Below are 57,671 nucleotides of genomic sequence, written 5' to 3' on the forward strand. Positions count from 1 at the left end.
AAGCGACCGGACTTGGCCCTCAGTCAGCTCGTCCGTCCGCACCACGCCCAGCGGCAGTTTCAACCCCACGAACGGAGCAACGAGCCAGCCACCGTCACGTCACGTGAACCACCGGCTGTAGTACTAGGGATGTGGCGCACCGCACTTCCCAGTCCTGTCATCGGATAACCGATCCGACTCGGAATTGTTATCGCCAAGATCATCCATATGTCGGTCAGTCCACCGATAAGCCTCAGTCCGGTCTGCGCCCGCGCCCACCGAGGCCCGATGTCACGTCACCGCAGCGGGCTCCCGCCGTTGTTGAGCCCCGGTCCCGCCCTCGTCGTCGACCGGTGTCTCCCAACTGGGTTCGGGACGGGGCGGTGCCGCGGCCTCGCCCTTGGGCGGGCCGGCGGAGCGCCGGAAGGCCGACGTCCCCCGCGCGAGATCGTGGCCGATCGCCACGGCGTCGATGTCCGCCGAAGTCCAGCTCTGCCCGTCGCGCATCTCTGTGCGCACCTTCAACCGGCCCTGCACGATGACCGGTTCGCCCACCGCCAGTGATGCCCCGACGTTCGTCGCGAGCGCTCGATTCGCCCACACCGTGAAGAAGTTGGTGTGTCCGTCCGTCCACGAGTTCTTCTCGCGGTCCCAGTAGCGCGAGGTCACCGCCAGCCGGAACCTCGCCGACGCCCCCGACGCCAGGTCGCGGTACACCGGCTGCGTCGCCACATTGCCCACCGCGCACACCATCGTCTCGTTCACGCGAACCACCCCTCCCGGTCCCGGCACACTCGCGCCGGGCGGATACCCGTACGGGCCCGTCCCGTACGGCTGCCTCCGACACGGCGACCGCGAGAACTTCCCGACCACGAGAACTTCTCCGGTCACCGCTTCGCGCCGATCGCGTCCGTCGTGATCGCCGCGAAGCCAGAATGCATCCGTCGGTCCGAGCCCGCTGAGCCCTGTGGACTACCGGCCGGTTGTGGAAAACTCCGTCACCCGTCCGAGGTACCCACGTCTCCTTCTCCCGTCACCCCTCCGGGATTCAACCCCTGCGACCTGCCGGTTTCCCCGCGCTCACCCCACCACCGCACGAGCCCCCGTGACCCGCACGTACTGCTCCCGTACCTCGCGGTACCGCAGCAGTTCCGCCGCCACCGGATCCAGCACCCGGGCCCGGCCGCAGCCGGCCGCCGCCTCCCGCAGCCGCCGTTCCGCCTCCAGGCCGTACCGGCGGGCCGGGCCGCGAGCCGCCAGTCTGCAGCTCCACTCCACGCCCGGACCGCCGACGATGCCCACCGACATCAGCAGCACCGGCACGCCCAGGTTCGGCGCCATGACCCCGACGATCTGGGCCACCAGCCACAGCCCGCCGACGATCTGAAGGATCGTCATGGACGCCTGCGCCAGCACGGCGACCGGCCACCAGCCCGGCCGGGGCGGCCGTCCCGAGGGCGTCCCGGCGCGTGTCGCCAGCTCGTCCAGCGCCTCGGGCAGGCCCTGAGCCCCCCGTACGGCCGCCTCGCGCACCGCCAGTGCCCACGGCGCGGGCAGTCCGGCCGACGCCCGCTCAGCGACCGTACGCACTGCCTGTTCGACACGCTGACGGGCCGTGGCCTCCTCGTCCGGCTGCTCGCTCACGGCGAAGCGGCCGGTGGAGGATTCACGCCGCTCCTGGCACCACCGCCACAGCCGCAGCCACGGCGTGCCGCAGGCGCGGTTGGCGTTGCGCAGCCAGACACGTTCGGCGGCCTGGCCGGCGGCGGTGGCGCCCACCGCGTCGGCGAGCCGGTCGGAGAACTCGTCCCGGGCCCGTTCGCTCAGCCCAGCACGCCGTCCGGTGGCGTAGACGGGCCGCAGCTGCCATGCGGCGGCGTCGAGGTCGGCCGGGATCCGGCGGGCCGCGGCCCCACGCTCACCCACGAACTGCCCGAGCGCCTCGCGCAGTTCGCCGACGCCGTCCCCGGTGAGCGCGGACAGCGCCAGTACGGTGGCCCCCGGTTCGCCGTACTCCCCCAGGGCGATGCCGTCCTCGTCGAGCAGTCGCCGCAGGTCGTCGAGGACCTGGTCGGCGGCTTCCCCGGGGAGGCGGTCCACCTGGTTGAGGACGACGAACATGACCTCCGCGTGCCCGGCCATGGGCCGCAGATAGCGCTCGTGGAGGACGGCGTCCGCGTACTTCTCCGGATCGACGACCCAGATGACCGCGTCGACCAGTGCCAGTACGCGGTCCACCTGTTCGCGGTGCTGGACGGCCGCCGAGTCGTGGTCGGGCAGGTCGACCAGGACCAGGCCGCGCAGTTGCGCCTCGGCCTCCGCGCTCTGCAGCGGGCGCCGGCGCAGCCGTCCCGGGATGCCCAGCCGGTCGATGAGGGTCGCCGCGCCGTCGCTCCAGCTGCACGCGATGGGCATGGCGGTGGTCGGCCGGCGTACCCCGGTCTCCGAAATGGCCACTCCGGCGAGGGCGTTGAACAGCTGGGACTTGCCGCTGCCGGTGGCGCCCGCGATGGCGACGACGGTGTGCTGCCCGGAGAGCCTGCGCCGGGCCGCCGCCTCGTCGAGGACCCGGCCGGCCTCGGCGAGCGTTCTGCTGTCCAGCCGGGTACGGGACAGCCCCACGAGCTCACGGAGCGCGTCGAGCCGCGAGCGCAGCGGCCCGTCGTAGGCGAGCGGCATCACAGGCTGGGGGACGCTGTTGGAGACCCGGGTCTCGACGACCGTCTCGCGCACGGGAGGGTCCGTCTCGGACACGCGTCGGGCGATCAGACCGTCGTCCCAGGCGCCGGAGGACTCGGACTCCGGGCGGGGGTCCGTACGCCCGACGGCCACGCGCGTGTGGCCGTCGCCGTTTCCGTCGGCATCGCCATCGCCATCGCCATCGCCATCGCCGTCTGCGCCTCCGCCTCCGCCGAGGGAAAAGGCCTTCCCGGGGGCGTCGTTTTCGGGCGCTTCACCCTCGCCGCCCTGTTCCTCGCCCATCTCCGGGCCCGTCTCCTCTCCCTCCCTCTGCTCTTCCTTCTCCCTCTCCTCTCCCTCCTTCTGCTCGGCTTTGTCGCCGTCGGAAAAGTCCTCCCGTGGAGGCACGTTTTCGGTCGAGGCGTCGTGGTGGTCGTGGTCAGTGACGGCGGTCACCGCGGTCACCTCTCCTTCTGCAGTACGGACAGCGCGGCGATGAGTTCGGCCTGGGGCTCCGGGTGGACGTCGAGGGCGTCGAGCGGGGCGAGGCGGCGCTCGCGTTCGGTTTGCATGACCCGGTCCAGGTGGTCGGCGAGCAGCCGTCCGCCGCGGTCGCGCAGTCGCAGGGCGCCGTGCGCGCCGATGCGTTCGGCGAGCCCCTCGCCCGCGGACCGGGCCCGTCGCCCGCCAAGCAGCGCGGTGGCGACGAGCGCGGCGACCGCTTCGACATCCGTGGCGGCATTCCGGTCGAGGTCGCGCAGCTCCTCCTCGGCGTACTCCTCCAGCTCGCGCCGCCACCGCCGTACGGCCATCCCGATGCGGTGTTCGACGCTCTCCTGGGACGGGTCGCGGCCCGTCAGTCCGGGGGCATCCGCGGCGGGTTCACGGCGCCAGGCGTCGTCGACGCGTTCGTCGGCGGCGGTGACGGAGCAGAGCAGGAGGGCGCAGAGGCTCTCCGCGAGGGCGTCGAGGAGTTCACCCGCGGAGCAGTCGAGCGGGAAGGCGCGCCACCGCTTCAGCGCGTCCCCGGCGAGGACGGCACCGGCCTGCAACCGCCCCCGTACGCGCGCGTGCTCGCTGTCGTAGGCCCCGTCGACGGCCGCGGTGAGCCGTAGGGCGGCCGAGTACTGTGCGGCGGCGGCGCCGGCCAGCTCGGGCATGCGGGACTTGAGGGAGTCGAGGACGCCGTACGCCGTACGGGCCATGGCCTGCTGGCGGCTGGCCGGGTCCTGCGCCTGCTGGGTGAGCCAGGCACGCAGCGGGGCCACCGCGGTGGCCGGAAGAAGCCCACCGCCCCAGGCGGACTCGGGCAGTTCGGGCACGGTGAAGCGCGGTACGTCGCCGAGGCCCGCCTTGGTGAGGAGGGCGCCGTACTGCCGGGACACCTCGGACACCACCTGGTGGGGCACCCGGTCGAGGACGGTGACGAGGGAGGCCTGGTAGTCCTTGGCGGTGCGCAGGAGGTGCCAGGGGACGGCGTCGGCGTACCGCGCGGCCGTGGTCACCATGATCCAGATGTCGGCGGCGCAGATCAGTTCTGCGGCGAGGACGCGGTTGTCGGCGACGAGGGAGTCGACGTCGGGGGCGTCGAGGAGGGCGAGTCCGCGCGGCAGGCTCTCGGCGGTCTCGACGCGCAGGACCCGTGCCCCGTCCTCGCCGGGGAGCAGCAGATCGTCACCGGGGTCCTGTCCTGGCTCCTGGGGGGGCATCCACACGCGCGTGAGGTCGGGCAGGACGCGCATCCCGCTGAACCAGTGGTGGTCCTCGGGATGGCAGACCAGTACCGGCGTCCGGGTCGTGGGCCGCAGTACGCCGGCCTCGCTGACCCGGCGCCCCACAAGGGAGTTGACGAGGGTCGACTTGCCGGCCCCGGTGGACCCGCCCACAACGGCGAGCAAGGGCGCTTCAGGTTCCCTCAGTCGGGGCACCAAGTAGTCGTCGAGTTGCGCGAGCAGTTCGTCGCGGTTGGCACGCGCGCGTGGAGCCCCGGGCAGGGGCAGCGGGAAGCGTGCGGCGGCGACACGGTCGCGCAGGGCGGAAAGTGCGTCGATCAGCTGAGGCCGTACGTCCAAGGTCACCACATGTGAAGAATGCCCAATTTTAGGGGAATTCTGAAGCATATGAGCATGTCTGCGCGCCGACGGAACAGAAGGGACGGAAGGGACGACTAGGACGTAGGCACAGTCCAGGCATAACGAGTGGACAACACCCGATGCGCCAGACGGCAAAAGCGGTGCACGATTCGTACCTGCCTGCGATTATCAGGACCGCTTCACCGAACCTCCACATTGAGCCACGGAGGGGAAGCAACCAGGACAAGGACCCGGGAGCCCTATCCTTGTCCCCGGCAACGTCAAGGACCGGCCCACACCCGGGCCCACCCCGACCGAGGCCACCACACCCGGCCCCCGTAGCTCAGTGGATAGAGCAGGCGCCTTCTAAGCGCTTGGCCGCAGGTTCGAGTCCTGCCGGGGGCGCTCTGCACACACATCGCTTCCACCCTCCCTCCGGGAGGGCGTTTTTGCTGGTCAGAGGCGTGCTAGTGGGCGCGGCATCGCGGCGGAGCAAGGCCGGATCGGCTCTCTGCTGAAGAGTGCTCCAGTCCGGTTGAGAGCGGTTCCGCACGGCTTTTGGCGGGTGTTCTTCCCGAAAATCTCCCGAAGTTGGTGCGGTCTCTCTGCGGTCAGCAGGGCAGTACGCCATTCCAGAGCGGGGCAAAACGACATACAGGTTGAAGGAGGGCCGCATATCGGATCATCCTTGGCGCCATGAGTCTCGCCTCCACCCCCTTTGACCTGCCCGCCACGGGCGACTACGCCCGCGACTGGGCCCTGGTCGACGTGGAGACTTCCGGGCTCATAGCCCGGCGGGACCGGGTGCTGTCCGTCGCGGTGGTGACGATCGGACCGGACGGCGAGCAGACCGGGGAGTTCTCCACCCTGCTCGACCCGGGATGTGACCCGGGACCGGTGCACGTGCACGGGCTGACCGTCGAGCGACTGCAGGGTGCGCCTACCTTCGACCAGGTTGCCGGGCGGATCGGAGCGATGCTCCAGGACCGGGTCCTGGTCGCTCACAACGCTCAGTTCGACTACGACTTCCTGGCCTACGAGTTCACCCGTGCCCGGATGTGGCTGCCGGTGTCCCAGCGACTCTGCACCTTGGCTTTAAATCGTCAGGTGGATCCGCCGACGGACGACATGAAACTGGGCACGCTCGCCGCCCACTACGGCGTACCGCAGCAGCGCGCGCACGATGCGCTGGACGACACCCGGGTGCTTGCCGGGATCCTGCGGGCTTCGCTGCGCGAGGCGGCGCGGCTCGATCTGCCTTTGCCGCTGGTGAGCTGCCCACCGCGGGCGGAATCGCCGTTCACGCCGAAGCCGCCCAAGACACCGTGTGCCTACCGCAATCCGGGGCGCCCGGCTCCCGGCGGGCCGCTGCTGCAGGGGATGAAGATCGCGATAACCGGTGAGACCGCACACGCGCGGGCGGAGCTGGTCGGGCGGGCCGTTGCCGCCGGACTGAACATGGTGACCTCCGTGAGTCGGCACACCAGCGTGCTCGTCACCAACGAGTCGGCGTCCCGATCCGCGAAGGCCCGACGCGCAGCCGCCGAGGGTGTGCCGGTCATCGACGAGCACACCTTCCTGCGACTGCTGGCCGACGTGCAGGCCGGGACAGTGCATGAGCCGACGGCCGCTTCCGCCGCGATCGCGCCGGTGAAAGAGACGGCGAAAGAGACGGCTACGGCAGCAGCTCAGGCCGCCGAACCCGGATCCACCACAGCACCCGTCCCCGAAGTGCCTGTCCTGCCGCCGTCCTCCCCCGGCGCAACCGTCCCCGCTCCGCGCCAACCAGGCGACTCGGCCGGCGCTTTGGCCAAGCCGCTGGTGAGCCGCCGGGTGCTGGTGCTTGGCGGTGCTCATACCGAGGCCGCCGCAGCTCGTACCCGCGTCGTCGAGCTGGGTGGATCCGCAGCGGTCAACCTGTCCGCCAGTGTCACCGACGTTGTGCTTCTCGCTGACGGTGAGAAGGACCGCCGCATGAGCCGCATCACCCTCCTCGCGCTCCCCGTACACGACGCGGACTGGCTCACATCACCGACGGCCACCGACCCTGCCGCGGCTGCTGTCCGGCCGAAGGAGCCGCACGTGATGCCGAGGGGCGGCGTCATCGACCTGCCCATCCCAAACGGCAGACCCTCGCCGGAGTGGTACGTCACCGCCAGCTGGGCTCCGCAGGCCGACTGCGAGATCGACGTCGTCGCCTTCATCCTCGACGATGACGAACAGGTCACCTTCGACGAGGACTTCATCTTCTACGGCGCCCCTGAAAGCCCCGCCGGCACCGTGCGGCTCCTCACCGGCGGTCCCGCCGAACAGACCATCGCCCTCGATCTCGCGTCCCTGCCGCCCGCTACCCGAAAGGTCGTCGTCGCCGCGGCCATCGACGGCGCAACCACCTTCGGGACGGTCGGCGCGATCCAGATCAGTGCGGCTCCCGGCAACAGCGGATCACCCCTCACCCGGGCCACTCTGGACGCCGCGACAACCGAACGCACCATGCTCCTCGCGGAGATCTACCGCAGAGGTCCGGTCTGGCGCCTGCGGGCCGTCGGCCAGGGCTACGACCACGGCCTCGACGCCCTCGCACGCGGATACGGGGTCGCCATCGCCGACTGAACGACGGCGCCGGAGGCGGTGATCAAGCGACGCAGCAGGACCGTCTGGATGGACCTGCCCGACAGCAATCACCACACGGCCGTCCGCTGCCACGACGACGGCATTCCCTTCCGCGTCCAAGGCGGACTCACCAGCCCACCCGGCGGGCACGCCACGATGGAGGTAAACGACTTCGGACCCGATCCCTCGCTCGGTTCGGATCAATGAGGGACCCAAGGTTGTACAAGCAACGCGGACTCTGCTTGGAAGACCTGTACGCCGGGACCATCACCGTTTGCACACCTGGCGGCGTCTGACCGGGAGTGTGCCGGTCAGGTGCGGGGTGAAATGCCCAGGAACCGGTAGAGGGAGGTTGCCATGCTGACGACGAAGGCGTCACGGGTCGGGTCGTCGACATGGTCCAGGGACAGGTAGGGGTTGAGGTCTTCCAACTCGACCAGGAGGAGCTCGCCCTCCTGGGTACGGCAGGCGTCCACGCGCTGGATACCGTGATCGAGGGTGTTCCAGTCGATGAAGCGGCGGGCGAAACCGAGATCGGCTTCCGTGGGCTGGTAGGGCTCAAGGACCCAACGACGGTCGGGGTCGGGGGCGTGGAGGGCGTACTGGAAGGCGTCGTCGACGTAGTAGAACGACACCTCATAGCGGAAGTCGATGCGGGGCTGGACCAGAATGTCGCCGTAGGTGAGGCCGTCCAACTGGTCCCGAGGGACGAAGTCGAGACCGATGGAGTCCGCCCCCGCCTTCGGCTTGACCACGTACTGGTCGGTCCCGGGCAGCGCGCCGAGGTCCTGGAGCCGGTCGACGGTGGGGATGACCGGGTATCCGGCTGCGGTCAGGTCCAGCAGGTACTGCTTGCCGGCCATGTCGGCCCGGCCGGACAACGGGTTGTAGACCCTGGTGCCGCGCGCTGCGGCCTGGTTCCGGAAGGCGTCGTACTCCTTCTGATAGTGCAGCACGGGGCCGCTGTTGCGGACCACGACCCCGTCGAAGGCGTCCATGAGAGCGGCGGCATCCAGCGGGTGGCACAAAGCGATGTCGAAGTCGTTCCGCAGCCGCGACGACAGGAAGATGTCCTCGTCGCAGTAACGCCGCCCCCGGGCCTGGTAGGCGAGATCAGTCACGAACAAAACGCTGGGGCGGCCGGGCACGGGGCATCTCCTGGGTCGGTGGCCATCAACCTACCCACGCTGCCGAGCACTTCCCTGCGCCGGGCCCGCCTCCCGACGGCCTGGCCTGCCTGCCTGCCTCCCCGCCTGTGCTACCGGCTGCGCCGACATACCGGCCGCAAGGGCGAACGCCGCTCGCTCGCCGAGAGCGACTGCATCCACCTGCTCGACGGGGCCCACCACCTGCTCAAGGCCCCGCTGATCGTGGTGTGGGACCGCCTGAACACCCACACCTCCAAGACGCCGTACGCCCTCACGGCCGGCACTCTCGTCGTCCTGCCCGAGGGAGGGCCGCACGCCGGGGCGGGCGTCGTGAACCGCATGGCCGCGATCGGCATCACCGTCAGCCACGCCGTGGAGCAGCCGGAGCCGAGGCAGGCGACCGCCGAAGAGGCGTCCCTACTCGGCGTCCAGAAGGCCGCGCTCGTCACGCACATCCGGCGGACGTACTACAGCGACAAGGGGCGGCCCGTGGAAACCGCGGACATCGTGGTGCCCGCCGCGCACTGCGAGATCGTCTACGAGATCCCGATCAACCGGTAGTGCTGTGAGCGCGTAGGTTCACCGGCTGATGGTCGTGGCGGTCGGAGGTCTACTTGTCGCGCAAGGTCTCGATTTCGGCCGCCAGCACGGCCATGTCGCGCACGTGCGTGTAGTACTTGGCCCCGTACTCGTCGCCGATCGCGGGAAGAACCTTTTCGAACGCCTCTGTGAGCCTGCTCAAGCCGGCGCGACGCCGCTCTTCGAGCGGGCCTTCGAGGACAACGGCCGCGTAGGCGTAGGAGTCCGCATCGAGCAGCACCATGTCCCGGCCTGCGATGGACAGGCCGCGAAAGCCCGGTGGGAACGGCGCGGCCATATGCTCGGCCATCATCTGTGCCAGCGCGTCCAGCTTCTCTTCGAACATGCGGGAGATCTTTCCAGGCACGGGCGCGTCGAGGCACGGCTCCCCCTCAACCCGGTGAACCTACCTATGCGGTCACCAGCGCTAGTGTGCGCCACATGACCAACGACGCCCCGGCCTGTCCCGATTGCGGCCGGCCCATGGAGTCCGGTGGCCTCGTACTGTCCAAGCGGGAGGACGACCGCCGACGGGCCTGCCGGTCGCTGTGGAGGTGTGCCGGTCAACATGTCTGGTGGGGCTGGGCCGACCGGCCGGAGGAGCCATTGGACGCCTGCCCAGTGCCAGAGTTGTTCGGCTGACATCCAACTGCACCCGGGATGCGCGGGAGATGCGCGGGGGATGCGCAGGGGCAGCCAATGCGCGTTCGAATCCTCGTCGGTCGAGTGGGTGTCGAAGTCGCCGGACCTCCGGGTTCAGCATCCGGAAACGCCCAGGTCAGGACCGCTCCCCCGGTGGTCCGCTCCAGCGCCGTCCAAGCGCTTGGCCGCAGGTTCGAGCCCGGAACGGGGCACATGTTCCGGGCTCCTGTTCTGCCTGACCGCCCATCACCGCCAGGCGCGGAAGGTGCAGCAGGTGCAGCAGGTGCAGCAGGTGCAGCAGGCCCAGCGGCGGCGCTTCGATGTGGCGTTCCGCGCCTGGAACCAGCTCGTCGAAGCCGTGGAGGCGACCGGCCTGCGCCGCCGTTGCACCGCCCAGCTGCTCCGCACGGCTACGGCTGTGCCTACGGCAGTCCCCAGGCCGCCCCCCGCTCTCCCGGAGCCACCGGCCCGATCGCAAGGTCGGGCCGTTGTCCCGCGTACAGCAGGACCTCGCGGTCCTTGGGCAGGTCGATGGTGAGCGGGCCGTCGTCCGACGTGTGTGTGCGGGCCGGGATGCCGTCGTCCAGGAGTGCCGTCAGTGGGCCGCCGGTCAGGTCGTGGCGGAGGTGCAGGGGCTCGCCTGCCAGGCTTCGGATCCGGATGAAGCGGGTGGTGCCCTCGGTCCGGGCCGCGCTGACCAGGAAGGCGCCCTGGGTGCGGAAGTCGTGGAGGGTGACGTCCGGCCAGGTGGACGGGACGGCGGGGAAGACCCGTACGACGCCGCCCCAGCTCTGGCAGAGCATGTCGTGCAGGGACTGGGAGGCCGACAGGGGGGTCTCGATAACCGGACCGGCCTCCGTGTAGTGGGTGTTGGCCCGGCACGGGTAGCGCGTGGTGGGGTCGAAGAACTTCTTCAGGTACGTCAGGGACGTGTCGCCGCGGCCCATCATCGCGTATAGGGACGCGGCGCCCGTGTAGCTGTAGCCGCGGTGGGCGCCGGTCAGCGCGTGCCAGCGGACGACCGACTTCTCGATCAGCTCACGGTGCTCCGGCTGGTCCCAGTTCACCAGGTACAGCGGATACACCATCAGCAGGTGGGAGTAGTGGCGGTGGGACTGGGCGTACGGGGTGTCCGCGCCGATCATGAAACCGTTGCCGTCCACCGGGTACGGCGTCAGCTTGGCCAGGGTCTCCTGCCAGCGGGGCGCGAGCCGGTCGTCGACGCCCAGGCGTTCCGCCGCCTCCAGGAGGGCTGTGCAGCCCCAACGGATGAGCGACAGGTCGTAGTTGGTGTCCTGCGGGGGGACCACCGGGTACTCCGGGGAGAGCGTCGACGGGAGGTGCAGCCTGCCGTCGTCTCCCGGCTGGAGGAAGTGCAGGTAGTAGTTGATCGCCCGGCGGAGCAGGGGGAAGACGGTGTCCCGCAGCAGCTTCTCGTCCATGCTGTGCCGGTAGCTCAGCCACACGTTGTGCAGGGCCCAGGTCAGATCGCCCACTTCGGCGCCGGTGCCGGGCCTGCCGACGCCCCGGTTGGCGTACATGTCGGAGCTGCGGCCCACTCCGGCGCTGTCCGAGCGATAGGCGGCGGGCACGTTCGTGGTCAGTTGTTCCTGGTTCTGGCGGAGGGTGGTGGCCAGCGAGTCGAGTTCCAGGTGGTTGGAGCCGTGGATGAGCCAGTACTCCAGCTGGACGTTGAGGTTCCACCACACCGCCGGCCAGGGCGTCGGCTCCAGCCAGGGGCCGCAGGTGGCCATCGGCGGGCCGCCCGCGACACTCGCCGACGCGACCTTGTAGAGCTGGATCCAGTGGAAGCTCTGCAGCCGCTCGTCGGGGAACGAGACGAAGCTCTTGCGGTAGTACGTGTGCCAGCCGCGGGTGTGCGGGGCGCGCAGGGCCGCGTACGGGGCGATTCCCAGGGCCTCTTGAAGGTTCTGGATCTTCTGGATCCTTTTGAGCGACGTCTCTCCGGCCCTGGTGTCCGACGGGTGGCTGTGGGCGACGTTGAGGACGAGGGTGTCGCCCGAGTGGCGGTACGCCGTCGCGGTCTGGCCGCCGCCGGTCAGGGGCTGGAGGATCTGCTCGATGTCGCCGGTGGTACGGGTGGTCCAGGGCGGGTTCGGAACGTAGTCCGCCGGTGGGGCCTCGCTGATCTTGCGGGGGCTGATCGCCTCCTCCGGGTGGAACGTCCAGTGGACCTCCTCGTCGCCGGCCGCCGTGACGCGGGCGGCGAGGACGCCGTCGTGGATGAGGGCGGCGAGGGTCAGGGTGCCCTTGTCCGTGGTGATCGTGCCGGTCAGTTCGGCGTTCCACAGGCTCAGGCGCCAGTCCACCGCGGTGATGGTGCCGACCGGGTCCAGAGTCAGATGCCCCACGGGCAGACGGCAGGTGCCCCAGCCGCTGCCGAACTCCGGCCTGTGGTCCTGGACTTCGCCGTGCTGGACGGTGAAGCGGATGGCGTTCGCACCCGGCTCCTTGTAGACCATGCTGCCGAGCCGCCCGTCCCCCAGGAACGGTCCCTCGTGCCACAGCGTGGGCAGTCGGCGCCACAACAGGTCCTGCTTACGCAGGAAACCGGCCCAGGCCGCGTCCGAGTCCATACGGTTGCGGAGCTTCCAGGGGTGGCGGCCGGCAACGGCGGCACCGCCTGGCGGAGTGGAGGCGGTGGCCTCAGCGGCTTGGGCGACCTGGGGCAGCGCGGCGAGCGTCGTACCGCCCAGCGCCGAGCCGAGCACTGCTCTTCGAGAGGTCATGCGAATGCCTCCGGGAGGTGGGAGGTGGGAGGTGGGAGGTGGGAGGTGGGCAAGGTCGGTTGTGTCAGGACCAGTTGGCCGGTTCGGCCAGGGCGTAGGTCGAGGCGATCCGATGGTTGTCGTGCAGGATCGTCAGGGTCCGCGGGCCGCTGGGAGTGCCCTCGCGCCAGGCGGTGCAGTAGATCCCGTTGGACCAGCGGATTGTCTGCGAGGTGGCCGGCAGTACGGTGATGCCGGTCCGGCTCACCGTCCTCGTGCCGTTCAGCCACACCTCGAAGGCGCCCCGGCCGTCGCCGTCGAGCTTCAGCCGCGTGACGATCCGGATCCAGCTGTCCCGCAGGCCGCTGATCGACCCGGCCGTGCCCTTGATACCCCCGGAACCGCCGAACCGGGTCTCCGACCCGATGACGAACATCAACAGCCAGGGCCCTTCCGGGTCTTCGGGCGACCACTGCTGGAAGGTGACGTTCTGGTCGTGGAAGGTCCAGCCGGACCCGAGGCCGGACCCGAGACGGATCGCCTGGCCGTAGTACCGGTCCTCACCGACGCTCTGCGCGCCGCGCCGGATCACCTCGGAGTGGTAGCCACCGGTCTCGTCGATGTACGTCTGGGTCGCCGCGAGCGCGTGCGCGCCCTTGTAGGCCGGCGAGTCGACGGTCTCGATGGTGCCGTCCTTCTGCGTGTAGGCGTGGTCCCAGCCCTCGACGCTGCCGCGGTTCTGGAAGTGGACCTCGTCGGCTGCCTGGGCCCGTCCCGGCAGGATCGCGGCGGTGACACCGGCGAGGCCGAGTCCGCCGAGCGCGGTGAGTGCCCTTCGTCTCCGCACGGCTCACCGGGTCCAGTAGGTGATGTTACGGAAGCGGGCCTCGGCCCGGCCGCTGCCGTGGTGGTAGACGCCGTTCTTGAAGTGGCGGGTGGCGGGGCCCCGGTCTTCGGTGGTGCGCACCAACTCGTCGTCGAAGTAGACCTTGACGCTGCCGGCCGAGGCGTCGTGCGCGATCTTGACGTTGAACCAGGTGTCGTACGCATTGGTCTTCAGGACCGTGCTGTCGTACGCCCGTACCGTGCCGCCGTTCGCGCTGTAGGCGTTGAGCATGAAGTCCGTGGCCGGGGTGCCGTCGGGGTGGATCACGCGGAGGATCTGTACGAAGGTCGCGCCGTTCGTGCCGGACGGGAGGTACACGTCGGCGTCCCACATGTGGCGGCCGGACGTGTACTGCTGCTGCCAGCGCATCTCGGTGCGCGGGTCGGTGGAACTGCCCTGCGACAGGGGCTCGTCGGTGTCGTACACCCACATCCGGTGGACGCCGCCGCTGTTGCCGTACCGGTCGCTCAGGTCCAGGTTCCACGGCTTCTGCATGGCGTACGTGAACGTCGTCTTCGTCCAGCCGTCCGTGGGGGACGCCGCGGGGGCCGCAGGAGACGCGGAGGCCGTCGACCGGGTCGTCGACCAGACGGCGCCCGAGGCGAGTAAGCCTCCGGCCGTCAGAATCGTGCGCCGTGACGGTGTCATGGGCATGCCAATATGACCTTTCCGGGAGTGTGAGAGATTCATCGGATCTATCTTCGGGAGGAGCGTAGGACTAGACCAGATGCGCGTCAATATTCGCACCCGGCTGAAGATAGATCCGATGTAAACTCGCCGCTTACGCCCCCGCTCCCCTCATCGGCCAGGGTTGAACATCGGGTGGTAGCTCTCCGGCGGAGCCAGATAGCTGACCGGCAGTCCACCCGTGTCGATGACGATCTGGTCCACGGCGATCGCCGGATCGACCATGAAGAGCCGCAGTTCATGCTCGCCGGGTTCGGTGACGGTCACCGTGGCCGTCAGTCTCTCGACGCCGTCCTCCACGTTGCGGGCCCAGGCGTCGCCCCGGTTGCCGGTGGCGACGGACTGCCCGGACAGAACCGTCACCGGCTGATCGTCGAGACAGAGCGCCACCCGTCGATGGCCCCGCTCGTCGAGCGACGGCAGCCGGAAGACGGTGACCGGGAAGGTGCCCGTACTGCTGAAGCGCACCCGGTATCTCAACTCCGGTGCGCGCGCGGCGAAGTCGGCCGTGACCGGCGCCGCCGTCGACGGCACCGCCTCCACCGCGCCGCTACGACGCCCCAGCCCGCGTACGGTCCGCCAGCGGGCCCCGCCGCGCGCCACCCGGCGGTCGGTGTGCGCCGCGTCGATGGAGACGTACCCGTGCGCCTCGACGAACCCACGCCTCCAACGCCGGGCCCGTTCACCGTCGTTGCGCACACTCAGCGGTACGTCGACCCGTTGTCCGGCGTCGGCCCCGCTCACGGTGACCGTCGCCTCGTACGCCCCCTCCGGCGCCCGGTCCCAGTCGATCTCCACCCACACCCTGGTCTGCTCGGTCAGAGAGCCGCCCGACTCGCTCAGCAGGACCCAGGGATGGCTGACCTCGGCGCTCCAACTCGCCGCCAGAAAACCGGTGTTGAAGACGTCCAGGAAGCGCCGGTCCCGGGTGCCGGAGAAGAAGGACAGCGGGCGGGCCGTCCCCGTCTCGTTGCCCTCCGACGCCACTCCCAGCCCCGACGTCTCCTGCCGGGCGACCCTGCTGACGGCCGGGCGGCCCGGCGCCTTCGGGATCTGCGAGGGGTACGGGTTGACTATCCCGTCCCATTTCCCGCCCGCCACCTCGGTGTTGTACCGCTTGGTGAGCGCCGCCTCCGTGGTGTGGGCAGCCTCGGCCAGATCGGCGAAGCGGTTCGTCCCGGCACCGCGTCCCTGGCGCAGTGCGAGCGCGTTGCGGTCCGCCCAGTAGTACTTGAGGTTCATCAAGTAGGCACCGTGCACCGGGTATTCGATCAGCTCGAAGTAGGCGTCCCGGTAGGCCTCGGGCAGCTTGGCGCCCAGGGTCCGCGCCCGCTCCAGCAGTTGCTCGTACGCGGTTGTCCGGCGGCCCGCCTCGTCGCCGTGGTGGACCACGGAGAGCAGGCCCTTGGCGATGAACTCCGGGCGCAGTTCCGCCGCGAGGCGGTAGTACTCGGTGCGGATCGCCGCGATCTCGTGGCCGTGGCGGTGCCCGAACTGGCGGCCGGCCCACTCGACCAGGAAGCCCTCGACGCCCCCGACACCCTCGGCGTCGCCCGCATCGCCCGCATCGTCCGCGTGCCACCGGTTCACGTCCCAGGCGACGTCCATCGCGAAGGACAGCCCGTTCTCGATCGACTTGACGTCCCCCACGTTGAAGATCCACATACGGTCGGCGCCGTGCTCGTACACCCGGCGCAACTCCTGCCAGACCTTGGCCGGTTGGGTCGTGTCCAGCCACAGATAGCTCTTCGGCCGGCCCCAGTAGGAGAGGTGGTAGTAGATGCCGTTGCCGCCCGCGCGCCGCCGTTCCTCGTCGTTGGGCAGCTGGCGCATGTTGCCGTGGTTGTCGTCCGGCCAGATGAGCGTGACGTCGACGGGTACCTGGACGCCCGCGTTGTAGAGGTCGAGCACCTCCTTGTACGGGATGAAGATCTGCGGCTCGGCATCCTGGCCGACCTCCTCGGCCAGGATGCGGCGCTGGTCGGCGATGATGTCGTTCATCACCACGACCTTCTCGGGGATCGTCGTGGCGTACCTGGTCTCCAGCGCGGTGTCGTGCAGGCCGCGCATGCCGAGCGTCCAGCTGCTCTCGTAGGTGGCGTTCTGGCGGGCCCGGGCTCTCCAGTAGTCCGAGATGACCGCGGGGTTCACCGTGTAGTCGTACACGGGCAGGCCGCCGTCGGTGTTCCGGTGCTCCGCCGCCCACGGGTCCCACTCGTGGACGCCGTTTCGGAGCAGGGCCTCGGGGTGGCTGGAGCCGACGACTATGCCGTAGTGCTCGGCCAGTTCGGGGTTCTCGCGGTGCTTGTTGAAGAAGTCGGAGTACGGATGCATCGCAGGCCAGAGGTAGTTGGCCTTGAGGCGGAGGAGGAGCTCGAAGACCCGTTTGTACGTCTCGGGGCCGATGTTCTTGTCCGGCTCCTGGGTTCGGTGGGACCAAGTGGTCAGGTTCTGCTCGTCGTTGATGAAGATGCCCCGGTAGCGGACGGACGGCTCGTGGCGGGTGAAGGGGCCCGCCGGCACGGTCACGTCGTCGCGGTGCTCGACCGGCACGTCGGCCCACCAGTACCAGGGCGAGACCCCGATGCGTTCCGAGGTGTCGTAGATCCCGTAGATCGTGCCGCGTCGGTCGCTGCCCGCGATCACCAGTGCGCGGTCCACCCCGGGCAGCGGACGCTCGACCACCTGGGTGACCGAGGCCTCCCAACTCCCCTTCACCCGGGAGACGTTCAGGCGGCCCTTGGCGATGAGTCCGTCGATGACCGGGCTCGCGCCGATCGCGCCGACCACGACCAGCTGAGCGGCCTGCTCGGGGACGGTGTCCAGCAGTCTCGGTCGTACGCCGCCGACCCGTTCGATGTCCGCCTGGAGGTCCCCGGCCGCGCGGAGCACGGCGGGGTCGTCGGCCGCGTCCACGAACACGTCGGTGGCGAATCCGCCCCGCACCAGAGGGAATTCGGGTCTGCCGGTCCGGAGTGAGGTTGCGGCGTGGGCTGTCCCGGCGAGGAGTCCGGGGAGCAGTGGGGTCACTCCGGCGGCGGCCATTGCGCGCAGGAACGACTTACGGGTCCATGGGCGGGACCGGTCGGGGGGAGACTGGGGTTGCGGTGACCTGTCCTGGGGGTCGTGGTGCGGCACGAGACGCTCCCGTTCTGCCCAGAGCCCCGCATCGGCTCTTCGCGCAGCCGGTCAGGGAGCTGAGCGATGAGTTGCGTGGGCATGGTCGGACTGGAAAGCGGCAAGAGAGCACGACTAGAAAGCGCTTGCTGCCTACACCACGCACCCTAGGACAGGCCCGGCCCGCCCGTCCAGACGATCGACGTCGGCGAGCGGTCTCACCGGCCGCGCACCGACCGCGCACCGACCGCGCGTCGACTACTCCATCGAGGATGTCGCCGTCATGTACTCCGTAGCCGCGTCGAGGAGCCAGTCCGTCAGGTAGCCGGCGAAGGAGGAGCGGACCAGTACCCAGAAGCCGGCCCTGGGCTCGTCACGCGCGACCAGCACCACCTGGGTGCGGCCCAGGGTCGTCTGGGCGCAGCGGCCGGGTCCGAAGGCGCGCGGGTGGAGGTCCAGGGCGCAGCCGTGGGCCAGCAGGTCGCGGGCACGGGGGCCCGTGACGAGGAGCGTGGTGCGCTGGGCGGAGACGTCGGTGACGGACACCGGCTCGTCTCCGGCCGCCGTCCTGATACGGCTCTCCAGGTCCCGTTCGCTGCCGGGCGGGCCCACGAGCAGCCACTCGTCCGGGCCCAGCCACAGGGCGATCAACTCCCCCGCGCGTACGACGGTGTTGGGGGCGAGCGGCAGCGGGAGGTCCAGCGCGAGGCCGATGGCGTCCGCCGCCGCTCCCTTGGAGTCGAGGCGCACGTCGAGCTGGGTGAGGAAGGGGAGTTCGGCCAGCCGGACCGCGCCCCCGGAGGTGCGGGTCGCGGCGGCCAGGCGACCGGCCTCGTGCGCCAGCGGGGACACCGGCGAGCGGGCGGGCACGGGGGGCCGGGAGGACAAGGGGAACGGGGCGCCGTGCGGCGGGGCGGCGCTCAGGGTGGTGGTGTCAGCCATCTCGGCGGGCTCCCTCGGGGTCGTAGAGGACGGGGCTCGCGACGGTCACCGGGACCAGCCGGTCGCCCACGGGGGCGTACAGCCGTTCCCCGACGCGTTCCCGGCCGCCCTTGATCAGGGCGAGCGCGAAGGTCCGGCCCAGGGCGGCGCTGCGGTAGCTGGAGGTGACATGGCCGAGCATCGGGACGGGCGGCGCGGGCAGCTCGCTGTCCGCGATGAGCTGGGTGCCCTCGGGGAGGAAGGTGCCGGGGTCGTCCGGGAGCAGCCCGACCAGGTGTTTGCGGTCGGGGCGGACGGCGTCGGCGCGGGCGTACGACCGCTTCCCGATGAAGTCGGGCTTCTTCTTCGACACCACCCAGCTCATGCCGAGGTCCTGCGGGGTGACGGTGCCGTCGGTGTCCTGGCCGATGATCGGGTAGCCCTTCTCGGCACGCAGGACGTGCATGGTCTCCGTGCCGTAGGGCGTGATGCCGTACGGGGCGCCGGCCTCGTACAGCGCCTCCCAGAGGGCGCGGGCCTCCCACGGCGACACGTTGATCTCGTAGGCCAGTTCGCCGGAGAAGCTGATCCGGCACACCCGTGCGTCGATGCCCGCGACGGATGTCTCACGCCAGGCCATGAAGGGGAAGTCCGCGTTGTCCACGGCCAGTTGGGGGGCGAGGGAGCCCAGTACGTCACGGGAGCGCGGGCCGACGAGGGCCACCGTCGCCCACTGCTCGGTGACCGACGTGCAGTGGACGCGCAGGTCCGGCCACTCGGTCTGGGACCACTCCTCCATCCAGTCCAGTACGGCGGCGGCGTTGCCCGTCGTCGTGGTGACCAGGAAGCGGTCCGGGGCGAGGCGGATGACGGTTCCGTCGTCGAAGACCATGCCGTCCGGGCGGCACATCACGCCGTAGCGGATCATGCCGACCTTCAGGGTGCTCATCATGTTGGTGTAGAGCAGGTCGAGGAAGACGCCCGCGTCCGGGCCCTGTACGTCGATCTTGCCGAGGGTGGACGCGTCCATGAAGGCCACGCTGTCGCGGGCGGCGGCGCACTCGCGCAGGACGGCCGTCTCCATGTCCTCGCCGGCCTGCGGGTAGTACCAGGGGCGCTTCCACTGGCCGACGTTCTCGAACAGCGCGCCCTGCTCGACGTGCCAGGCGTGCAGGGCGGTCGTCCGGATCGGGTCGTGCAGCGCGCCCCGGTCGCGGCCCGCGAGGGCGGCGAAGGAGACGGGGGTGTACGGCGGCCGGAACGTGGTCGTACCGAGGGCCGAGATCTCGACACCGAGCAGCGCGGCGACGATGCCACTGGCCAGGAGGCCGGACGTCTTGCCCTGGTCGTTGGCGGTGCCCGCCGTCGTGTAGCGCTTGGTGTGCTCCACCGAGCGCATTCCGGCGCCGGTGGCGCGGGCCAGGTCGTCCACGCTGACATCGCGTTGGAGGTCGACGAAGGAGCGGGTGTCGGAGGCGTCGGGGATGGCGTACACGTGCATGGGCGGCGTGTGGGGTTGTGCTGCCGGGTCGGGGGCGGGGAGGCGGGGGGCCTCGGGTGCGTAACCCTCCGCCCCGAGTGCGCGGGACGCGGCGCTCACGCCCTGGGCGAGGACCGAGGGCAGGTCCATGGCGCCGGCCGCGCTGCCCGCGACCTCGACGGCCTGACTGCAGGTGTCGGGGACGAAGGCGCCGAGCGCGTCGTCGTAGCGGAGCTTGCCGCCCGCCTGGCTGAACAACTGGGCCACCGGGTTCCAGCCGCCGGAGACGAGCAGGAGGTCGGCGGGGAACTCCCGTCGGCCTGTGGTCGCTCCGGCGTCTGTGGGCTCCCCTTCGTACAGGGCGACCGACACGGCTGTCAGGCGCGCGTCGCCGTCCGTGTCACTTCCCGTCTCACTTGCCGTGTCACTTTCCGCGTTGCCCTCCGCGCCACCGTCCGTGCCGACGACGGCGTGTCCGGGCAGGACCTCGATGCCGGCCGCCCTCGCGCGCTCGGCCCACTCCCCCGGGTAGGGGCGGGTGTCGACGATCGCCGTCACCTCCACACCCGCCGCGGTGAGGTCCAGTGCGGCCGCGTACGCGCTGTCGTTCGTGGTGAACACGACCGCCCTGCGGCCGGGCAGGACGCCGTGGCGGTTCACGTACGTACGCGCCGAGGCGGCCAGCATCACTCCGGGGCGGTCGTTGTCCGCGAAGGCCAGCGAACGTTCGTGGGCGCCGGTGGCGAGGACGACGCGGCGGGCGCGGATACGCCAGACGCGTTCGCGGGAGACGTTCTCGGAGGCTGCCGCGCCGAGGTGGTTGGTGCGGCGCTCCACGGCGAGGAGGTGGTTGTCGTCGTAGTAGCCGAAGACCGTGGTGCGGGGCAGGACCCGTACGTCGGGGGCGGCTTCCAGGCGGCCCGTGGTCTCCGCCACCCAGTCGAGGTGTTCGGCCGTGCCCAGAAGGCTGCCGCCCGGCTCCGGGCGGTCGTCGGCGAGGATGACCCGGGCGCCGGTGCGGGCGGCTGCCGCTGCGGCTGCGAGGCCCGCGGGGCCCGCGCCGACGATCAACAGGTCGCAGTGGGCGTGTACGGCGTCGTAGCGGGCGGGGTCGGGGGTGGTGGCCAGGCGGCCCTGGCCGGGCAGGCCGGTTGCCACCAGGCCGTCGTACAGCTCGACCGTGGTGGCGGGGAGCATCGGTTCGGGGAACGGGGCCTCTATCTGGATGACGGCGTTGGGTTCCTCGACGCCGGCGGAGAAGATGCCTCGGGGGCGGCCGAGTTTGATGCTGGTGCCTGTCTGGATGACGCCGTTGGCGAGGAGGGCGGAGGCGAGGGTGTCGCCTTCGTAGCCCTGGTACTCGGTGCCGTCGAAGGTGAAGGTGAGGGGGGTGTTCCGGTTGACTCGGCCTCGGGTGGGGTGTCTGAACAGCTGGGTTTCCTCCCCCGACCCACCCCTTCCCGAAAGTTCTGGGGGCTCTGCCCCCAGGCCCCCGGTCGGCCCTGAAGGGGCCTCGTCCTCAATCTCCCCCAGAGGGGGGACCCCCAGACGGGCTGAAAATGCCGGCCGGGGCCGAGAAGTCGCCGCGCGCCTCGCCTCCTCGATCGCCGGACGCTCCTCGCCCGCCCTGTACACCGCCAGGATCTCGTTCGTCCCCGTGTCCCGTACCGCGTTGAACCAGCGGCGGCAGCCCGCCCCGTGGTTCCAGCGTTCGGCGAAGGGGCCCTTCGGGTTGTCGCGGAAGAACAGGTACCGGGCCCACTCCTCGTCGGTGAGGGCCGACGGGTTCTCCGGGTACGGCACATGTGCCTGGCCGCCGTAGTGGAACTCGGCCTCGTCGCGGGGCCCGCACCACGGGCAGGGGATGAGCAGCATGTCGTTCGGCTCCCTTGAGGGTCCCTAGTGGGCCACGGCGGCGGCGCCGTGCTCGTCGACGAGCGCGCCGGTGGTGAAACGGTCGAGCGAGAAGGGGGCGTTGAGGGCGTGGGGGGTGTCGTGGGCGATCGTGTGGGCGTAGACCCAGCCGACACCCGGGGTGGCCTTGAAGCCGCCGGTCCCCCAGCCGCAGTTCAGGTACAGGTTGTCGATCGGGGTCAGGCCGACGATGGGTGAGGCGTCGGGGCTCACGTCGACGATGCCTCCCCAGGTGCGCAGCACATGGGCCCGCGCGAAGACCGGGAAGAGTTCCAGGGCCGCCGACATCTGTTCCTCGATGATGTGGAACGCGCCGCGCTGCGTGTACGAGTTGTACGAGTCGATGCCCGCGCCCATCACCAACTCGCCCTTGTGCGCCTGGCTGACGTACACGTGGACCGCGTTGGACATCACCACCGTCGGGTGGACGGGTTCGAGGAGTTCGGAGACCAGCGCCTGCAACGGGTGGCTCTGGAGCGGGAGTTCGATGCCGGCCATCGCCGCCAGGACCGAGGTGTGGCCCGCTGAACACAGCGCCACCTTGCCCGCCGCGATCGGGCCGAGGGTCGTCTGGACTCCGACGACCCTGCCGCTGACGACGTCCAGACCGGTCACTTCGCAGTTCTGGATGATGTCGATGCCCGCCGCGTCCGCCGAGCGGGCCAGGCCCCAGGCCACGTGGTCGTGCTTCGCGATGCCCGCGCGCGGCTGGTAGGTGCCGCCCATCACCGGATAGCGCACGTCCGGCGAGATGTTGACGATCGGGCAGACCTCTTTGACCTGGTCCGCGTCGAGCCACTCCGCGTCCACGCCGTTCAGGCGGTTCGCCTCGACCCGGCGCACGCTGTCGCGGACGTCCTGGAGGCTGTGGGCCAGGTTCAGCACGCCGCGCTGGGAGAAGAGGATGGGGTAGTCCAGCTCCTCCTCCAGGCCCTCCCACAGCTTCAGGGCGTGCTCGTAGATGCCCGCGCTCTCGTCCCACAGGTAGTTGGAGCGGATGATCGTGGTGTTGCGAGCCATGTTGCCGCCCGCCAGCCACCCCTTCTCCAGCACGGCGACGTTGGTGATGCCGTGGTTCTTCGCCAGGTAGTGGGCGGTGGCGAGGCCATGCCCACCGCCGCCGACGATGATCACGTCGTACGAGCGCTTCGGCTCGGGCGTGCGCCACAGCCAGTCGGGGTGCTCCGGCAGCTCGGCGCCGGGGGTACGGGGGCTCATCGCGCGTCTCCGTCTTCTGCGGTGAGTGGACTGGGGGACCGAAGCGGCCCTGAAAGGGGCGCGGGGAACTGCGCGACAAGCCACGACGGCGCTGCAGCCAACCGACAACCCCTCGCCGCCCTCCCAGCGGAGCGCCTACCCACGGAGGCGGGACATCGTCGGGTCGAACAGGGGCTCCTCCGCGACCACGGCCGCCACCCGCTGGTCGAAGTAGCCGATGTGCAACGTCGTTCCAGGGGTGGCCAGTTCGGCCGGCAGCCAGGCGTAGGCGATGCCCTTGCCGATCGTGTAGCCGTAGGCGGCGCTGGTGACATAGCCGACGGGCCGGTCACCCTCGTACACCGGCTCCTTGCCCATCACCACCGACCGCGGGTCCTCGATCGTCAGGCAGGTGAGCTTCCGGCGTACCTCCGACTTACGGCGTTCCAGTGCCGCCCTGCCGATGAAGTCGCCCTTGTCGAGCTTCACGGCGAAGCCGACGCCGGCCTCGTACGGGTCGTGCTCGTACGTCATGTCGGTGCCGAAGGAGCGGTAACCCTTCTCCAGGCGGAGGCTGTTGAAGGCGCCGCGGCCCGCCGCGATGCCGCCCAGGGGCTGCGCCGCCTGCCAGAGGGTGTCCCAGAGTTTCTGGCCCTGGTCGGCGGTGGTGTACAGCTCCCAGCCGAGTTCGCCGACGTACGACAGGCGCATCGCCGTCACCGGGACGCTGCCGATGTAGGCGCGCTTGGCGCGGAAGTACTTCAGGCCGTCGGCCGAGAAGTCCGCGTCCGTCAGGGGCTGGAGGACCTTGCGGGCCAGCGGGCCCCACAGGCCGATGCAGCACGTGCCCGGGGTGATGTCGCGGACCTGGACCGTGCCGTCGGCCGGGAGGTGGCGGGTGAACCAGTCGAGGTCGAGGTTGCCGTTGGCGCCGACCTGGAAGAGGTCGCGGCCGAGGCGGGCCACCGTGACGTCGCTGCGGATGCCGCCGTCGTGGTCCAGGAGCAGGGTGTACGTCACCGAGCCGACCGACTTGGCGACCTTGCTGGTCGTGAGGCCCTCCAGGAAGTCGGCGGATCCTGGGCCGGTCACCTCCAGGCGCTTCAGGGCCGTCATGTCGTACATCGCGACCGTCTCGCGGGTCGCCTGGGCCTCTGCGCCGACGATCGGCGACCAGTACTGCGCCGCCCAGTCGTTCGGGGTGGGGACGGAACGGCCTTCCACGAGGGGCGCGTTGGCCTCGTACCACTGCGGGCGTTCCCAGCCGTTCGCCTCCAGGAAGAAGGCGCCCAGTTCCCGCTGGCGGGTGTGGAAGGGGCTGGTGCGGATCGGGCGCGGGTGCCCGGACGGCTGGAGGGGGTGAAGGATGTCGTACACCTCCACGAAGTTCTGGCAGTCGCGCGCCAGGACGTACTCCGGGGACAGCTGGTGCGGCTCGAAGCGGTTGAGGTCGCACTCGTGGAGGTCGAAGGAGGAGCAGTAGCCGTCGACCAGCAGCTCGGCCATCGCCCGGCCCACGCCCGCCGAGTGGGTGACCCACACCGCCTCGGCGACCCAGAAGCCCTTGACGTCCTGGGACTCGCCCAGCAGCGGGAAGTTGTCGGTGGTGAAGGAGAACAGGCCGTTGATGCCCTCCTCGACCTTCGCGTCCTTCGTGGAGGGAAGCAGCGACTGGGTTTCCGCCCAGGCGGGCTCGAAGTCGTCCTCGGTGAACTTCAGGACCGAGGGCATTCCCCCGGCCGTGTCCGCCTCGTCGAAGGAGAGGATGTCGTCGGCCGAGACCGGCATCGGACGGTGGCCGTAGTAGCCGATGCCGATGGTGTCGAAGCGGTCGCGGTAGTAGAGGTCGGCGTCCTGGTGGCGCAGGATCGGGCGGACCGCCTCCTCCGTCTGGCCGGCGAGGGCGGGGACCGGGCCGGTCCAGGCCAGCTGGTGGGCCAGGGGGGTGAGGGGGAGGTTCAGGCCGGCCAAGCGGGCGATCTTCGGGCCCCAGATGCCGGCGCAGCACACGACGATGTCGGCCGGGAGCTCGCCCTGGGAGGTGAGGACGCCCGTGACCCGGCCGTCGGTCTGCTGGACGTCCAGTACCTCATGGCGGGGCAGGAAGGTCACGCCTCGTTCGGTGGCGCGGCGGATCTGGGCCTCCACGGCGAGGACCGCTTTCGCCAGGCCGTCCGTGGGGACCAGAAGGCCGCCCAGGACCCGGTCGGGGTTCACGAGCGGGTGCTGCTCGACGCACTCTTCGGCGGTCAGCAGGCGGGACTCGATGCCCCAGGCGGTGATCCAGCCGTGGCGGCGGTGCAGTTCGGTGAGGCGCTCGGGGGTGGTGGCCACTTCGAGGCCACCGACCTGGAGGAAGCAGGGCCGGCCGTCGACGTCCAGGGAACAGAACTTCTCGACGGTGTAGCGGGCCAGCTCGGTCATCGTCTTGGACGAGTTCGTCTGGAAGACCAGCCCCGGGGCGTGCGACGACGAGCCCCCGGTGGCGGGCAGCGGGCCCTGGTCGACCACGGTCACTTCGGTCCAGCCTCGTGCGGAGATCTCGTCCGCGAGTGCCGCGCCGACGACGCCCGCTCCGATGATGACCACTCGGGGTCCCGCCATCGCCGCACCTCCGGTTGAAAACCAGTCCAGGCCCTCAGTGTCAGTTGCTTGGTACGCAACATGACTCAGGTTGCGCAACTCAATGTGCCTGCCGCGCAGGTGGGTGTCAAGAGGGTCCGGGAGGCGGAGAACGGCCGGAACACCGGCCGCGAATCGGCCCTGGACACAGCAACGCCCGGTGGGCGGTGTGCGTGAACGCACACCGCCCACCGGGCAGTCGTACTCGACGGGATTCAGGCGGGACCAGGTGCTGCCTGATCCACGTACTACTTGATCCAGGCGTCGACCTTCGCCTTGTTGGCGTCGACCCACTTCTTCGCCGCCGCCTCGGGGGTCATCTTGTCCTTCGCGATGTACTTCGCGACGAGATTCTGATCCTCGTTCGTCCAGTTGAAGTTCTTTACCAGGTCATAGGCGGGGCTGCCGGACTTGGCGAACTTCGTGCTGACGATCTTGTCCAGATCGTCCACCCCGTAGTCGCAGGCGACCTTCTCCGGGTCGGCTTCACAGCCCTTCGTGTAGTCGGGGAGGTTCACCCTGACAAGAGGCAGGTCCGCGAGGAACCACTGCGGCTCGTAGAAGTAACCGAGCAGCGGTGTCTTGTTGGCCTCGGACTGGCGAAACGCCTGGATGACCGCGGGTTCGCTGCCTGCCTGCACGACCTTGTAGTTGAGTTTGAGGTTCTTCACCAGCGCCGCGTCGTAGCTCACATAGGACGGGTCGCTGTCCAGCATCTGCCCCTTGCCGGCGGACTCCGACGTCTTGAACAGGGAGGCGTACTTGTTGAGGTTCTCCCAATTGGTGATGTCCGGGTACTTCTTCGCCATCCACGGCGCCACGTACCAGCCGATGAGGCCCTTGTTACCCGTCGGGCCGGCCTCGACGGCCACCTTCTGCTGGGTGATGAACTTCTTCTTGAGGTCGTCGTGGCCCCAGTTCTCCAGGATGGCGTCGATCTCGCCGGTCCCGAAGCCCTGCCAGGCGATCTCTTCCTTGAGGTTCTTCTTCTTGACCGTACAGCCGAGATCCTTCTCCGCGACGTACGCGACGACGGCCGCGTTCGCCTCGTAACCGACCCACGGGTTGACCGCGAGGTTGAAGGTGCCGCACTTACCGGAGCTGCCCGCGTCGGACGAGCTGTCGCCCACCTTCGCACCGCTGCACGCTGTGAGGGTGAGGCCGAGGACCGCTACACCGGCCGCGCCGACTCTCCACTGTCCTGCTTGCCATGCCATGATCCGTGCTCCCTTATGCGCTGGTACGTCGCGCCGCTGCCTGAGTGATCCGGTCGAACATGACTCCGAGCAGTACGATGGCGAACCCCGCCGCCAGCCCCTTGCCGTACAGCTCGCTCTGTGAGAATCCGGCCACCACGTCGTAGCCGAGGGCGCCCGCTCCCACCAGGCCGCCCATCACAACCATCGACAGCACGTAGATCAGGCCCTGGTTGGTCGCGAGCGTCAGGGCACTGCGTGACATCGGCAGTTGAACCTTGGTGATGATCTGCCAGGTGTTGCACCCTGCTGACGTGGCCGCTTCCACGGTGGTCGCGGGCACAGCTCGCACACCGTCCGCGATGATCTTTATCGCGACCGGCACCGCGTAGACGACGGCGGCGACGATCGCCGTGAAGCGCGTCGCGCCGAACAGTGCGAGGAACGGCACCAGGTAGACGAACGGCGGCATCACCTGCGCCGCGTCCAGCGAGGGCCGCAACACCCGGTCCACGAGCATGCTGCGCCCCATCCACACCCCGAAGACGATGCCGAGCAGCATGACGAGCAGCGTCGCCACGACGGTCGACGCGAGTGTCGTCATGGCGTCCGACCAGAGACCCGTGCCGATCAGCAGGCCCACACACACCGCCGTGGTGATCCCGGCCGTCCAGCCGCCGAGCACCACGCCGAGGGCGATCAGTACCGCGCCGACGAGCCACCACGGGGAGTCGGTGAGCAGCGACTGGAACGGGTTGAGCAGGCCGTTGGTGAGGGCGTCGCGCAAGGCGTTCGTGAGACCCGACAGGTTGTCCTGCGCCCAGGTCGTCACGTCGTCCGCCGCGCTCGCGATGTTGCTGCCCGCGCTGCCCGCTCCCGGGAACTCCGCCGCCCACACGTAGGTGTGCGACAGGTAGACGAGGACTGCGGTGACCACCGCTCCCGCCACCACCAACTGCCGCCGCCTGGCGAGGAGTCGGCCGCCCGAGCGCCGGGCCGCCTCCGCGCGTCCACTCGCCGCGGTCGTGACACGGTCAAGGACGATGGCCATGACCACGATCGCGAGGCCCGCGTTGAAGGCCGTACCGACGTCGAGGGACTGCAGCGCCTGCACGACGGTCCGGCCGAGGCCGGGCGCGTCGATCAGGGCGGCGACGGTCGCCATGGCGAGGGCGGCCATGATGGTCTGGTTGACGCCCATCACGACGGTCCGCTTCGACATCGGCAGCAGGACCTTCAGCAGCGACTGCCACCGGGTCGCGCCCAGCGAGTCCGCCGCCTCGACCGTGGTCTCGGGCACGGACCGGATGGCGTGCGCGGTGATACGGATCGCCGGCGGGGCCGCGTAGATGACGGTGGCGATGGTCGCGGAGGCGCCGCCGATCAGGAAGATCAGGGTCAGCGGGGCGAGGTAGACCATGGTGGGCATCGTCTGCATGAAGTCGAGGAATGGCGTCATGATCCGGTTGACCCGGTCGGACAGCCCCACCCACACGCCCAGCGGGATCGCGAACAGCAGCGCCACGAACACCGCGGAGAGCGTCAGGGCGAGCGTGTCCATGCTCTCCTGCCACAGCCCCTGGAGCCCGAAGAAGGTGAACCCGGCCACGGTCAGCAGCGCCACCCGCCAGTTGCCCACGGCCCAGGAGACGAACCCGGCGATGCCGACGACACCGAGCCACCCGATCTGCGGGAGCGGGCGGGTGTCGGAGGGCTGGGAGATCAGGTGCTGGACGAGGGTCACCAGGTTGTCGATGACCAGGCGGATCTCGTTGAAGAAGTAGAGGAAGAGCGGGTTGGAGTTGCGGTTGGCGCCGATCGAGTCGTTGACGTCGTTCAGCCACCGGTGCAGCCCGGTGAGGTCCGCCGCCGCGAGCGTCAGGGTGTTCGTGCCGCGCAGTACGGCGAACAGCACCAGCCAGACGACCACGATCGCCCCGACCACCATGCGCCGACTGACCCGGCGTACGGCGGCGACGGGCGCGGCGGCCTCGGGCACCGCGTCCGCCGGTTGCGGCGGCTCGGGTGTCGGGGGTTTCTCCATGGCGACGGTCATCGCACGTCGCCTGCCTGTCCCTGTCCGGCGACTTCCTGTCCGGCGACGACCGCGAGGATCTCCTCGTCGCCGACGATGCCGAGCAGCTTGCCGTTCTCGACGACCTTGACCGGCTTCTCGGCGGCCAGGACGGCCCGGGTGGCCTCCCGTACGACGACGTCCGGACCCAGCTCGGGACCGTCGAGGGCGTCGCCGTCCACCGGCGGGCGCATGATCCAGCGCAGGGTGAGGACGTCGGCGCGCGGCACGTCCTTCACGAACTCGCGTACGTAGTCGTCGGCGGGAGCGCCCACCAGCTCATCGCCCGTCCCGCACTGGACCATCTTGCCGTCGCGCATGATGAGGATGCGGTCGCCCAGTTTGAGGGCCTCGGAGAGGTCGTGGGTGATGAAGACCATCGTCTTGCCGACCTCGTGGTGCAGCCGGATGACCTCGTTCTGCATGTCCCGGCGGATCAGCGGGTCGAGCGCGGAGAACGGCTCGTCGAAGAGAAGAACCTCCGGATCGCCCGCCAACGCCCTTGCCAGGCCCACGCGTTGCTGCATGCCGCCGGAGAGCTGGTCGGGGTAGGAGTTCTCGTACCCCGAGAGACCGACGAGCTCGACGACCTCCAGGGCCCGCTTCATACGCTCGGCCCGGCCCATCCCGCGTATCTCGAGGCCGAAGCTCACATTGTCGACGACCCGCCGGTGCGGAAGCAGCCCGAAGTGCTGGAAGACCATGGAGAACTTCTGGCGGCGCAGCTCGCGCAGCCGTTTGTCGTCGACGTCGCGAATGTTCTCGCCCTCGAAGACGATCTCACCGGCGGTGGGTTCGATCAGCCGGGTGAGACATCGCACCAGGGTCGACTTGCCGGAACCCGACAGACCCATGACGACGAACACCTCGCCGGGCGCCACGTCGAAGTCGATGTCGCGTACGGCGGCGGTGCATCCCGTACGGTCCATCAGCTCGCGTCGGGTGAGCCCGCACAGCTCCTCCGATCCCGGTACCCGGTCGGCCTTCGGCCCGAACACCTTCCACAGGCCGCGCACGGAGATGACCGGCGTGCCGTCCGAATCCTTGAGCGTGCCGCGCCGCTGCGGCACCTCGGTCTGTACTGGGGTCACGATCGACCTCTTTTCGGCGTTCAGCCGCGGAACCAGTGCTGCGGCCGGGGTTGGATGTTCTGCCAGATGTGCTTGGGCTCTCGGTACTCGTCCAGGCCGCTCGGTCCCAACTCCCGGCCCACACCTGAGTGTCCGAACCCACCCCATTCCGCCTGCGGCACATAGGGGTGGTAGTCGTTGATCCACACGGTGCCGTGGCGCAGCCGCCGGGCGACCCGCTGGGCCTTCCCGCCGTCCTGCGTCCACACGGCGCCGGCGAGTCCGTACTCGGTGTCGTTGGCGATGCGGACGGCATCGTCCTCGTCACCGCTGAACCGCTCGACGGTGAGCACGGGCCCGAAGGACTCCTCGTGCACCACCCGCATGTCCTGGGTGCACTCGTCGAGCACGGTGGGCGGGTAGTAGTGCCCGTCGGCGAGCGCGGGATCGTCCGGCCGCTCACCGCCGCAGCGCAGTACGGCGCCCTCGGCGAGCCCGGCGGCGACATACGCCTCGACCTTCGCCAGGTGCCCGGCGGAGATCAGCGCGCCGGTCTCGGCCTCGGCGTCGAAGGGCCCGCCGAGCCGGATCTGCCGGGCCCGCCGCACGACCTCGTCCACGAACCGGTCGTGGAGGGAATCCTCGACGATGAGCCGCGCACCGGCGGAACAGACCTGCCCGGAGTGCAGGAAGACGGCGGTGAGGGCGAAGTCGACGGCCGTCTCGAAGTCGGCGTCGGCGAACACGACGTTGGGGTTCTTGCCGCCGAGTTCCAGGGCCACCTTCTTCACACCCGCGGCGGCGGTGGCCATGACGCGCTTGCCGGTCTCCAGTCCCCCGGTGAAGGAGACCATGTCGACGCCGGGGTCCTCGGAGAGCGGCGCCCCGACCTCGGGCCCGGCGCCCAGCACCAGGTTGGCGACGCCGGCGGGCAGCCCGGCCTCGGCGAGCGCCCTCATGAGGAGGATCGAGGTGGAGGGAGTGAGTTCGCTCGGCTTGAGAACGATCGTGTTGCCGGCGAGAAGGGCCGGGGCGACTTTCCAACTGGCTTGCAGGAGTGGGTAGTTCCAGGGAGTGATGAGCCCGCACACCCCCACCGGCTCGTACACCACCCGGCTGACGGCGTCATCGCGGCCGGTGTCGATCACCCGGCCGGCATCCGTGCCACCGATCCCGCCGTAGTGGCGGAAGCAGGAGACGACGTCGGCGATGTCGTACTCGCTCTCCACCAGCCGCTTGCCGGTGTCCAGCGACTCGGCGCGGGCGAACTCCTTGGCATCGCGCTCGACGATGTCCGCGGTGCGCAGAAGCAGTTGGCCGCGCTCCCGTTCGGGGGTACGCGGCCAGGGTCCTGTGTCGAAGGCACGGCGGGCTGCGGCGATCGCGGCCTCGGCGTCGGGACGTGTCCCTTCCGAGACGGTGGCGGCGAGCCTGCCGTCAGCGGGACATCGTATTTCGCGGCGGCCACCGGCCACCGGCTCCCGCCATTCACCGTCCACATACAGGTCTGCCACGCGCCAAGCCTTTCAACTGAAATTCGTTGCGCATCGTGCACCCAATTGCTTGTGGTGGAACACCCTGGCCAATGTGCGGACATACGTCAAGTAGTTGGCGGATGACGATTTCGACAGGGGCTCATCAGGGGCTCAGCTGGGCGCACAGTCATGCACACGGTCGCCCGCACGGCGGCGTACGCAGTCTCGCGCACAGTCGACCAGCCACTGACCGGCCGCTGACCGGCCGCTGACCGGCCACCCTTGACCGGAGCGGCCGGCGAGCCGACCATGTTGCGTATCGCTCACCATGTTGTGCAATACGCACCAACGGAGGCCGACGTGTCCCCTAAGTTTCCTCGCCCGGTAGCTGGAAGTGAGTACGTCCTCACCCTCTCGTGCCCCGACAGCTCGGGGCTGGTCCACGCCGTGAGCGGCTTTCTCGTCCGGAACTCGGGAAACATCCTGGAGAGCCAGCAGTTCGATGATCGACTCCAGGGCCGTTTCTTCATGAGGGTCCACTTCGATGTTTCCGATCCGAACGCGGACCTGGAAAACCTGCGTTACCGATTCGGCCCCGTCGCCGAGGCCTACGGCATCTCCTGGACCCTGCGGGACGCGTCGACCCCGACCCGCACCCTGATCATGGTGTCCAGGTTCGGCCACTGCCTGAACGACCTGCTGTTCCGCCGCCGCACGGGTGGCCTGAACATCGAGATCCCGGCGATCGTCTCCAACCACCGCGACTTCGAGGGCCTGGCGGAGAGCTACGGCATCCCCTTCCACCACATTCCGGTGACGCGGGACACGAAGCCGGAGGCGGAGGCTCGACTGCTGGAGCTGGTAAGGGAGTTGGACATCGACCTGGTGGTGCTGGCCCGCTATATGCAGGTCCTCACCGACGACCTGTGCAAGGAGCTGGAGGGGCGCGCGATCAACATCCACCACTCCTTCCTGCCCAGCTTCAAGGGCGCACGTCCCTACGACCAGGCCTACGACCGCGGAGTGAAGCTCGTGGGCGCGACGGCGCACTACGTCACGTCCGACCTGGACGAGGGCCAGATCATCGAGCAGGACGTGGTCCGGGTGGACCACTCCCTCGACCCCGGCGAGCTGGTGACGGTGGGCCGGGACGTGGAGGCCCAGGTACTGGCCCACGCGGTGAAGTGGCACAGCGAGAGCCGGGTGATGGTGGAGGGGAGCCGGACGGTGGTGTTTCGGTAAGGGCGCGGCCGCGTGTGAGGAGTGGGCGTCCGTATACAGCGCCGGACACCTCACGCACAGTCCGTCCACAGCGAAGCGTCCGCAGGGAGGTCGTCGGCGACGGGCCGACGACCCCTCACTCCCTGCGATGTACGTCTACTTGCTTGCCGCGAAGCGCATCAGGGCGAGTTCGTCGCCCTGCTTGATCTTCCCCGTCGTGTTGATCACCTCCAGCTTCCAGGCGGCGCCGGACCGCACGGCCTTGGCGACGGCGCAGCCGTTGTCCGTGGTGAGCATGCTGGGCCAGATGTCGGCGACCTGCTGGGTGCTGCCGCCACTCGCGTCGTACACCTTGAAACTGATGTTGCGCGCCTTCTGGAAGGAACTGCCCTTCTTGTAGGCGGCGGCGATGAACACGATCGAGGTGATGTGGGGCGGGATCTTCGCGAACTCGACCGTGACGGTCTCGTCGTCGCCGTCCCCGTGCCCCGTCTGGTTGTCCCCGCTGTGGAGCAGGGAGCCGTTGCCGATGGGGTCGAGCGAGTCGAGACCCGCCAGGCGCACCGGGTCGCCGTCGTGCAGGGCGATGGCGATCAGGTCGAGATCGGTACCGGTCTTGCGGCGGAGTTTGCCCATCACTCCGCCGCTCGCGCCGGAGGTGGGGTCCCAGGAGGCCCCGATCGACAGATGGGTCACCCCGTCCAGGTCCGCCGGGCCGTCTTCCTTCGTGAGCGTAATCATGGGCCCATACTGCCTGGGCCTTCACCGAGGTCCCCGAACGGGCCCGCCATGACGACCAGAGACTCCTTGGCCACGGTTCCCGACAGATGCTCGCCGGGCCGTGGCCCAGGGGTAGTCAGGGGCAGTCAAGGCCGAGTCGGGTCGCCGGGACCGCGTGGAGGAGTCGGCGCCCCGGAGGCGGACCTCAGCCGTCCAACCGGTCCAGCAAAGCGCAGCGCCACCGCTCCGTCTCCGCGACCTGGTTGAACGTGAACAGGTGGAGGCCCGCCACCCCCGCCCCGGGCGCCGTGAGCGGGCCCTCCGCCCGGGAGAGCAGGCTTTCCGGCGAGTATCCCCCGGGCGCCGCGAACCGCAGGAACCACGACGCGTGCTTCGTCAGGAAGCGCGTCGACTCGCCCACCCCGATCTTCGTCGCCATGGACAACAGCTTCGCCCGCTGCACAGGCCCCGCGACACCCACGTATACGGGCAGGCCGACCTCCCGGCGCCGCACCCGGCCGACCCACTCCCCCAGCACGCGCGCGTCGAAGCACAGGTTGCTGACGATGTACGTCGCGTGCTCGCGCTTGTCCCACATGGCCTGGATGGTGACGTCGTCGTGGATGAGCGGATGGCTCTCGGGGTATCCGGTGACGCCGACATGCGTGAACGGGCTGCCCAGCTCGCCGAGTCTGCGCAGCACCGGCAGGGCACCCTCGTAGGCCCCGGCGGGCGGATCCGCGTCGCCCGCCGGCACGAAGACGTCGTCCACGCCCGTCTCGCGCAACCGGTCGACGACGTCCTTCAGATGCGCGTCGTCCCGCAGCAGCCGGGCCGGCACATGCGGGACGACGCGATAACCGTGCGCCGACAGGCGTCCGACGAGGTCGAGCGTCGGCTCCAGCCCCTTGACCGGCGACGCCGTCACGGTGATGACGACGTCGCGCGGAACGTGGGCGAGAACCTTGTCCTCGGTCGACTTGGCAGGCAGCACCTCGTAACGGACGCGCTCCAGCAGCGCCCTCAACCCTGAAGCACCCAACGTCTACCCCTACCCCGCCTGCTGCGTGTCGGCGTCACGGTGGCGGTAGTACGCCGCCTTGGAAGCCGGCAGCGGCTGCTTGTCGAGGATGAGGTCGGCGGCCTTCTCGGCGATCATCATCACCGGCGCGTAGATGTTGCCGTTGGTGACGTAGGGCATGACGGAGGCGTCGACGACCCGCAGCCCCTCCACACCGTGCACCCGCAGACTCTCCGGGTCGACGACGGCCATCTCGTCCTCCGCGGGCCCCATCTTGCAGGTGCAGGACGGGTGCAGGGCCGTCTCGCCCTCCTTGGCGACCCAGTCGAGGATCTCCTCGTCCGTCGCCACCTTCGCGCCCGGCGAGACCTCGCCGTCGTTGTACGGAGCCATGGCCGGCTGGCTGAGGAGCTTGCGCGCCACGCGGATCGCCTCGACCCACTCCCGCCGGTCCTGCTCGGTGGAGAGGTAGTTGAAGCGCAGCGCCGGATGCTCGCGCGGGTCCCTGCTCTTGATCTTCACCGAGCCGATGGCGTCGGAGTACATGGGGCCCACGTGCACCTGGTAGCCGTGGCCGCCGGCCGGCGAGGAGCCGTCGTAGCGGACGGCGATGGGCAGGAAGTGGAACATCAGGTTGGGGTAGTCGACGTCCTCGTTGCTGCGGGCGAAGCCGCCGGCCTCGAAGTGGTTGGTGGCGGCGGGACCCTTGCGGAACAGCCACTGCAACCCGATGAAGGGAGCGCGCCACTTCGCCATGTACGGCTGCATGGACACCGGCTGCTTGCAGGCGTACTGGACGTACACCTCCAGGTGGTCCTGCATGTTCTCGCCGACGCCGGGGAGGTCGTGGACGACGTCGACACCGAGGGCGCTCAGTTCCTCCGCGTTACCGACGCCCGAGAGCTGGAGCAGTTGCGGGGAGTTGATCGCGCCGCCGCAGAGGATGACCTCCTTGGCGCGGACCTGCTGGAGCGCGCCCTTGCCGCGCTGGTACTCGACTCCGACGGCCCGTTTGCCCTCGAAGAGGACGCGGGTGACGAGGGCACGTGTTTTGACGGTGAGGTTGGGCCGCTTCCGGACGGGCTTGAGGTACGCCTTGGACGCCGAGAGCCGGCGCCCCCGGTGGACGTTCCGGTCGAACTTGGCGAAGCCCTCCTGCCGGTACCCGTTGACGTCGTCGGTGGGCGCGTACCCCGCTTCCTCGGTGGCCTTGAGGAAGGCGCCGAAGAGGGGGTTGGTGGCCGGGCCGCGTTCGAGGACGAGGGGGCCGTCGTGTCCGCGGAACTCGTCGTCCGGGTCGGCGGCGAGACAGTTCTCCATGCGCCGGAAGTACGGCAGACAGTGCGCGTAGTCCCACTTCTCCATGCCGGGGTCGGCCGCCCAGCGCTCGTAGTCCAGGGGGTTTCCGCGCTGGAAGATCATGCCGTTGATGCTGCTGGAGCCGCCGAGCACCTTGCCGCGCGCGTGGTAGACGCGCCGGCCGCCCATGTGCGGTTCGGGCTCGGACTCGTACTTCCAGTCGTAGAACCGGCTGCCGATGGGATAGGTCAGCGCCGCGGGCATGTGGATGAAGACGTCCCACGGGTAGTCGGGCCGGCCTGCCTCCAGGACCAGCACCCTGTTCGCCGGGTCCGCCGAGAGCCTGTTCGCAAGTGCGCTGCCGGCCGATCCGCCGCCGACGATGACGAAGTCGTATTGCAGGGGAGCCATGATGTCTCGTCTCGCTCGCGCCGTAGATACGCGAGGCATGCTAATCCAGTAGCGCCATACGCACCAGGTTGCGGGACACGCAACATGCAAGCTCTTGGTTTCGGGGTTGTTACTTGCAATGGCGTTGTTTACTGCGCGTATAGTTTCGCTGTGAGCAACCACAGCACAGACACCGAAACGTCCAATTCACAGGCCGGCGGAGTGCAGTCGGTCGACCGCGCGATCAGCGTTCTGGAAATCCTCGCCCAGCGTGGCGAGGCAGGCGTCAGCGAGGTCGCTGCCGAGATAGATGTTCACAAATCCACCGCTTTCCGGCTGCTGGGCGCCCTTGAGTCGCGCGGTCTCGTGGAGCAGGCCGGCGAGCGCGGCAAGTACCGCCTCGGCTTCGGTATCGTCCGGCTGGCCGGCGCGGTCACGGGCAGTATCGACATCACCCAGCAGGGCCGCCCGGTCTGCGAGCAGCTCGCCGAGGAGATCGGCGAGACCGTCAACATCGCCGTGATGCAGGAGCACTACGCCGTCAACCTGTTCGAGGCACGCGGCCCCGGAGCCGTCAGCGCGTACAACTGGGTCGGCCAGCTGACCCCGCTGCACGCCACCTCCAGCGGCAAGATCCTGCTGGCCCACCTGCCCGCGAAGGAGCGGGGCGCGTTGCTGAACGGGGCGGGTCTGAAGAAGGTCACCCCGCACACGATCACCGCGAAGTCGAAGCTGGAGAAGGACCTCGCGGAGGCGCGGGAGCGGGGGTACGCGTGGACGCAGGAGGAGCTGGAGCTCGGGCTGCATGCGATGGCGGCGCCTATCCGGGACCGGGAGGGGGTTGTTGTGGCTGCGGTGAGTGCGTCGGGGCCTTCTTACCGGTTCACGACGGAGCGGTTGCATGAGCTGGCGCCGCTGCTGGTGAAGGGGGCGGGGGAGATCAGTCACCGGATGGGGTATCTGGGCTGAGTTCGTTGGGTGCGGGTGAGTGGGGGCTTGTCGCGCAGTTCCCCGCGCCCCTGAATCGCGCCCCCCGCTTCTAACTACCGCCCAGGCGCTCGGTCACCCAGTCGTGGAAGGCCCCGATGTGGTGCTCGCTCGGCACCAGCACACCCCCCTTCGCATACAGCCGGGAGTGCATTCCGGGCTGGGTGCGCTCGCAGGCCTCGAAGTCCTGGCGGTTGACGCGGTCGAAGAGTTCCACGGACCGGCTGACGTCCTTGCCGCTCTCGACGACGTGCGGGAGATACAGCCAGTCGCACTCGACGATCGTGCGGTCGGCGGCCACCGGGTACATGCGGTGGAAGATCACGTGGTCGGGTACGAGGTTGATGAACACCTGCGGTCTGACGGTGATCGCGTAGTAGCGGCGGTCCTGGTCCTCGGCGACGCCCGGGATGCGGTCCAGGCCCTCGGAGCCGTCGATGGTGAACCCCTGGACCTCCCCGCCGAACTCGGCGCCGTGGCCGACGTAGTACTGGGCGGCGTACCCGTCGGCGAACTCGGGGAGCACCTCGGTGAGTTCGGGGTGGATCGTGGCGCAGTGGTAGCACTCCATGAAGTTCTCGATGATGAGCTTCCAGTTGGCCTTCACGTCGTAGACGATCCGCTTGCCGACCGAGAGGTTGTCGATGTCGTAGTGCTCGATCGACTCGACGTCACCGAGCCGGCCGATGACCTCGCCGATGACGTCCTCCTCGAAGGAGGGCGGGTTCTCGGCGAGGCAGACCCAGACATAGCCGAGCCATTCCCGGACGGCCACGCTGACCAGCCCGTACTCGGTACGCCCCACATCCGGCATCTTCGTGAGGTTGGGCGCGGCGACGAGCTTGCCGTCCAGGCCGTACGTCCAGGCGTGGTACGGGCACTGGAAGGCCCGCTTGACCTCGCCGGACTCCTCGGTGCAGAGCTTGGCGCCACGGTGCCGGCAGACGTTGAAGTAGGCGCGGATCGAGTTGTCCCGCGCCCGCGTCACGAGGATGCTCTCGCGGCCCACGTCGACGGTCCGGAAGGCCCCGGGCTTCGCCAGTTCGGACGCGCGCGCGACACAGAACCACATGGTCTCGAATATGCGCTCCTGCTCCTGCGCGAAGATCCCCGCGTCCGTGTAGGAGGAGCCGGGCAGGGTCGCGATCAGACTGTCGGGCAGGCTGGTCGAGGTCACGGTGCACTCCTCGGAGAAACGTCGTGGTCGGAATGGATCAACTAGATGAGCGGGACGCACCGAGGGTCGCGCCCCGCAGGGGCGCGCCCTCTAGGGGCGCGGGGCTGTATCTATCTGCGGCTCCGCCGCGGGGCGCGACCAGCCCCCACGGGCGCGCAGACGAATCACCGCACAGCCGGCGCAGCCAACTGCTTGCGCCACCGCACGAAAAGCCGAGGCTGATTCATCCCGAGAACAGCGACCGGCTCCCCGGCCCGCCGATAAACAGCCAGGACGTTGCGGTCACCGACCGCACCTTCCTCGACCGTCACGCTGTCAGCGACACCCGCGTGACCGACAAACTGGATCTTCACCCCGTACTGGTCGGACCAGAAATAGGGCGGCCTGGGCACCCCCGGCTCCACCGCACCCCCGGCCAACAAGGCAGCCACGGCAGCAGCGGGACGCTCAAGCGCACCCGTCCAGTGCTCGACCCGGCGATGGGTGCCCACCCGGGGGTCGTACCAGTTGGCGCAGTCGCCGACCGCGACCACACCGGCGAGGCTGGTGCGGCCGTCGGCGCCGCACTTGACGCCGTTCTCGAGGGCGACGCCGGACCCGGCCAGCCAGTCGACGCAGGGGCGCGCGCCCACCCCGACGACGACGATGTCGGCGGGAACACTGCGTCCGTCCGCCAGCAGAACGGCCTCGACCTGGCGCTCCCCGCTCAGCCCCTTGACCCCGACGCCGCACAGCAGCCGTACGCCGTGGTCGGCGTGCAGGCCGGAGACGACGGCGCCCATGGTCTCGCCGAGCGGTCCGGCGAGCGGTGTCGGGGCGGCCTCGATCACCGTCACGTCGAGGCCGAGGGCGTACGCGGTGGAGGCGACCTCGGCGCCGATGAAGCCGCCGCCGATCACCACCAGCCGTCCGCCGCGGGCCAGTTCGTCGCGCAGGGCGCGGGCGTCGTCGAGGGTGCGCAGCGTGTGCACGCCGGCGAGGCCGTCGGCGCCCGGCAGGGTGCGGGCGGCGGCGCCGGTCGCGATGACGATGCCGTCGGCGCGGATGCCCCGGCCGTCGGCGAGGCGGACGGACCGGTCGGTGCGGTCGAGGCCGGTTGCGCGGGTGCCCAGCAGCCACTCCGCGCGGAGGTCCTCGCCGTCCGTCTCCAGTCCGAGATCCGCCTCGCCGAGGGTTCCGGCCAGGAACTCCTTGGACAACGGCGGTCTGTCGTACGGGCGGTGAGCCTCGTCGCCGATCAGAACCAGCCGTCCGTCATAGCCCTGCTTGCGCAGGGAGCGCGCCGCCGACAGTCCGGCCAGCGAGGCGCCCACCACGGCCACCGTCCTCACGCGGGACCCCCGGCGAGCCGGGACGCGATGCAGGGCGGCAGGTTGGGGGCGTCCGTGGACACCCGTACGTGGATCATGCCGTCCTCGACGACGACCTCGTGCGTCCGCACCGGCAGCTTGGCCGGCGGAGAGTCGACCGCGCCGGTGCGCAGGTCGAACTTCGAGGCGTGCAGGGGGCATTCCACCTCGCAGCCCTCCAGCCAGCCGTCGGCGAGCGAGGCATCCTGGTGGGTGCAGGTGTCGTCGATGGCGAAGACTTCGCCGTCGTCGGTGTGGAACACCGAGACGGGCGGGTCGATGTCGAGCCGGAAGGCCTCACCTCGCGGGAGATCCGCGAGACGGCACGCGGGAATCATCATGACACCTCGGTGCGTATAGCGAAACGGATTGCGGTAAGCGCAACGTCAGTTTGAGGGCGCCCAGAACCCTTGTCAAGAAGTCCAGGGGCCTGGATGAGCCATTGCTCGGGTTGCGCCCTGAACAACACGATGCACATTGCACAACCGTAAACCAAGCGAGCCCGATGCCGTTCCCGATGCCCGCCCGATGCCGGCCTGAGCGCGTCGGCGCAGCTCAGACGGACATCAGACAGCCATCGGACAGGCATCGGGCAGGCATTCGGCAGCAAAGTCCCCACGCGAGAGCGTACGGATCGCCAGGGCCGGACCGGACGGTCAGAAACCGCGGTCGATCCACTCCTGGAGATGCGGGGCCTCAGCGGCGACGGTGGTCGTGTCCCCGTGCCCTGTGTATACGACGGTGTCGCCTGGCAGGGTCAGCAGCCGGGCCCGGATCGAGTCGACGATGGTCGGGAAGTGGGAGTAGGAGCGGCCGGTGGCCCCGGGGCCGCCCGCGAAGAGCGTGTCGCCGCTGAAGAGGGCGGTCAGGGCCGGTGCGTGGAGGGAGACCGCGCCCGGGGCATGGCCGGGCGTGTGGAGCACGGTCAGCTCGACCCCGGCGACGGTCAGCACCTGACCGTCGGCCAGTTCGCCGTCGGGGGCGCGCTCCGGGTGGGTCTGCTTCCACAGGGGCAGGTCGTCGCCGTGGAGCAGGATCGGGGCGCCGGTGCGCGCGGCGAGGGCGGGGGCCGCGTCGATGTGGTCGTTGTGGGCGTGGGTGCAGACGATGGCCAGGAGGGTACGTCCGCCGAGGGCCTCGGCGATGGCGTCGGCGTCATGGGCGGCGTCGATGACGACCGCTTCGCTGTCATCGCCGATGATCCACACGTTGTTGTCGACGTCCCAGGTGCCGCCGTCTAGCGAGAACGTGCCCGAGGTGACCAGACGTTCGATACGGGCGCCGGCCATCACAGCACCACCACCGAGCGCAGTACGTCGCCGCCGTGCATCCGCTCGAACGCCTTCTCGACCTCGTCGAGCGCGATGGTCTCGGTGACGAAGGCGTCCAGGGGGAGGCGGCCCTGGAGGTAGAGGTCGATGAGCATGGGGAAGTCGCGGGAGGGCAGGCAGTCGCCGTACCAGGACGACTTCAGCGAGCCGCCACGCCCGAAGACGTCGATCAGCGGCAGTTCCAGCTTCATCTCCGGCGTGGGCACCCCGACCAGCACGACCGTACCGGCGAGGTCACGGGCGTAGAACGCCTGCTTGTACGTCTCCGGGCGGCCGACCGCCTCGATGACGACGTCGGCGCCGTTGCCGCCGGTCAGCTCACGGATCGCCTCGACGGCGTCGGTCTCCCTGGAGTTGACCGTGTGGGTCGCGCCCAGTTTGCGGGCGGTCGCGAGCTTGTTGTCGTCGATGTCGACGGCGATGATCTTCGCGGCGCCGGCCAGGTTCGACCCGACGACCGCCGCGTCCCCGACCCCACCGCAGCCGATGACCGCGACGGAGTCGCCGCGCCCCACGTTCCCGGTGTTGATGGCGGCGCCGATACCGGCCATCACGCCACACCCCAGCAGCCCCGCGACGGCAGCCGAGGCGGCCGGGTCGACCTTGGTGCACTGCCCGGCCGCGACGAGGGTCTTCTCGGCGAACGCGCCGATACCCAGCGCGGGCGACAGCTCGGTGCCGTCGAGCAGGGTCATCTTCTGCTTGGCGTTGTGCGTGTTGAAGCAGTACCACGGGCGTCCACGCAGACAGGCCCGGCAACTCCCGCACACCGCACGCCAGTTGAGGATGACGAAGTCACCGGGGGCCACGTCCGTGACCCCCTCCCCCACCGACTCCACGACCCCGGCGGCCTCATGGCCGAGCAGGAAGGGGAAGTCGTCGTTGATCCCGCCCTCGCGGTAGTGCAGGTCGGTGTGACAGACCCCGCAGGCCTGGATCCGGACCAGTGCCTCGCCCGGCCCGGGGTCCGGCACGAGGATCGTCTCCAGGCTGACGGGGGCACCTTTGCCCCGCGCGACGACAGCACGGACCTGGTGAGTCATGGCCACTCCTCGGCTGGTACGAGATCTACTACGACCTGATACGAGACCTGAGCCGAATGTTGCTCATTACGGCACACATCTCATGTGTCGCAACACAGCATCAGGGAGCGCCGAGCGGGGGTCAAGGATCTGGAGGCTGCCCGGCCTCGGCTCGACCGGGCCGATCACCTCGCCGCCCGGGCCGAGGACGAGACCTGTGAGCGGGAGAAGGTGAAGCCGGTGGCGCTGGGCCGGGTGCGGTGCGGGAGCCGGGGCGGGAGCGGGAGCCGGGGCGGGGGTCAGGCGGTCCGCAGGGTCGTTGCCGCCTTGTAGGTGCGCAGCACCGGAGCCGTTTCGATGCGTGTCACCGCCTCCCATGTCACGCGCCGCGTCAGGTACGCGTGGAGCGCCTCCACGTCCCGGCACAGCGCCTGTGCGACCAGGTTCGTCGGCCCGGTCGTCGCCGCGACCACCGCCAGTTCCTCGTGGCCCGCCAGCGCGGTCGCCACCGCGTCCAGGTGCGCCGGCGCGACCTGCATCCACAACAGTGCCGACACCGTGATGCCCAGCAGCGCCGGGTCCACGTCCACGTCGAAGAACAACGCGCCGCGCGCCCGCAGTTCGGCAAGCCTGCGGGCCACCGTCGACGCCGTCGTGCCCGTCGCCGCCGCCAGTTCCGCGTAGCTGACCCGCGCGTCCTCGCGCAACGCGGCCAGCAGCACCCGGTCCGCGCCGGTCAGCAGGTACGGCTCCTCCCCCGGGGCCGCGGCGCGCCCGCCGACTCCGGCTGTGTCCCGTTCGGCGCGCAGCCGGGCCTGCTGACCCTCGTCCAGGACGTTCACCCGTCCCCGCCACGCGGTCGGCCCGCCGAGGTAGGTGTGCAGCAGGTAGTGCGCGGAGACCGAGGTGATCCCGGCGGTGCGCGGGATGTCGCGCAGCAGCAGCGCGTGCGCGTCCGGACCGGACGGCGCCGTGTGGATGATCGCCACGATCTCCGTGCCGCCGGACGTCAGCCGTACCCACGAGGTGTCCGGCCGGCGCGCGAGCGCCACCGCGATGTCGTGCGCGCTGCGCGTCGCGGCAGTCAGCCGCACGAACCACTGGTGCGCGCCCGCGCTGTGCGGCGTCGGCAGCGTCACCACCCGCAGCCCGGCCTGCGCGTACAGGCGTCGGTAGCGGCGGACGACGGTCTGCGTCGAGGAGCCGAGCACCTCGGCGATGAGCGTGAACGGCGTCCGCGCGTCCACCTGCAGGGCATGGATCAGGCCCCGGTCCAAGTCGTCCAGTACGAGCATGTCCAGCAAACTAGCCGACCCTGATGGAAGTAATCACCTATCCATTGCGGAGAAATGGAAGCCGGTGCGGGTGGGCGGGCACGGTGGTCACCGGCCCGCCACGACCCGTATCCCTGGAGGAGACCGCATGTCCCGCACCTCCGGCACACCCAGCACCTCCGGCACACCCGCCACCGCGCCCGCCGCACCGGGCACCCCCGCCTTCGCCGGCGCGTCCGCGCCGTACCGGTGGCGCTGGACCGCGCTCGCCGCGCTCCTTGCCGCCGAGGCCATGAACCTCCTCGACGCAACGATCGTCCAGGTCGCCGCCCCCGTCATCCACACCACTCTCGGTGGAGCGGACACCACCATCCCGTGGTTCAGCGCCTCCTACACCCTCGCCTTCGCCCTCGGCCTGCTCACCGGCGCCCGCCTCGGCGACATCCACGGCCGCAAGCGCGTCTTCCGCGCCGGGGTCATCGCCTTCGCCGCGGCCTCCCTGGCGTGCGCGCTCGCTCCCACCGCCGCCTCCCTCATCACCCTGCGCGCCGTGCAAGGAGCCGCCGCGGCCGCGATCATCCCGCAGACGTTCGGGCTGATCCGCGCCATGTTCACCGGCACCGAACTGTCCAAGGCCCTCGGCATGATCGGCCCCGTCATGGGGCTGTCCGCCGTCGCCGGCCCTGCACTCGGCGGCGTCCTCACCCACGCCGACCTGCTCGGCACCTCCTGGCGCGCCGTCTTCCTCGTCAACCTCCCCCTCGCCGCCGCCGTACTGGCAGCCGCACCCCGGCTGCGTGAGGACCGCGCCCCCGTCCGCCCCCGCCTCGACCCGGCCGGCACCGCACTGGCCATGCTCGGCACCGCCCTGCTGGTGTGCCCGATCGCCACCGGCCACCCGGGGCCCGCCGCGTGGGCGACCGCGGCGGCCGGCGCAGCCGTCCTGGCGGTGCTCATCGCCCAGCAGCGCCGCACCGCCCACCGCGGCAAGGCCCCGCTGATCGAACCCGCCCTGCTGCACGGCCGCGTCTTCCCCGCCGCACTGGCCACATCCACGCTGTTCTTCGCCGTGATGAACGGCGTCATGATCACCGTCGTCCTCCACCTCGAACTCGGCCTCCACGACGGGCCGCTCACCGCCGGACTCACCTTGCTGCCCTGGTCCACGGGACTGGCCGTCGCCTCCTGGGCCGCCGGAACCCACCTCGTTCCCCGGTACGGCGCCCGTGTCATGCACGCCGGCATCGCCGCCTTCGCCGGCGCACTGGCCGCCGCCGCGCTCGCCTACCGCGCCGCCGCCCCCGACGCCTACCCGACGGCCCTCCCGTTCGCCCTCGCGCTGGCGGGGCTGGGCACCGGGCTGTTCACGCCGCCGTTCTTCACGACCGCGCTCGGGGTCGTCGGAGCGCAGGAGACCGGCTCCGCCGCGGGACTGCTCAACGCCGTCCAGCAACTCGGTGGAACCCTCGGCGTCGCCCTCATCGGTGGTGTCTACCTCGACACGACCGGCGACGCCCGCGCCGCAGCCGAACACGCGCTCGGTGTGGCCGCCGGGCTCCTGGCCGCCACCGCGGCGGCGGCCGGCGTGATGACGACGCGCCGTACCCGACCCATCCACGGGGCCGCGTCCATGACACCGTCATGCACGCACTCAAAAGAACTCAGACGTTCCTCCGGTACTGCCCCCCGATCTCGAAGAACGCCTCGGTGACCTCGCGCAGCGTGCACACCCTGGCCGCCGCCATCAGCGCCTCGAAGGCGTTGTCGCCGCCCACAGCGGCCTCCTTCAGCCGGGCGAGCGCCTGCGTGGCCTCCGCTCCGTGCGCGCTCTGGAAGTCGCGGACGCGCGCGAGCTGGGACTCCTTCTCCGTCTCGGTGGCACGGGCGAGCTCGACCTCGTGGGGCGCTCCCTCACCACCGGGCCGGCGGAAGGTGTTGACGCCGATGATGGGCAGCGTGCCGTCGTGCTTGCGCTGCTCGTACAGCATCGACTCGTCCTGGATACGCCCGCGTTGGTAGCCGGTCTCCATCGCACCGAGTACGCCGCCACGCTCGTTGATCCGGTCGAACTCGGCGAGCACGGCCTCCTCGACCAGGTCGGTGAGCCGGTCGATGATGAACGATCCCTGGAGCGGGTTCTCGTTCATGGCGAGACCCCACTCGCGGTTGATGATGAGCTGGATCGCCAGCGCGCGCCGCACCGACTCCTCGGACGGGGTGGTGACGGCCTCGTCGTAGGCGTTGGTGTGCAGGGAGTTGGCGTTGTCGTAGATGGCGATCAGGCCCTGCAGCGTGGTGCGGATGTCGTTGAAGTCCATCTCCTGGGCGTGCAGGGAGCGTCCGGAGGTCTGGACGTGGTACTTCAGCTTCTGGCTGCGCTCCCCCGCTCCGTACCGCTCCTTCATCGCGACGGCCCAGATCCGGCGGGCGACGCGGCCGAGCACGGAGTACTCCGGGTCCATGCCGTTGGAGAAGAAGAACGACAGGTTGGGCGCGAAGTCGTCGATGCGCATACCGCGCGCCAAGTAGGCCTCGACGTAGGTGAATCCGTTGGCCAGGGTGAAGGCGAGCTGGCTGATCGGGTTCGCCCCGGCCTCGGCGATGTGGTAGCCGGAGATGGACACGGAGTAGAAGTTGCGGACCTTCTGCTCGATGAACCACTCCTGGATGTCGGCCATCATCCGCAGGCTGAACTCGGTGGAGAACAGGCAGGTGTTCTGCCCCTGGTCCTCCTTGAGGATGTCGGCCTGCACGGTGCCGCGCACGTTCGCGAGCGCGTGCGCCCGCAGCTCGGCGGCCTCCTCGGGCGAGGGGTCGCGCCCCTCCGCCGCCCGGAACTTCTCCACCTGCTGGTCGATGACGGTGTTGAGGAAGAACGCCAGGACGGTCGGCGCCGGCCCGTTGATCGTCATGGACACGGAGGTGGTCGGCGCTACGAGGTCGAACCCGTCGTACAGCGCCTTCATGTCGTCGAGGGTGGCCACGGAGACGCCGGACGTGCCGACCTTGCCGTAGATGTCGGGGCGTTCGTCGGGGTCACGGCCGTAGAGGGTGACGGAGTCGAAGGCGGTGGACAGCCGGGTGGCCGGCTGGCCCTCGGAGAGCAGCTTGAAGCGCCGGTTCGTACGGAACGGGTCGCCCTCCCCGGCGAACATCCGCGCCGGGTCCTCGCCGTCGCGCTTGAAGGGGAACACCCCGGCGGTGAACGGGAAGAGGCCGGGCAGGTTCTCCCGGCGCCAGAACCGCACCAGCTCGCCGTGGTCGGTGAAGGCGGGCAGCGCGACCCGGGGGATCAGGTTGCCCGACAGGGACTCGCGGTTCAGCTTCGTACGGATCTCCCGGTCCCGTACCTTCACCACCTGCTCGTCCCCGGAGTACGACGCCACGACCGCGGGCCAGTTCAGGATCTGGTCGCCGATGTCGTGCGGGAGGTCGCGGCGGGCGTCCGTGAGCAGCGCTTCCACGCCCCCCTGATCCGCCCCGGCCTCGACGAGTTCGCCCCTGACGGCGTCCAGACGCTGCACACGGCGGGCCGCGTCGGCCAGTGCCTCGGTCCGGTCGTGGTAGGCGCGGACCGTCTCCGTGATCTCGGCGAGGTAGCGCACCCGGTCGGCGGGCACCACCCGCCGGATGCCCGAGGAGTGCCGTACGGCGACCGGCGCCAGGGTGCCTTCGGACAGCGGCAGTCCCCGCTCGGCCAGACCGGCCCTCAGGTGCTGGTAGAGGGCGGTGACACCGTCGTCGTTGAACGTGGCCGCCGAGGTGCCGTACACCGGCATGTCCTCGGGCTTCTTGCCGAACGCCTCGCGATTGCGCACCAGTTGGCGGCCCACGTCACGCATCGCGTCCTTGGCGCCGCGCCGCTCGAACTTGTTGATCGCCACGACGTCGGCGAAGTCGAGCATGTCGATCTTCTCCAGCTGCGAGGCGGCGCCGAACTCCGGCGTCATCACGTACAGCGAGGTGTCGACGTACGGCACGATGGCCGCGTCGCCCTGCCCGATGCCCGGTGTCTCCACGATCACCAGGTCGAACCCGGCGGCCTTGACCACGTCGATCACGTCGGACAGGTGCTCGGGCAGCTCACGGCTGCCGCGGGTGGCCAGGCTCCGGAAGAAGGTCCGGTTCCCGTCAAGGGAGTTCATCCGGATGCGGTCGCCGAGCAGCGCCCCGCCGCCGCGACGCCGGGTCGGGTCCACGGCGATCACCGCGATCCGCAGCTTGTCCTGCTGGTCGACACGGAACCGCCGTACCAGCTCATCCGTGAGAGACGACTTCCCGGAGCCGCCGGTGCCGGTGATCCCGAGGACGGGCGTGACCCGCGCGGCGGCAGCGGCGCGCACCTGCTCCAGCAGCTCCGGGGGCAGCTTGCCCAGCTCCGCACCGGTGATGGCGCGGGCGATGGCGAACCGGTCACCGGTCAGAACGGCGGCGGCATCGACCGACCTGCTCTCCCAGAGGTCGAAGTCACAGTCCTTGACGACCGAGTTGACCATCCCGGCGAGGCCCATCCGCTGCCCGTCCTCGGGCGAGAAGATGGTCACGCCGCTGCGGCGCAGCCGGGCGATCTCCTCGGGCACGATGACACCGCCGCCGCCCCCGACCACCTGGATGTGCTCGGCCCCCTGCCCGCGCAGCGACTCGACGAGATACTCGAAGTACTCCACATGCCCGCCCTGGTACGACGAGACGGCCACCCCGTGCGCGTCCTCCTCCAGCGCCGCGTCCACGACCTCCCGCACCGACCGGTTGTGCCCCAGATGGATCACCTCGGCACCCTGGGACTGGAAGATCCGCCGCATGATGTTGATCGAGGCGTCGTGCCCGTCGAACAGCGCGGAGGCTGTTACCAGGCGTACGGGGTGCACGGGCCGGTGGAGATCGTTCATGGTCATGGGGCCTTCCCAAAACGCGTCGGGGAGCACGACTGCCGATTTACTTGGACGTCCTACTAAAGAGAATACTAGGACGTCCAAGTAAATCGACGGCGGCCCGGGCGCCGTAATGTGCCTCACGCCATTGTGCAACTAGTTGCACAATCACTCCCCCGTCCTCTACAAAGGCAGGACCGACCCCGTCCCCGGAGGCCCCCATGAGCCGTTACCCCCACCTGCTGGCCCCCCTCGACCTGGGCTTCACCACCCTCCCCAACCGCGTCCTCATGGGCTCCATGCACATAGGTCTCGAAGAGGCCGAACACGGATTCGAGCGCATGGCAGAGTTCTACGCCGCCCGCGCCCGTGGCGGCGTCGGCCTCATCGTCACCGGCGGCATCGCCCCCAACGACGCCGGCCGGCCCGGCGTGGGCGGCGCCAAACTCACCACCGACGAGGAAGCCGACCAGCACCGGACGATCACCGACGCCGTACACCGCGAGGGCGGCCGGATCGCGATGCAGATCCTGCACTTCGGCCGGTACGCCTACCACCAGGACCTGGTCGCGCCGAGCCCCCTCCAGGCCCCGATCAGCCCCTTCCCCCCGCACGAGCTCACCGACGCCGAGGTCGAGCAGACCGTCGACGACTACGTCCACACCGCCCTCCTCGCCCGCCGGGCCGGCTACGACGGTGTCGAGATCATGGGCTCCGAGGGCTATCTGATCAACGAGTTCATCGCCGCGCAGACCAACCACCGCACCGACCGCTGGGGCGGCTCCTACGAGAACCGCACCCGCTTCCCGCTGGAGATCGTGCGGCGGGTGCGCGAGGCCGTCGGCGCGGACTTCATCCTCATCTACCGCCTGTCCATGCTGGACCTGGTCCCGGGCGGCTCCACGCTCGAAGAGGTGATCACCCTCGCCCGGGCCGTCGAGGCGGCCGGCGCGACCATCATCAACACCGGCATCGGCTGGCACGAGGCCCGTATCCCCACCATCGCCACCTCGGTGCCGCGCGGCGCGTACGCCTGGGTGACGAAGAAGCTCATGGGCGAGGTCGGCATCCCCCTGGTGACCACCAACCGCATCAACACCCCCGAAGTCGCCGAGGAGTTGCTCGCCGACGGGTGCGCGGACATGGTGTCGATGGCCCGCCCGATGCTCGCCGACCCCGACTTCGTCAACAAGGCGCGCGACGGGCGTCCCGAGGCGATCAACACCTGCATCGGCTGCAACCAGGCCTGCCTGGACCACACCTTCAACCTGCAGATCACCTCCTGCCTGGTCAACCCGCGCGCCTGCCACGAGACGGAACTCGTCCTCTCACCGACCAAGCTGCGCAAGCGGGTCGCCGTCATCGGCGCCGGCCCCGCCGGACTCGCCTGCGCCGTCTCCGCCGCCGAACGCGGCCACCAGGTCACCCTCTTCGACGCCGCGTCCGAGATCGGCGGCCAGCTGAACGTCGCCCGCAAGGTCCCCGGCAAGCAGGAGTTCGACGAGACCCTGCGCTACTTCCGCCACCAGCTAGACGCCCACGGCGTGGACGTACGCCTCAACACCCTCGTGGCCGAAGGCGATGTGACCGACTACGACGAGATCGTGGTCGCAACCGGCGTCACCCCCCGCACCCCGGACCTCCCCGGCGTCGACCACCCGAGCGTCGTCGGCTACCTCGACGTGCTGCGCGGCGACGCGCCCGTCGGTGACCGCGTCGCGATCCTCGGTGCGGGCGGCATCGGCTTCGACGTCGCCGAGTACCTCACCGACGGCGGCGACAAGACGAGCGAGGACCCGGCGGCGTACTTCCGCGCCTGGGGCGTCGACATGGACTACCGCACCCCGGGCGGCCTGGCCGCACCCGAACGCCCCACCTCTCCCCGCAGCGTCCACCTGCTCCAGCGCAAGGAGTCCAAGGTCGGCGCCGGGCTCGGCAAGACCACCGGCTGGATCCACCGCACCGAGCTCAAGCACCGGGGCGTCACCATGGTCCCGGGCGTCCGGTACGACCGGATCGACGACGCCGGTCTGCACGTCACCGTCGACGGCGACTCCACCGTCCTGCCGGTCGACACGGTCGTCCTGTGCACCGGCCAGGACCCGCGCCGCGACCTGTACGACGCGCTGCTCGCCGCCGGCCGCAGCGTGCACCTGATCGGCGGCGCCGACGTGGCCGCCGAGCTGGACGCCAAACGCGCCATCAAGCAGGGCACCGAACTGGCGGCGGCGCTCTGACGGCCGTACGAGCGCACCAGCACAGGTCAGCCACCACCGCCGGTCCCTAGGATTGAGCTCATGTCACTCCCGCACGCGATCCTCACCGCCCTGCTCGAAAAGCCGTCCTCGGGGCTGGAGTTGACCCGGCGGTTCGACAAGTCGATCGGCTACTTCTGGTCGGCCACGCATCAGCAGATCTATCGCGAGCTGGGAAGACTGGAGGCAGAGGGGCACATCCGCGCCCTGCCCGCCGAGCAGCCGACCCGCGGGCAGAAGAAGAGCTACGAGGTACTGCCCGCGGGTCGCGCCGAACTGGCCCGCTGGACCGCCGCGTCCCAGGACCCCAAGCCCTACCGCGACACGATGCTGCTGCGGCTGCGCGCCTCGGCGGTCGTCGGCACCGAGGGCATCGAGGCCGACATGCGCCGCCATCTCGCTCTGCACCAGCAGCAGTTGACGGAGTATCAGGAGATCCAGGAGCGGGACTTCCCGCCCGGTACGGGCAGCACCCGGGGCAGCTCCCAGGGCCGCCTCCAGCACCTGGTCCTGCGGGCGGGCATCGACCTGGAGACCTTCTGGACCCAGTGGCTCACGCACGCCCTGGCGGAGTTCGCGGAGTTGCCAGGCGAAAACCGGTGAGCGCCCCGTCCCCGAGGCCGGACCTCGGAAACAGAGCGCTCACGGCAGCCGGGCCGATCGAGCCGGTGAACTCAATCGGCTTAAGTGGATGGGCAGTTGTCCATCAGAGCCGGAAGACATCGAGGAAGGAGCTCCAGAACCCCTTCTTGCGCTGGTCCTGACGGGCCGCCGGTGCCTGCTGTGGCGCCGGGCGGGTCGCCGGTTCGGCCGCCGGTGCCGGCGTCAGGTTGCGCAGGGCCGCCGCCATCCGGGTGGCCGGTGTCGGGCTGAACCGCGTCGGCAGCGCGGCCAGCGCGCGGTGGAAGGGGCCGGGGCGCCACAGCAGGCTGTCCTGCGGGACCGCGAGGGTCAGGTCGGGCAGCGCGTTGAGGATCCTCTCGATCGCCGTGAGCGCGATGACCTGGGCCGGGTCCTTGGCGGGGCAGGCGTGCGGGCCCGCGCCGAAGGCCAGGTGCGCGCCCTTGCTAGCCAGTTGCCTGGCCTCGGTGAGGGCCGGGTCGCTGTTGGCGGCGGCGAAGCTGATGACGACCGGGCTGTTCGCCTCGACCGGTACACCGCCGAGGTCGACGTCCTGCAACGCGTAGTGCGTCGCGTAGTTGGCGATGGGCGGGTTGTTCCACAGCACGTGCTCGATGGCTTCCTCGACCAGCATGCCGCTGCCGCGCTCGGAGGGGCCGTCGGACAGCAGCAGGAGCAGGGCACTGGCTATGAGGTTGCGCTGGGGTTCCAGGCCCGCACCCATCAGCACGATCAACTGGTCGCGGAGTTCCTCGTCGTTGAGGCCCGCGGAGTGCTGGATGAGCCAGGAGGTCACGTCCTCGCCGGGCTCGCGGCGCTTGAGCGTGATCAGCTCCTGGAGGCAGGTGGCGACCTGCTCCAGGCCCTTGAGGGCGTCGTCCTGTCCGTCGAACATGGCGGACATGCCGGAGGTGAGGCGGTCGCCGATGTCGGCCGGGCAGCCGAACATCTTGTTGAACAGCAGGAGCGGGATCAGCTTGGCGTAGTCGTTGAGGAGGTCGGCCCGGCCCCGCTCGCTGAACTGGTCGATCAGATAGTCGGCGATGGGCTCGACGTCCCGCCGGATGCGGCTGATGCTCAGCTTGGCGAGGCTCTCGGTGACGGCCTTGCGCAGCCGCAGGTGCACCACGCCGTCCGTGAACAGGACGTTGGGCCGGTACATCATCATCGGCAGGACCGGACTGTCGAGGGAGATACGGCCCTCGTTGAGCGCGGCCCAGCGGCGCGAGTCACGGGAGAACAGGGTGGTGTTCTGGAGCACTCTGAGGGCCATCTCGTGCTGGACGACGAGCGTGGCGTCCACCCCGGGGGCGAGCTCCACGGGTGCCGCCGGACCGTAGGTGCGCATCTGGTCGTAGACGCGGTGCGGTTCGGCGGCGAAGTCGGTGCCGTGCATGGGGCATCTGGCGGGCGCGCTCGGCGTGGCACCCGCGTGCTGTGTGTCCATGAGGGTTCCTTAGGGATCCCCGCGCGTCGGGGCGGGGGACGGGGGTGAGGAAAAACCTTGTGCGCGGCTGCTTTCCGGATGGCCTGGATGGTCCGAACGATCCGGACCCCTGACCGGACCCCCTGTCCGGACCCCCTGTGCGGGGAGGGGCCCGAAAGGGAGGGACCGGGGTTCAGGCCGCGCGGGTGAGCAGGTGCTGGACGAGGGCGATCAGAGCCCTCGCCGAGGACGTCTGGTCCCGGGCGTCGCAGTAGACGACCGGGGTGTCGGGCAGCAGGTCGAGGGCCTCGCGGATCTCGTCCTCGTCGAACTCGCCGGCCAACGGGTCGAAGGTGTTGACGGCGATGGCGTACTCCAGGCCGTACTTCTCGACCAGGTCGATCACCGGAAACGTTTCAGCCAGCCGGGACGGATCGACCAGGAGCAGCGCTCCGAGCGCGCCGCGGGCCATGTCCTCCCACAGCTGCATGAAGCGCTGCTGACCGGGCGTACCGAACAGGTACAGCACCAGTTCGTCGCTCAGCGTGAGCCGGCCGAAGTCCAGCGCGACCGTGGTCGTCACCTTGTCCGGCGCGCCCTTCAGGTCGTCCACGTGTGCGGACGCCTGCGTCATCTTCTCCTCGGTGCGCAGCGGGGCGATCTCCGACAGCGAGCCGATGTACGTGGTCTTGCCCACGGCGAAGTGCCCTACGACAAGGATCTTCGCGGTGGTGGTGACCGCGTCTGAGACGTAGATCGTCTCAGCCGTAGAGCGATTCGAGTCCATGCAGCACCTTTTCGATGATTCCTCTGTCGACGGACTGGGCGCGTGGGGGCGCGGCACGGCGCAGGAGATGACCCTGTTCGAATAAATCGGTCAGCAGGAGTCGGGCCACACCCACCGGCAGCGACAGGTGCGCGGCGACCTCCGCGACGGAGAGGTAGCCGCCGCCGCACAGGTCCCAGATGGCCCGTACCTCGGGGCCGGCGCCGAGCGGCAGCTCCCGGTCGGGAGCCAGCGTGACCAGGGTGTGCAGGGACAGGTCATCGGCGGTCGGCAGCCGCCGCCCGCCCGTGATGACGTACGAGCGGACGAAGTCGCTGGTGACCGTGACCGGCGGTTCCTCGCCGTGCGCGTTCATGCTTCCGCACCGGCGTTCTGACGCGGCGGGGTGGTCATCGCCTTGCCGAGCGCCCCCACCTGCTGCTGCATCCGGAACGACATGGCCTCCATGTCGACGTCCAGCGCTGCCGACACGGCGAGGTAGGCGCCGCTGCCCGCGGCTATGAGGAAGATCCAGCCGCCGTCGTACTCGATCAGCGTCTGCTTCCACAGACCGAGTCCGAAGCCCACGAAGGGGGCGACGGCCCGGCTGAGGGACTGCATCGAGCTCATCGCGGCGGCGTTGGTCTCCGCCGCGTCGCGGTCGATGTCACTGGACCGCTCCAGCAGGAGGCCGTCGGCCGAGACGAGGATCGCGTGACGGGCACCGCGCACCTGCAGCACGTCGTTCAGCACCCACGACAGATCGGGATTCACTGGTCCTGTGGTCCTTCCATGGTCGTCGTGTCCCGCCCGAGCAGCGTTCCGCGCTGGAACGCACCGATACGTGAGGCCGTCACCTCGTTGTGCAGTTCCGCCGGCTCCGGCGGCGGTGGCACCACCGCGACCGGGCTGCCGCGCCGCCGCCGCTTGGGCAGGCCGCCGGCCGTCGTCCCGATCGGACGCTGCGGTCCGCCGGGCGTGGCCACCGGGGTCAGCCGTTGCGGGGCGACCGGAACCTCGGCCCGGGGTTCGGCCTTGTCGGCCCCGCCCTCGGGCTCGGGAACGTCCGTCGTCAACAGGTTCTCTGGCAAGAGAATCACCGCCCGTACGCCGCCGTAGGGGGACACCGAATCGACCGAGACCTTGAAGCCGTACCGGGTGGCGAGCATCCCGGACACGGCGAAGCCGAACTTCGGCGGGTCGCCGAGGCTCGTGATGTCGACCGGTGCCTGCGGGGAGAGCAGCACGGAGGCCCGCGCCTTCTCCTCCGTGTTCATGCCGAGTCCGGCGTCGTCGACGATCAGGCAGACACCGGTGGGTACGGCCTGGATGTTGATGTCGACGCGGGTGCCGGGCGCGCTGTAGTTGGTGGCGTTGGCCAGCAGTTCGGCGAGGACCACCGCGATGGGCTCGACGGCCCGGCTGGCCACGGTGACGTTCACCTGGGTGTTGATGGTGACGCGGTCGAAGTGCTTGATGCGGCCCTGGGCGCTGCGGGCTACGTCGAACACGGAGGCGGTGGTCTCGCGCCGGCCGAGCCAGCCGCCGCACAGCACGGCGATGCCCTGTGCTCGCCGGCCGAACTGGCTGTTGGTGTGGTCGATCATCATCAGGTCGCCGAGGACCTGTTCGTCGTCGCCGTAGCGGCGCTGCGACTTCTCGATGATGAGCTGCTGTTCGTCGGCGAGTACCTGCAGCGTCCGCATCGCGGACTTCAGGACGGCCTTGGTGTCCTCCTCCGCGTCCTTGCGCACCGCCGCCAGATCGCCCGCGTGCTGTGCGTTCAGTTGGGTGTATTCCGCATAGAGGCGGTCGCGCTCACTCTGTGCGGCTTCACGGACGCTCTGCAGGTCGTTGTTCTTCCTGCGGAGCGCCATGTTGGTTCTCCGGGCCCGCATCACTGCGACAACCGCAGCGACCAGGACCACGAGCAAGATCCACAGCAGTGGATCCTGGATCAATGACGTCATGAGACTCTCTTCAAGTCGCCTTGCGACAGGAGCAGTTGCAGTCCGACGGGGCCTGGCCTTGAACTCGGGCCTCGCCCGGTGGCGTACCTTACCGGCGGACCGATTCAGCCACTCCTTCGCATGGGGACCGTAGAGACTGCCCCCGTGCGCATGGCGCGCCTCAGCCTACTGAAAGTGCGATGATCTTAGCAGTCAAAAGAGCGTCAAAAAGGTTCCGCTTAGGCTTACTTGGAGACCTTCACAAGATTCACGTACGGGTCCAAGAGAGTTATGGACCCGATACCGTCCGGACGCGCGAAGGCCCGCTCCCCCTGTTCTCCGGGGAGCGGGCCTTCTGCGCGGACGCTCAGGCGGCGTCGGCCGCGGCGCCGAAGTCGGCCTCGGCGGGCCGCCAGTAGACGCCGCCGTTGCGCCGCAGGTGGCTCAGGTCCACCAGATGCCGACGCAGCGTCACATGGTCGATACGGCTCGCGCCCTCGCACCACACCCGCAGCCGCTCGTCGACGAGCCGCTCCGCGTACTCGATCCCGGGCTCGAAGGTCTCGTCGGCGATGTGCTGGAGCACGATCAGCCTCCGGCTCCAGCGGGCGGGCAGCCGCACGAGCCGGCCGTCCTCCCGTACGAAGGTCCGCAACACGTTCTCGATCTGCTGCCGCTCGTTCTGCTCGGCTTGGTCGGATGCCATGTCCGCGAGGCTAACCCGTGCGCGAGCGGCCTCCCACCACTTTTCCCGTCACCTTCTCCCTGACCGCGCTTCGAAAAGGGTGACGCCCGGCCGCACGCCGTTACCAGGCGTGAGCGGGCGCGTTGTAGGGGAAGTGCGGGCGCGAGTCGAGTGCCCGCACTCATCGAACAAAAGGAGAACGTGATGTCTCGCATCGCGAAGGTAGCCGTCGCCGCTCTCGGCACCGGTGCCGTGATGCTCGGCGGTGCCGGCATGGCCACGGCCGACGCGGGCGCCATGGGCGAGGCCGTCGGTTCGCCCGGCGTCCTGTCCGGCAACGTCCTGCAGGTCCCGGTCCACGTGCCCGTCAACGTGTGCGGCAACTCGGTCAGCGTGATCGGTCTGCTGAACCCGGCCTTCGGCAACACCTGCGTCAACGGCGTCGACACCCCGGGCAACCCCGGCCCCGGCGGCTACGGCAACTGATCTGCCGCAAGCAAGCACCGGAAGAGCCCCGACGGTCCCACCGTCGGGGCTCTTCCATGCCCGCACCTCGTTACACGCAGCTCCTCGCTACGCGTAGCGGTAGAGGTCGCTGTGGTCCTCCAGCTGGTCCGGTGTCAGGTCCCACGGCGGCAGCGACTCGTGCCGGGCGACGACCCGGCCGCGCTGCGCGTCGCCGAGCCGCGGCGGACGGTCGGGCAGATAGCGGGCGCCGGCGCCGTGCCGTTGCTGCCAGCGCGACCAGCACAGGTCGACGAAGGCGTGGTGCAGCCAGAAGACGGGGTCGTTGACGGAGGCACCGCCGACCATGTGCCCGCCGACCCAGCGGTGGACGCGGTTGTGGTTGCGCCACGAGGCTGCGCCCCGCCCGCTTCCCCACCCTTCGAGTCTGTTGCGGAACCCCCTCGCGGACGTCGAGTTCCACGGCGACACGTCGTAGACGGGATCGTCGAGGGCCGAGTCCAGGTCCTGCCGGGTCGGCAGCGTGAGCGGCTCGCGGGCACGGCCGAGGTCCCGGGTGAGGAACTCGCCGTCGGTCACGCTCTCCTTGATGGTCCAGTCACCGTGGTCGTAGGCGAAGGGCCCGGTCATCACCCGCTGGTCGAAGGAGCGCCCGGTGCCACCGAGCAGGTCCTCGCTCCAGGGCACGCCGGCCGCCGTACGGTCCCGGGTCCAGTCCCAGTACGGCAGCGTCACCGACGGGTCCGCGCGCTGCAGTGCCTGCTCCAGGTCCAGCAGGAACTGCCGGTGCCAGGGCAGGAAGGACGGCGCCATGTGGGCCGTACGCAGCCCCTTCTCGCCGTCGGAGACGTAGTACTCGATGTGCGTGCGCACGAACTCGTCGTACTCGCCCCGCCGTTTGACCTCCATCAGCGCCCCGACGAACCGCCGCCGCTCGGAACGCGTCAGCGTGCTGACGTCCTTACGCGTGTACGCCACGATCGCCCTCTCCCCCGCCGTCGACCGTCAGCCGCCGCCCGGGCCCCAGCTCGTCGACGGCCGCGCGGGCCGCCTCCAGGGCCGTGGGGTACGAGCGGTAGTGGTCGACCATGCTCAGATACGTCCCGTCCGCGCGCCGCATCAGATGCAGTGGCCGCCCGTCCACGGTGACGTGCCACCGCCCGTCGCCAGGGGCGCGCATGGCCTGCGCCATGTGGTCGAGGTGATCCGTGTGCCCGGCGTCGGTCTTCATGCCGCGCAGCCGACGGCCCCGGTATGTCTCGTCGAAGGTCGTCGCCTCGTCGCCCTCCCGGTCGTGCCGGGGCCACGCCGCGGCGACGACCGGGACGACCGCCAGGGCGAGGGCCGACACACACAGGGCACGCAGCGCGTCCCGCCGCGTGCCGGAACAGGCACGGGGACCTTCCGGTCCCCGCGGCATTCTGCTGACGAACAACACTCTCTCCCCATCTCCTCGTTCGGTTCGTTCGGTTCGTTCAGGAACGGCGACCGCCCGGCGACCGGGCCCGGGTGTCAACCCCGGGCCCAGAGGGTCCAGTTCGTCAGGTCTCGCGACTACCCGGACTACAGCGAGCCGAGCCCCAGGAAGCCCGTGGGGGCCGTCTGCAGCAGCGGGGTGAGCACGGCGGCCTGCGGCTCCTTGAGCGTCGGCAGGCCGAACACCTCGGGGTTCGACGCGGTCATGGGGGTGTCCACGGACAGGCCGGGGGTCAGGGTCCGCAGATCGGCCGCGGGGAGGCTGACGCCGGCCTCGTCGAAGCCC

The 57,671-nt window shown here is 69.8% G+C and carries 43 protein-coding genes, 1 tRNA gene and 2 pseudogenes (1 of these 46 running past the window's edge); 10 read left to right on the plus strand and 36 right to left on the minus strand.

Translation table 11 applies throughout. The features are described from left to right. Positions 1 to 270: 270 nt before the first annotated feature. The 3 genes from G3I71_RS06700 to G3I71_RS06710 form a co-directional block, all read right to left on the minus strand. The gene (locus G3I71_RS06700; RefSeq protein ID WP_164313000.1) at positions 271 to 744 is read right to left on the minus strand and encodes a single-stranded DNA-binding protein; all 474 of its coding nucleotides are present in this window, start codon (positions 742 to 744) and stop codon (positions 271 to 273) included. Positions 745 to 1,059: 315 nt separating this feature from the next. After that, positions 1,060 to 3,114, minus strand: coding sequence for a YfjP family GTPase (locus tag G3I71_RS06705; RefSeq protein ID WP_164313001.1), 2,055 nt, complete (start codon positions 3,112 to 3,114; stop codon positions 1,060 to 1,062). A gap of 5 nt (positions 3,115 to 3,119) precedes the next feature. After that, entirely contained in the window at positions 3,120 to 4,739 is a 1,620-nt protein-coding gene (locus tag G3I71_RS06710; protein ID WP_164313002.1) for a dynamin family protein, read from the minus strand. Positions 4,740 to 5,062: 323 nt separating this feature from the next. Between G3I71_RS06710 and G3I71_RS06715 the strand changes: the two genes are divergently transcribed. From G3I71_RS06715 to G3I71_RS06725, 3 genes are all read left to right on the plus strand, one after another. Further along, positions 5,063 to 5,135 (plus strand) — tRNA-Arg (locus G3I71_RS06715). A 291-nt stretch (positions 5,136 to 5,426) separates the two neighbouring features. Continuing rightward, positions 5,427 to 7,343, plus strand: coding sequence for a TerD family protein (locus tag G3I71_RS06720; RefSeq protein ID WP_164313003.1), 1,917 nt, complete (start codon positions 5,427 to 5,429; stop codon positions 7,341 to 7,343). Between the two features lie 48 nt (positions 7,344 to 7,391). Then, on the plus strand, positions 7,392 to 7,550 hold the full coding sequence (locus G3I71_RS06725) for a hypothetical protein (protein WP_239148980.1): 159 nt from the start codon (positions 7,392 to 7,394) through the stop codon (positions 7,548 to 7,550). A gap of 104 nt (positions 7,551 to 7,654) precedes the next feature. On the opposite strand, the gene G3I71_RS06730 is transcribed toward G3I71_RS06725, so the two are convergent. Beyond that, the gene (locus tag G3I71_RS06730) at positions 7,655 to 8,491 is read right to left on the minus strand and encodes a hypothetical protein (RefSeq protein WP_164313004.1); all 837 of its coding nucleotides are present in this window, start codon (positions 8,489 to 8,491) and stop codon (positions 7,655 to 7,657) included. 261 nt (positions 8,492 to 8,752) lie between these two features. On the opposite strand from G3I71_RS06730, the pseudogene G3I71_RS06735 reads away from it, so the two are divergent. After that, positions 8,753 to 9,052 (plus strand): annotated as a pseudogene (locus G3I71_RS06735) (UTRA domain-containing protein); the annotation flags it as partial. Positions 9,053 to 9,101: 49 nt separating this feature from the next. Here the strand turns inward: G3I71_RS06735 and G3I71_RS06740 are convergent. From G3I71_RS06740 to G3I71_RS06800, 13 genes are all read right to left on the minus strand, one after another. After that, on the minus strand, positions 9,102 to 9,416 hold the full coding sequence (locus G3I71_RS06740) for a glycosyltransferase family 1 protein (protein ID WP_164313005.1): 315 nt from the start codon (positions 9,414 to 9,416) through the stop codon (positions 9,102 to 9,104). Between the two features lie 718 nt (positions 9,417 to 10,134). After that, the gene (locus G3I71_RS06745; protein WP_203729564.1) at positions 10,135 to 12,462 is read right to left on the minus strand and encodes a Tat pathway signal sequence domain protein; all 2,328 of its coding nucleotides are present in this window, start codon (positions 12,460 to 12,462) and stop codon (positions 10,135 to 10,137) included. A gap of 64 nt (positions 12,463 to 12,526) precedes the next feature. Then, positions 12,527 to 13,288 carry a heparin lyase I family protein gene (locus tag G3I71_RS06750; protein ID WP_164313006.1) on the minus strand — a complete coding sequence of 254 codons (762 nt, stop codon included), beginning with the start codon at positions 13,286 to 13,288 and terminating at the stop codon, positions 12,527 to 12,529. 3 nt (positions 13,289 to 13,291) lie between these two features. Further along, positions 13,292 to 13,981, minus strand: a complete 690-nt coding sequence (locus G3I71_RS06755; RefSeq protein ID WP_239148981.1) for a polysaccharide lyase family 7 protein — start codon at positions 13,979 to 13,981, stop codon at positions 13,292 to 13,294. Between the two features lie 144 nt (positions 13,982 to 14,125). Further along, complete coding sequence (locus G3I71_RS06760) at positions 14,126 to 17,059, minus strand: glycosyl hydrolase 115 family protein (RefSeq protein WP_164313225.1); 2,934 nt, start codon at positions 17,057 to 17,059, stop codon at positions 14,126 to 14,128. A gap of 330 nt (positions 17,060 to 17,389) precedes the next feature. Then, positions 17,390 to 18,073 carry a sarcosine oxidase subunit gamma gene (locus tag G3I71_RS06765; RefSeq protein WP_164313007.1) on the minus strand — a complete coding sequence of 228 codons (684 nt, stop codon included), beginning with the start codon at positions 18,071 to 18,073 and terminating at the stop codon, positions 17,390 to 17,392. Further along, on the minus strand, positions 18,066 to 21,407 hold the full coding sequence (locus tag G3I71_RS06770) for a sarcosine oxidase subunit delta family protein (protein WP_164313008.1): 3,342 nt from the start codon (positions 21,405 to 21,407) through the stop codon (positions 18,066 to 18,068). The genes G3I71_RS06765 and G3I71_RS06770 overlap by 8 nt, the downstream gene beginning before the upstream one ends. Positions 21,408 to 21,431: 24 nt before the next feature. Continuing rightward, the gene (locus G3I71_RS06775) at positions 21,432 to 22,664 is read right to left on the minus strand and encodes a sarcosine oxidase subunit beta family protein (protein WP_164313009.1); all 1,233 of its coding nucleotides are present in this window, start codon (positions 22,662 to 22,664) and stop codon (positions 21,432 to 21,434) included. Positions 22,665 to 22,799: 135 nt separating this feature from the next. Beyond that, positions 22,800 to 25,247 carry an FAD-dependent oxidoreductase gene (locus G3I71_RS06780; protein ID WP_164313010.1) on the minus strand — a complete coding sequence of 816 codons (2,448 nt, stop codon included), beginning with the start codon at positions 25,245 to 25,247 and terminating at the stop codon, positions 22,800 to 22,802. A 266-nt stretch (positions 25,248 to 25,513) separates the two neighbouring features. After that, entirely contained in the window at positions 25,514 to 26,482 is a 969-nt protein-coding gene (locus G3I71_RS06785) for an ABC transporter substrate-binding protein (RefSeq protein ID WP_164313011.1), read from the minus strand. A gap of 13 nt (positions 26,483 to 26,495) precedes the next feature. Then, on the minus strand, positions 26,496 to 28,517 hold the full coding sequence (locus tag G3I71_RS06790) for a proline/glycine betaine ABC transporter permease (RefSeq protein WP_164313012.1): 2,022 nt from the start codon (positions 28,515 to 28,517) through the stop codon (positions 26,496 to 26,498). Further along, entirely contained in the window at positions 28,514 to 29,626 is a 1,113-nt protein-coding gene (locus G3I71_RS06795) for a glycine betaine/L-proline ABC transporter ATP-binding protein (protein WP_164313013.1), read from the minus strand. The genes G3I71_RS06790 and G3I71_RS06795 overlap by 4 nt, the downstream gene beginning before the upstream one ends. Before the next feature lie 20 nt (positions 29,627 to 29,646). Further along, on the minus strand, positions 29,647 to 31,119 hold the full coding sequence (locus tag G3I71_RS06800; RefSeq protein ID WP_164313014.1) for an aldehyde dehydrogenase family protein: 1,473 nt from the start codon (positions 31,117 to 31,119) through the stop codon (positions 29,647 to 29,649). 321 nt (positions 31,120 to 31,440) lie between these two features. Here G3I71_RS06800 and purU point away from each other — a divergent pair, with 321 nt between their 5' ends. Further along, the gene (gene purU / locus G3I71_RS06805) at positions 31,441 to 32,322 is read left to right on the plus strand and encodes a formyltetrahydrofolate deformylase (RefSeq protein WP_164313015.1); all 882 of its coding nucleotides are present in this window, start codon (positions 31,441 to 31,443) and stop codon (positions 32,320 to 32,322) included. A gap of 135 nt (positions 32,323 to 32,457) precedes the next feature. Here purU and G3I71_RS06810 read toward each other — a convergent pair whose 3' ends face one another. From G3I71_RS06810 to betA, 3 genes are all read right to left on the minus strand, one after another. Continuing rightward, complete coding sequence (locus G3I71_RS06810) at positions 32,458 to 33,042, minus strand: TerD family protein (RefSeq protein ID WP_164313016.1); 585 nt, start codon at positions 33,040 to 33,042, stop codon at positions 32,458 to 32,460. A 184-nt stretch (positions 33,043 to 33,226) separates the two neighbouring features. Continuing rightward, complete coding sequence (locus G3I71_RS06815; protein WP_164313017.1) at positions 33,227 to 34,063, minus strand: methylenetetrahydrofolate reductase; 837 nt, start codon at positions 34,061 to 34,063, stop codon at positions 33,227 to 33,229. A gap of 9 nt (positions 34,064 to 34,072) precedes the next feature. Then, positions 34,073 to 35,752: a choline dehydrogenase gene (gene betA / locus G3I71_RS06820; protein ID WP_164313018.1), complete on the minus strand. Its 1,680-nt coding sequence runs from the start codon at positions 35,750 to 35,752 to the stop codon at positions 34,073 to 34,075. Between the two features lie 201 nt (positions 35,753 to 35,953). Between betA and G3I71_RS06825 the strand changes: the two genes are divergently transcribed. Then, the gene (locus G3I71_RS06825) at positions 35,954 to 36,700 is read left to right on the plus strand and encodes an IclR family transcriptional regulator (protein ID WP_164313226.1); all 747 of its coding nucleotides are present in this window, start codon (positions 35,954 to 35,956) and stop codon (positions 36,698 to 36,700) included. Positions 36,701 to 36,770: 70 nt separating this feature from the next. Here the strand turns inward: G3I71_RS06825 and G3I71_RS06830 are convergent, their stop codons facing one another. The 6 genes from G3I71_RS06830 to G3I71_RS06855 form a co-directional block, all read right to left on the minus strand. Continuing rightward, positions 36,771 to 37,895 carry an aromatic ring-hydroxylating dioxygenase subunit alpha gene (locus G3I71_RS06830; protein WP_164313019.1) on the minus strand — a complete coding sequence of 375 codons (1,125 nt, stop codon included), beginning with the start codon at positions 37,893 to 37,895 and terminating at the stop codon, positions 36,771 to 36,773. 164 nt (positions 37,896 to 38,059) lie between these two features. Then, complete coding sequence (locus G3I71_RS06835) at positions 38,060 to 39,226, minus strand: FAD-dependent oxidoreductase (RefSeq protein WP_164313020.1); 1,167 nt, start codon at positions 39,224 to 39,226, stop codon at positions 38,060 to 38,062. Further along, the gene (locus tag G3I71_RS06840; protein ID WP_164313021.1) at positions 39,223 to 39,585 is read right to left on the minus strand and encodes a bifunctional 3-phenylpropionate/cinnamic acid dioxygenase ferredoxin subunit; all 363 of its coding nucleotides are present in this window, start codon (positions 39,583 to 39,585) and stop codon (positions 39,223 to 39,225) included. Before G3I71_RS06840 ends, G3I71_RS06835 begins: the two co-directional genes overlap by 4 nt. Before the next feature lie 315 nt (positions 39,586 to 39,900). Then, positions 39,901 to 40,533 (minus strand): MBL fold metallo-hydrolase, encoded by a 633-nt coding sequence (locus G3I71_RS06845; protein ID WP_164313022.1) that lies wholly within the window; start codon positions 40,531 to 40,533, stop codon positions 39,901 to 39,903. Beyond that, complete coding sequence (locus G3I71_RS06850) at positions 40,533 to 41,618, minus strand: S-(hydroxymethyl)mycothiol dehydrogenase (RefSeq protein ID WP_164313023.1); 1,086 nt, start codon at positions 41,616 to 41,618, stop codon at positions 40,533 to 40,535. Before G3I71_RS06850 ends, G3I71_RS06845 begins: the two co-directional genes overlap by 1 nt. A gap of 278 nt (positions 41,619 to 41,896) precedes the next feature. Then, entirely contained in the window at positions 41,897 to 42,892 is a 996-nt protein-coding gene (locus G3I71_RS06855; protein WP_164313024.1) for an Lrp/AsnC family transcriptional regulator, read from the minus strand. Between the two features lie 127 nt (positions 42,893 to 43,019). Here G3I71_RS06855 and G3I71_RS06860 point away from each other — a divergent pair, with 127 nt between their 5' ends. After that, a complete protein-coding gene (locus G3I71_RS06860; protein ID WP_164313025.1) occupies positions 43,020 to 44,582 on the plus strand; it encodes an MFS transporter in 1,563 nt (520 codons plus the stop codon). Here G3I71_RS06860 and icmF read toward each other — a convergent pair. After that, on the minus strand, positions 44,533 to 47,760 hold the full coding sequence (gene icmF / locus G3I71_RS06865) for a fused isobutyryl-CoA mutase/GTPase IcmF (RefSeq protein WP_164313227.1): 3,228 nt from the start codon (positions 47,758 to 47,760) through the stop codon (positions 44,533 to 44,535). The two genes, G3I71_RS06860 and icmF, sit on opposite strands and share 50 nt — an antisense overlap. 203 nt (positions 47,761 to 47,963) lie before the next feature. Here icmF and G3I71_RS06870 point away from each other — a divergent pair, with 203 nt between their 5' ends. Then, positions 47,964 to 49,979, plus strand: a complete 2,016-nt coding sequence (locus G3I71_RS06870; protein ID WP_164313026.1) for an NADPH-dependent 2,4-dienoyl-CoA reductase — start codon at positions 47,964 to 47,966, stop codon at positions 49,977 to 49,979. Between the two features lie 60 nt (positions 49,980 to 50,039). Then, on the plus strand, positions 50,040 to 50,600 hold the full coding sequence (locus tag G3I71_RS06875) for a PadR family transcriptional regulator (protein ID WP_164313027.1): 561 nt from the start codon (positions 50,040 to 50,042) through the stop codon (positions 50,598 to 50,600). Between the two features lie 103 nt (positions 50,601 to 50,703). Here the strand turns inward: G3I71_RS06875 and G3I71_RS06880 are convergent, their stop codons facing one another. The 6 genes and pseudogenes from G3I71_RS06880 to G3I71_RS06905 form a co-directional block, all read right to left on the minus strand. Beyond that, positions 50,704 to 52,014, minus strand: a complete 1,311-nt coding sequence (locus G3I71_RS06880) for a cytochrome P450 (protein WP_164313228.1) — start codon at positions 52,012 to 52,014, stop codon at positions 50,704 to 50,706. 223 nt (positions 52,015 to 52,237) lie between these two features. Further along, positions 52,238 to 52,831, minus strand: coding sequence for an ATP/GTP-binding protein (locus G3I71_RS06885; protein WP_164313028.1), 594 nt, complete (start codon positions 52,829 to 52,831; stop codon positions 52,238 to 52,240). Next, complete coding sequence (locus G3I71_RS06890) at positions 52,806 to 53,186, minus strand: DUF742 domain-containing protein (RefSeq protein ID WP_164313029.1); 381 nt, start codon at positions 53,184 to 53,186, stop codon at positions 52,806 to 52,808. Before G3I71_RS06890 ends, G3I71_RS06885 begins: the two co-directional genes overlap by 26 nt. Beyond that, positions 53,183 to 53,584 carry a roadblock/LC7 domain-containing protein gene (locus G3I71_RS06895; RefSeq protein ID WP_164313030.1) on the minus strand — a complete coding sequence of 134 codons (402 nt, stop codon included), beginning with the start codon at positions 53,582 to 53,584 and terminating at the stop codon, positions 53,183 to 53,185. Before G3I71_RS06895 ends, G3I71_RS06890 begins: the two co-directional genes overlap by 4 nt. Beyond that, a complete protein-coding gene (locus G3I71_RS06900) occupies positions 53,581 to 54,780 on the minus strand; it encodes an ATP-binding protein (RefSeq protein ID WP_164313031.1) in 1,200 nt (399 codons plus the stop codon). The genes G3I71_RS06895 and G3I71_RS06900 overlap by 4 nt, the downstream gene beginning before the upstream one ends. Before the next feature lie 346 nt (positions 54,781 to 55,126). Further along, positions 55,127 to 55,417 (minus strand): annotated as a pseudogene (locus G3I71_RS06905) (DUF2087 domain-containing protein); the annotation flags it as partial. Between the two features lie 231 nt (positions 55,418 to 55,648). Here G3I71_RS06905 and G3I71_RS06910 point away from each other — a divergent pair. Continuing rightward, the gene (locus G3I71_RS06910) at positions 55,649 to 55,930 is read left to right on the plus strand and encodes a chaplin (RefSeq protein ID WP_164313033.1); all 282 of its coding nucleotides are present in this window, start codon (positions 55,649 to 55,651) and stop codon (positions 55,928 to 55,930) included. A gap of 87 nt (positions 55,931 to 56,017) precedes the next feature. On the opposite strand, the gene G3I71_RS06915 is transcribed toward G3I71_RS06910, so the two are convergent. From G3I71_RS06915 to G3I71_RS06925, 3 genes are all read right to left on the minus strand, one after another. Next, positions 56,018 to 56,887 (minus strand): tyrosinase family protein, encoded by an 870-nt coding sequence (locus tag G3I71_RS06915; RefSeq protein ID WP_164313034.1) that lies wholly within the window; start codon positions 56,885 to 56,887, stop codon positions 56,018 to 56,020. Next, positions 56,871 to 57,329, minus strand: a complete 459-nt coding sequence (locus G3I71_RS06920; protein WP_164313229.1) for a tyrosinase family oxidase copper chaperone — start codon at positions 57,327 to 57,329, stop codon at positions 56,871 to 56,873. The genes G3I71_RS06915 and G3I71_RS06920 overlap by 17 nt, the downstream gene beginning before the upstream one ends. Before the next feature lie 143 nt (positions 57,330 to 57,472). Then, positions 57,473 to 57,671, minus strand: partial view of a hypothetical protein gene (locus G3I71_RS06925; protein WP_164313035.1) — the end only. The gene runs 311 nt beyond the window's last position; 199 of the gene's 510 nt are visible here — the last part of the coding sequence; the start codon falls outside the window, past its right edge — the gene reads right to left on this strand; it ends in the stop codon at positions 57,473 to 57,475.

The sequence above is a fragment of the Streptomyces sp. SID12501 genome, from assembly GCF_010550245.1.
GTDB lineage: Bacteria > Actinomycetota > Actinomycetes > Streptomycetales > Streptomycetaceae > Streptomyces.

Bases quoted from the DNA above. Each gene is read 5' to 3' on its own strand.
- G3I71_RS06845 (WP_164313022.1), bottom strand. From the start codon at position 40,533: ATGGCCGGCGCCCGTATCGAACGTCTGGTCACCTCGGGCACGTTCTCG.
- G3I71_RS06850 (WP_164313023.1), bottom strand. From the start codon at position 41,618: ATGACTCACCAGGTCCGTGCTGTCGTCGCGCGGGGCAAAGGTGCCCCC.
- G3I71_RS06720 (WP_164313003.1), top strand. From the start codon at position 5,427: ATGAGTCTCGCCTCCACCCCCTTTGACCTGCCCGCCACGGGCGACTAC.
- G3I71_RS06885 (WP_164313028.1), bottom strand. From the start codon at position 52,831: ATGGACTCGAATCGCTCTACGGCTGAGACGATCTACGTCTCAGACGCG.
- G3I71_RS06860 (WP_164313025.1), top strand. From the start codon at position 43,020: ATGTCCCGCACCTCCGGCACACCCAGCACCTCCGGCACACCCGCCACC.
- G3I71_RS06785 (WP_164313011.1), bottom strand. From the start codon at position 26,482: ATGGCATGGCAAGCAGGACAGTGGAGAGTCGGCGCGGCCGGTGTAGCG.
- G3I71_RS06765 (WP_164313007.1), bottom strand. From the start codon at position 18,073: ATGGCTGACACCACCACCCTGAGCGCCGCCCCGCCGCACGGCGCCCCG.
- G3I71_RS06770 (WP_164313008.1), bottom strand. From the start codon at position 21,407: ATGCTGCTCATCCCCTGCCCGTGGTGCGGGCCCCGCGACGAGGCCGAG.
- G3I71_RS06880 (WP_164313228.1), bottom strand. From the start codon at position 52,014: ATGCACGGCACCGACTTCGCCGCCGAACCGCACCGCGTCTACGACCAG.
- G3I71_RS06875 (WP_164313027.1), top strand. From the start codon at position 50,040: ATGTCACTCCCGCACGCGATCCTCACCGCCCTGCTCGAAAAGCCGTCC.
- G3I71_RS06745 (WP_203729564.1), bottom strand. From the start codon at position 12,462: ATGACCTCTCGAAGAGCAGTGCTCGGCTCGGCGCTGGGCGGTACGACG.
- G3I71_RS06760 (WP_164313225.1), bottom strand. From the start codon at position 17,059: ATGGCCGCCGCCGGAGTGACCCCACTGCTCCCCGGACTCCTCGCCGGG.
- G3I71_RS06725 (WP_239148980.1), top strand. From the start codon at position 7,392: ATGGACCTGCCCGACAGCAATCACCACACGGCCGTCCGCTGCCACGAC.
- betA (WP_164313018.1), bottom strand. From the start codon at position 35,752: ATGGCTCCCCTGCAATACGACTTCGTCATCGTCGGCGGCGGATCGGCC.
- G3I71_RS06855 (WP_164313024.1), bottom strand. From the start codon at position 42,892: ATGCTCGTACTGGACGACTTGGACCGGGGCCTGATCCATGCCCTGCAG.
- G3I71_RS06900 (WP_164313031.1), bottom strand. From the start codon at position 54,780: ATGACGTCATTGATCCAGGATCCACTGCTGTGGATCTTGCTCGTGGTC.
- G3I71_RS06780 (WP_164313010.1), bottom strand. From the start codon at position 25,247: ATGGCGGGACCCCGAGTGGTCATCATCGGAGCGGGCGTCGTCGGCGCG.
- G3I71_RS06920 (WP_164313229.1), bottom strand. From the start codon at position 57,329: ATGCCGCGGGGACCGGAAGGTCCCCGTGCCTGTTCCGGCACGCGGCGG.
- G3I71_RS06810 (WP_164313016.1), bottom strand. From the start codon at position 33,042: ATGATTACGCTCACGAAGGAAGACGGCCCGGCGGACCTGGACGGGGTG.
- G3I71_RS06775 (WP_164313009.1), bottom strand. From the start codon at position 22,664: ATGAGCCCCCGTACCCCCGGCGCCGAGCTGCCGGAGCACCCCGACTGG.
- G3I71_RS06890 (WP_164313029.1), bottom strand. From the start codon at position 53,186: ATGAACGCGCACGGCGAGGAACCGCCGGTCACGGTCACCAGCGACTTC.
- G3I71_RS06755 (WP_239148981.1), bottom strand. From the start codon at position 13,981: ATGCCCATGACACCGTCACGGCGCACGATTCTGACGGCCGGAGGCTTA.
- G3I71_RS06790 (WP_164313012.1), bottom strand. From the start codon at position 28,517: ATGACCGTCGCCATGGAGAAACCCCCGACACCCGAGCCGCCGCAACCG.
- G3I71_RS06840 (WP_164313021.1), bottom strand. From the start codon at position 39,585: ATGATGATTCCCGCGTGCCGTCTCGCGGATCTCCCGCGAGGTGAGGCC.
- icmF (WP_164313227.1), bottom strand. From the start codon at position 47,760: ATGAACGATCTCCACCGGCCCGTGCACCCCGTACGCCTGGTAACAGCC.
- G3I71_RS06870 (WP_164313026.1), top strand. From the start codon at position 47,964: ATGAGCCGTTACCCCCACCTGCTGGCCCCCCTCGACCTGGGCTTCACC.
- G3I71_RS06740 (WP_164313005.1), bottom strand. From the start codon at position 9,416: ATGTTCGAAGAGAAGCTGGACGCGCTGGCACAGATGATGGCCGAGCAT.
- G3I71_RS06910 (WP_164313033.1), top strand. From the start codon at position 55,649: ATGTCTCGCATCGCGAAGGTAGCCGTCGCCGCTCTCGGCACCGGTGCC.